Annotated in this window: 55 protein-coding genes, 1 pseudogene and 1 riboswitch (1 of these 57 running past the window's edge); of the genes and pseudogenes, 13 read left to right on the top strand and 43 right to left on the bottom strand. The window is 35.8% G+C overall.

All coding sequences use genetic code 11. The features are described from left to right. The 11 genes from ACVRZD_RS00280 to mgtA form a co-directional block, all read right to left on the bottom strand. Positions 1-189, bottom strand: the start of a protein-coding gene (locus tag ACVRZD_RS00280) for a dihydrofolate reductase family protein (protein ID WP_037624493.1). The gene continues 342 nt to the left of window position 1, outside the view; only the first 189 of its 531 coding nucleotides appear in the window; the start codon lies at positions 187-189; its stop codon lies off the left edge, out of view. A gap of 23 nt (positions 190-212) precedes the next feature. Beyond that, positions 213-1,580 carry a H2O-forming NADH oxidase gene (gene nox, locus ACVRZD_RS00275; RefSeq protein WP_037624491.1) on the bottom strand — a complete coding sequence of 456 codons (1,368 nt, stop codon included), beginning with the start codon at positions 1,578-1,580 and terminating at the stop codon, positions 213-215. 293 nt (positions 1,581-1,873) lie between these two features. Next, on the bottom strand, positions 1,874-2,476 hold the full coding sequence (locus ACVRZD_RS00270; RefSeq protein WP_037624489.1) for a lysozyme family protein: 603 nt from the start codon (positions 2,474-2,476) through the stop codon (positions 1,874-1,876). After that, positions 2,477-3,454: a nucleoid-associated protein gene (locus ACVRZD_RS00265; protein ID WP_037624487.1), complete on the bottom strand. Its 978-nt coding sequence runs from the start codon at positions 3,452-3,454 to the stop codon at positions 2,477-2,479. Between the two features lie 3 nt (positions 3,455-3,457). Further along, positions 3,458-4,717: a serine hydroxymethyltransferase gene (glyA, locus tag ACVRZD_RS00260; RefSeq protein WP_037624485.1), complete on the bottom strand. Its 1,260-nt coding sequence runs from the start codon at positions 4,715-4,717 to the stop codon at positions 3,458-3,460. A 6-nt stretch (positions 4,718-4,723) separates the two neighbouring features. After that, on the bottom strand, positions 4,724-5,158 hold the full coding sequence (locus ACVRZD_RS00255; RefSeq protein WP_037624483.1) for a GNAT family N-acetyltransferase: 435 nt from the start codon (positions 5,156-5,158) through the stop codon (positions 4,724-4,726). Positions 5,159-5,166: 8 nt separating this feature from the next. Beyond that, positions 5,167-5,757 carry an L-threonylcarbamoyladenylate synthase gene (locus tag ACVRZD_RS00250; protein WP_037624481.1) on the bottom strand — a complete coding sequence of 197 codons (591 nt, stop codon included), beginning with the start codon at positions 5,755-5,757 and terminating at the stop codon, positions 5,167-5,169. Next, positions 5,732-6,580, bottom strand: coding sequence for a peptide chain release factor N(5)-glutamine methyltransferase (prmC, locus tag ACVRZD_RS00245; protein ID WP_037624480.1), 849 nt, complete (start codon positions 6,578-6,580; stop codon positions 5,732-5,734). Before prmC ends, ACVRZD_RS00250 begins: the two co-directional genes overlap by 26 nt. Further along, a complete protein-coding gene (gene prfA / locus ACVRZD_RS00240) occupies positions 6,580-7,659 on the bottom strand; it encodes a peptide chain release factor 1 (RefSeq protein ID WP_037624478.1) in 1,080 nt (359 codons plus the stop codon). Before prfA ends, prmC begins: the two co-directional genes overlap by 1 nt. Before the next feature lie 30 nt (positions 7,660-7,689). Beyond that, positions 7,690-8,271 (bottom strand): thymidine kinase, encoded by a 582-nt coding sequence (locus ACVRZD_RS00235; RefSeq protein ID WP_037624476.1) that lies wholly within the window; start codon positions 8,269-8,271, stop codon positions 7,690-7,692. 557 nt (positions 8,272-8,828) lie between these two features. Continuing rightward, positions 8,829-11,438 carry a magnesium-translocating P-type ATPase gene (gene mgtA / locus ACVRZD_RS00230; protein ID WP_037624474.1) on the bottom strand — a complete coding sequence of 870 codons (2,610 nt, stop codon included), beginning with the start codon at positions 11,436-11,438 and terminating at the stop codon, positions 8,829-8,831. Positions 11,439-11,823: 385 nt separating this feature from the next. On the opposite strand from mgtA, the gene ACVRZD_RS00225 reads away from it, so the two are divergent. Next, positions 11,824-12,009 (top strand): 4-oxalocrotonate tautomerase, encoded by a 186-nt coding sequence (locus ACVRZD_RS00225; RefSeq protein WP_037624472.1) that lies wholly within the window; start codon positions 11,824-11,826, stop codon positions 12,007-12,009. Positions 12,010-12,071: 62 nt separating this feature from the next. Then, positions 12,072-13,007 (top strand): FAD:protein FMN transferase, encoded by a 936-nt coding sequence (locus tag ACVRZD_RS00220; RefSeq protein ID WP_037624470.1) that lies wholly within the window; start codon positions 12,072-12,074, stop codon positions 13,005-13,007. A 34-nt stretch (positions 13,008-13,041) separates the two neighbouring features. On the opposite strand, the gene ACVRZD_RS00215 is transcribed toward ACVRZD_RS00220, so the two are convergent. The 8 genes from ACVRZD_RS00215 to ACVRZD_RS00180 all read right to left on the bottom strand — a co-directional run bounded on the left by ACVRZD_RS00215 (position 13,042) and on the right by ACVRZD_RS00180 (position 21,707). Further along, the gene (locus ACVRZD_RS00215; RefSeq protein WP_037624468.1) at positions 13,042-14,313 is read right to left on the bottom strand and encodes a nucleobase:cation symporter-2 family protein; all 1,272 of its coding nucleotides are present in this window, start codon (positions 14,311-14,313) and stop codon (positions 13,042-13,044) included. After that, positions 14,313-14,894, bottom strand: coding sequence for a xanthine phosphoribosyltransferase (locus ACVRZD_RS00210; protein WP_037624466.1), 582 nt, complete (start codon positions 14,892-14,894; stop codon positions 14,313-14,315). The genes ACVRZD_RS00215 and ACVRZD_RS00210 overlap by 1 nt, the downstream gene beginning before the upstream one ends. 89 nt (positions 14,895-14,983) lie before the next feature. After that, positions 14,984-15,079: riboswitch (purine riboswitch) on the bottom strand. Between the two features lie 39 nt (positions 15,080-15,118). Continuing rightward, a complete protein-coding gene (guaC, locus tag ACVRZD_RS00205) occupies positions 15,119-16,102 on the bottom strand; it encodes a GMP reductase (protein ID WP_037624464.1) in 984 nt (327 codons plus the stop codon). Between the two features lie 226 nt (positions 16,103-16,328). After that, positions 16,329-17,750 (bottom strand): glycoside hydrolase family 1 protein, encoded by a 1,422-nt coding sequence (locus tag ACVRZD_RS00200; protein WP_037624462.1) that lies wholly within the window; start codon positions 17,748-17,750, stop codon positions 16,329-16,331. Positions 17,751-17,875: 125 nt separating this feature from the next. Next, entirely contained in the window at positions 17,876-19,399 is a 1,524-nt protein-coding gene (locus ACVRZD_RS00195; protein ID WP_447450149.1) for an ABC transporter permease/substrate-binding protein, read from the bottom strand. Next, positions 19,392-20,120 carry an ABC transporter ATP-binding protein gene (locus tag ACVRZD_RS00190; RefSeq protein WP_037624459.1) on the bottom strand — a complete coding sequence of 243 codons (729 nt, stop codon included), beginning with the start codon at positions 20,118-20,120 and terminating at the stop codon, positions 19,392-19,394. The genes ACVRZD_RS00195 and ACVRZD_RS00190 overlap by 8 nt, the downstream gene beginning before the upstream one ends. Then, a complete protein-coding gene (locus tag ACVRZD_RS00185) occupies positions 20,117-20,554 on the bottom strand; it encodes a MarR family winged helix-turn-helix transcriptional regulator (RefSeq protein WP_080730823.1) in 438 nt (145 codons plus the stop codon). Before ACVRZD_RS00185 ends, ACVRZD_RS00190 begins: the two co-directional genes overlap by 4 nt. Positions 20,555-20,864: 310 nt before the next feature. Then, positions 20,865-21,707: a Cof-type HAD-IIB family hydrolase gene (locus ACVRZD_RS00180; RefSeq protein WP_037624456.1), complete on the bottom strand. Its 843-nt coding sequence runs from the start codon at positions 21,705-21,707 to the stop codon at positions 20,865-20,867. A gap of 158 nt (positions 21,708-21,865) precedes the next feature. Between ACVRZD_RS00180 and ACVRZD_RS00175 the strand changes: the two genes are divergently transcribed. Further along, complete coding sequence (locus ACVRZD_RS00175; protein ID WP_037624454.1) at positions 21,866-22,555, top strand: hypothetical protein; 690 nt, start codon at positions 21,866-21,868, stop codon at positions 22,553-22,555. A 50-nt stretch (positions 22,556-22,605) separates the two neighbouring features. On the opposite strand, the gene ACVRZD_RS00170 is transcribed toward ACVRZD_RS00175, so the two are convergent. From ACVRZD_RS00170 to yjbM, 6 genes are all read right to left on the bottom strand, one after another. Next, positions 22,606-23,949: an MFS transporter gene (locus ACVRZD_RS00170; RefSeq protein WP_037624452.1), complete on the bottom strand. Its 1,344-nt coding sequence runs from the start codon at positions 23,947-23,949 to the stop codon at positions 22,606-22,608. Positions 23,950-24,122: 173 nt separating this feature from the next. Next, a complete protein-coding gene (locus tag ACVRZD_RS00165; protein ID WP_037624450.1) occupies positions 24,123-24,881 on the bottom strand; it encodes an SDR family NAD(P)-dependent oxidoreductase in 759 nt (252 codons plus the stop codon). Positions 24,882-24,946: 65 nt separating this feature from the next. Next, on the bottom strand, positions 24,947-25,939 hold the full coding sequence (gene pta, locus ACVRZD_RS00160) for a phosphate acetyltransferase (protein WP_037624447.1): 993 nt from the start codon (positions 25,937-25,939) through the stop codon (positions 24,947-24,949). A 3-nt stretch (positions 25,940-25,942) separates the two neighbouring features. After that, the gene (locus tag ACVRZD_RS00155; RefSeq protein WP_037624444.1) at positions 25,943-26,848 is read right to left on the bottom strand and encodes an RluA family pseudouridine synthase; all 906 of its coding nucleotides are present in this window, start codon (positions 26,846-26,848) and stop codon (positions 25,943-25,945) included. Next, complete coding sequence (locus tag ACVRZD_RS00150) at positions 26,845-27,681, bottom strand: NAD kinase (protein WP_037624441.1); 837 nt, start codon at positions 27,679-27,681, stop codon at positions 26,845-26,847. The genes ACVRZD_RS00155 and ACVRZD_RS00150 overlap by 4 nt, the downstream gene beginning before the upstream one ends. Further along, a complete protein-coding gene (gene yjbM / locus ACVRZD_RS00145) occupies positions 27,656-28,327 on the bottom strand; it encodes a GTP diphosphokinase (RefSeq protein ID WP_037624439.1) in 672 nt (223 codons plus the stop codon). Before yjbM ends, ACVRZD_RS00150 begins: the two co-directional genes overlap by 26 nt. A gap of 92 nt (positions 28,328-28,419) precedes the next feature. Between yjbM and ACVRZD_RS00140 the strand changes: the two genes are divergently transcribed. The 7 genes from ACVRZD_RS00140 (at position 28,420) to ACVRZD_RS00110 (ending at position 33,287) form a co-directional block, all read left to right on the top strand. Then, complete coding sequence (locus ACVRZD_RS00140) at positions 28,420-28,992, top strand: CYTH domain-containing protein (protein WP_037624437.1); 573 nt, start codon at positions 28,420-28,422, stop codon at positions 28,990-28,992. A 120-nt stretch (positions 28,993-29,112) separates the two neighbouring features. Beyond that, positions 29,113-30,087 (top strand): ribose-phosphate diphosphokinase, encoded by a 975-nt coding sequence (locus tag ACVRZD_RS00135; protein WP_037624435.1) that lies wholly within the window; start codon positions 29,113-29,115, stop codon positions 30,085-30,087. Beyond that, complete coding sequence (locus ACVRZD_RS00130; RefSeq protein ID WP_037624433.1) at positions 30,077-31,207, top strand: cysteine desulfurase family protein; 1,131 nt, start codon at positions 30,077-30,079, stop codon at positions 31,205-31,207. The genes ACVRZD_RS00135 and ACVRZD_RS00130 overlap by 11 nt, the downstream gene beginning before the upstream one ends. 1 nt (position 31,208) lies before the next feature. Continuing rightward, positions 31,209-31,556 (top strand): DUF1831 domain-containing protein, encoded by a 348-nt coding sequence (locus ACVRZD_RS00125; RefSeq protein WP_037624432.1) that lies wholly within the window; start codon positions 31,209-31,211, stop codon positions 31,554-31,556. A 2-nt stretch (positions 31,557-31,558) separates the two neighbouring features. Continuing rightward, entirely contained in the window at positions 31,559-31,768 is a 210-nt protein-coding gene (locus ACVRZD_RS00120; RefSeq protein WP_037624431.1) for a DUF4649 family protein, read from the top strand. 170 nt (positions 31,769-31,938) lie between these two features. After that, complete coding sequence (locus ACVRZD_RS00115; RefSeq protein ID WP_037624430.1) at positions 31,939-32,583, top strand: redox-sensing transcriptional repressor Rex; 645 nt, start codon at positions 31,939-31,941, stop codon at positions 32,581-32,583. An 8-nt stretch (positions 32,584-32,591) separates the two neighbouring features. Beyond that, positions 32,592-33,287, top strand: coding sequence for a gamma-glutamyl-gamma-aminobutyrate hydrolase family protein (locus ACVRZD_RS00110; RefSeq protein WP_037624429.1), 696 nt, complete (start codon positions 32,592-32,594; stop codon positions 33,285-33,287). Between the two features lie 2 nt (positions 33,288-33,289). On the opposite strand, the gene radC is transcribed toward ACVRZD_RS00110, so the two are convergent. From radC to ACVRZD_RS00070, 8 genes and pseudogenes are all read right to left on the bottom strand, one after another. Further along, complete coding sequence (gene radC, locus ACVRZD_RS00105) at positions 33,290-33,970, bottom strand: RadC family protein (protein ID WP_037624427.1); 681 nt, start codon at positions 33,968-33,970, stop codon at positions 33,290-33,292. 52 nt (positions 33,971-34,022) lie between these two features. Next, positions 34,023-35,147: an AI-2E family transporter gene (locus tag ACVRZD_RS00100; RefSeq protein WP_447450148.1), complete on the bottom strand. Its 1,125-nt coding sequence runs from the start codon at positions 35,145-35,147 to the stop codon at positions 34,023-34,025. A 113-nt stretch (positions 35,148-35,260) separates the two neighbouring features. After that, the gene (locus ACVRZD_RS00095; protein WP_037624423.1) at positions 35,261-36,700 is read right to left on the bottom strand and encodes a 6-phospho-beta-glucosidase; all 1,440 of its coding nucleotides are present in this window, start codon (positions 36,698-36,700) and stop codon (positions 35,261-35,263) included. 25 nt (positions 36,701-36,725) lie between these two features. Next, positions 36,726-37,655 (bottom strand): AEC family transporter, encoded by a 930-nt coding sequence (locus ACVRZD_RS00090; RefSeq protein ID WP_037624421.1) that lies wholly within the window; start codon positions 37,653-37,655, stop codon positions 36,726-36,728. Between the two features lie 18 nt (positions 37,656-37,673). Beyond that, positions 37,674-38,291 (bottom strand): histidine phosphatase family protein, encoded by a 618-nt coding sequence (locus tag ACVRZD_RS00085; protein WP_037624419.1) that lies wholly within the window; start codon positions 38,289-38,291, stop codon positions 37,674-37,676. Positions 38,292-38,313: 22 nt separating this feature from the next. Further along, on the bottom strand, positions 38,314-39,795 hold the full coding sequence (locus ACVRZD_RS00080; protein WP_447450147.1) for a glycoside hydrolase family 1 protein: 1,482 nt from the start codon (positions 39,793-39,795) through the stop codon (positions 38,314-38,316). A 136-nt stretch (positions 39,796-39,931) separates the two neighbouring features. After that, positions 39,932-40,756 (bottom strand): annotated as a pseudogene (locus ACVRZD_RS00075) (Cof-type HAD-IIB family hydrolase). 62 nt (positions 40,757-40,818) lie between these two features. Continuing rightward, positions 40,819-41,433 (bottom strand): SGNH/GDSL hydrolase family protein, encoded by a 615-nt coding sequence (locus ACVRZD_RS00070; RefSeq protein WP_037624417.1) that lies wholly within the window; start codon positions 41,431-41,433, stop codon positions 40,819-40,821. A gap of 671 nt (positions 41,434-42,104) precedes the next feature. Here ACVRZD_RS00070 and ACVRZD_RS00065 point away from each other — a divergent pair. After that, positions 42,105-43,031, top strand: coding sequence for an AraC family transcriptional regulator (locus ACVRZD_RS00065; protein ID WP_037624416.1), 927 nt, complete (start codon positions 42,105-42,107; stop codon positions 43,029-43,031). A gap of 40 nt (positions 43,032-43,071) precedes the next feature. On the opposite strand, the gene ACVRZD_RS00060 is transcribed toward ACVRZD_RS00065, so the two are convergent. From ACVRZD_RS00060 to ACVRZD_RS00040, 5 genes are all read right to left on the bottom strand, one after another. Then, positions 43,072-44,988: a beta-glucoside-specific PTS transporter subunit IIABC gene (locus tag ACVRZD_RS00060; RefSeq protein WP_447450146.1), complete on the bottom strand. Its 1,917-nt coding sequence runs from the start codon at positions 44,986-44,988 to the stop codon at positions 43,072-43,074. 258 nt (positions 44,989-45,246) lie between these two features. Then, the gene (gene licT / locus ACVRZD_RS00055) at positions 45,247-46,089 is read right to left on the bottom strand and encodes a BglG family transcription antiterminator LicT (protein WP_037624414.1); all 843 of its coding nucleotides are present in this window, start codon (positions 46,087-46,089) and stop codon (positions 45,247-45,249) included. An 83-nt stretch (positions 46,090-46,172) separates the two neighbouring features. Then, the gene (locus ACVRZD_RS00050) at positions 46,173-47,708 is read right to left on the bottom strand and encodes a H(+)/Cl(-) exchange transporter ClcA (protein ID WP_037624413.1); all 1,536 of its coding nucleotides are present in this window, start codon (positions 47,706-47,708) and stop codon (positions 46,173-46,175) included. A gap of 124 nt (positions 47,709-47,832) precedes the next feature. Beyond that, the gene (locus tag ACVRZD_RS00045; RefSeq protein ID WP_447450145.1) at positions 47,833-48,993 is read right to left on the bottom strand and encodes an NAD(P)-dependent malic enzyme; all 1,161 of its coding nucleotides are present in this window, start codon (positions 48,991-48,993) and stop codon (positions 47,833-47,835) included. 22 nt (positions 48,994-49,015) lie between these two features. After that, positions 49,016-50,356 carry a 2-hydroxycarboxylate transporter family protein gene (locus tag ACVRZD_RS00040; protein WP_037624412.1) on the bottom strand — a complete coding sequence of 447 codons (1,341 nt, stop codon included), beginning with the start codon at positions 50,354-50,356 and terminating at the stop codon, positions 49,016-49,018. A 160-nt stretch (positions 50,357-50,516) separates the two neighbouring features. On the opposite strand from ACVRZD_RS00040, the gene ACVRZD_RS00035 reads away from it, so the two are divergent. After that, the gene (locus ACVRZD_RS00035) at positions 50,517-52,034 is read left to right on the top strand and encodes a Spo0B domain-containing protein (protein ID WP_037624411.1); all 1,518 of its coding nucleotides are present in this window, start codon (positions 50,517-50,519) and stop codon (positions 52,032-52,034) included. Position 52,035: 1 nt separating this feature from the next. Beyond that, positions 52,036-52,707, top strand: a complete 672-nt coding sequence (locus ACVRZD_RS00030; RefSeq protein ID WP_037624409.1) for a response regulator — start codon at positions 52,036-52,038, stop codon at positions 52,705-52,707. A gap of 36 nt (positions 52,708-52,743) precedes the next feature. On the opposite strand, the gene ACVRZD_RS00025 is transcribed toward ACVRZD_RS00030, so the two are convergent. The 5 genes from ACVRZD_RS00025 to murB are packed head-to-tail and all read right to left on the bottom strand — an operon-like array spanning position 52,744 to position 57,437. Then, entirely contained in the window at positions 52,744-53,817 is a 1,074-nt protein-coding gene (locus ACVRZD_RS00025) for an ABC transporter substrate-binding protein (RefSeq protein ID WP_037624407.1), read from the bottom strand. Next, entirely contained in the window at positions 53,810-54,586 is a 777-nt protein-coding gene (locus ACVRZD_RS00020; RefSeq protein WP_037624405.1) for an ABC transporter permease, read from the bottom strand. The genes ACVRZD_RS00025 and ACVRZD_RS00020 overlap by 8 nt, the downstream gene beginning before the upstream one ends. After that, a complete protein-coding gene (locus ACVRZD_RS00015) occupies positions 54,583-55,377 on the bottom strand; it encodes an ABC transporter permease (protein ID WP_037624403.1) in 795 nt (264 codons plus the stop codon). Before ACVRZD_RS00015 ends, ACVRZD_RS00020 begins: the two co-directional genes overlap by 4 nt. Beyond that, positions 55,361-56,515, bottom strand: a complete 1,155-nt coding sequence (locus ACVRZD_RS00010; protein ID WP_037624401.1) for an ABC transporter ATP-binding protein — start codon at positions 56,513-56,515, stop codon at positions 55,361-55,363. The genes ACVRZD_RS00015 and ACVRZD_RS00010 overlap by 17 nt, the downstream gene beginning before the upstream one ends. A 34-nt stretch (positions 56,516-56,549) precedes the next feature. After that, positions 56,550-57,437, bottom strand: coding sequence for a UDP-N-acetylmuramate dehydrogenase (gene murB, locus ACVRZD_RS00005; RefSeq protein WP_037624396.1), 888 nt, complete (start codon positions 57,435-57,437; stop codon positions 56,550-56,552). Positions 57,438-57,671: the final 234 nt, after the last annotated feature.

Below are 57,671 nucleotides of genomic sequence, written 5' to 3'. Positions count from 1 at the left end.
TGGACAGTCATCATAGGCTTTGCGCCCCATGATAATCGTGTCACATGAGGCAAAGAAGTCTGGGTTATCAAACTGTAATGGGGTATCAAATTGGTCAGTCCCATGCCCATCTATCCAGTCATAAGTACCATCTTCTTTAGCAATAAAACCATCTAAGCTCATGGCGATATTTAAGACTAACTGCCTCATCTAATCCTCTTTTCTAATAGTTTTTACTTAGCTGATAGAGCAGCCATTGTAATGTAGTTATATGGTTTGTTAAAGTGTGGAAGGAAGAAAATATCCATCAAAGCAAGCTTTTCAATCGTTACTTTTTCTTGAATAGCTAGTGAGAACATATGAATTCCCATTGAAATATCTTCTTTTGAAACCATTTGACAACCTAAGATAACACGGCTATCTTTATCATAGACAATTTTAATTTCAACGACATGGTTGCCGTGTTTGATAAACTCAGGTTTTTGGAGATCGTTAAAGCCAGTCTCTAACGCATTAAATCCAGCTTCTTTTGCTTTTGCAAGGGTTAAACCTGTTGAAACCATATTTAGACCATAGATTGAAATACCGTTTGACCCTTGAACTCCAACTCCTTCAAGTTCATGTCCACAAGCATTATGTGCTGCAACAATACCTGTACGAACAGCATTTGATGCTAATGCGATGTAGTTAACATCTTGGCGGGCGTTGTCGTAAATCGTTGCACAATCACCGATAGCATAAACACCTTTCATACTTGTTTCTTGTTTTTTATCTACAATCCATGCACCATTTGGTAATGTATCAAGTTTCCCTTGACCAAGTCCAGTATTCGGTTTGAAACCAACTGCCATGATAACCATATCAACGTCAAAGCTAGCTTTATCTGTCACGATACGTTCAACTTTGCCATCACCCTCTACAGCTTGCAAGGTATGGCCAAAGGCTAGTTGAATACCATGGTCCTCTAGGTTTTTACTCATAAGGTCTGTGAATTCACGATCGTAATAACCACCCATACATGTTTCAGCAATGTCAACAAGGACAACTTCTTTGCCTTTGCGTTGGAATGCTTCTGCTAATTCTACACCAATATAACCAGCACCAACAACTGCAATTTTATCAAGGCCAGGTTTGGCTAATTTTTCAATAACGTCAGCTGAATTTTGATACAACTTAACAAATTGTAGATTTTCTAAAGTCGCTTTGAATTCAAGTGACTCTTTATCTAATTCAACTCCCTTGATTGGAGGAATAATTGGTTGTGAACCTGTTGCTAAGATAAGTTTATCATATGTTTCGTGATGCTCTTTTCCATCAACTAAAGCTGTTACAACTTTTTGGTCGAAATCAATGTTTAAAACTGGTGATTCCATATAAACCTTGGCACCTAAAGACTCTAATTCTTCTTTGTCAGAATAAAATAGTCCTTCTGGTCCATCAATTTGTTCACCAATCCATAATGCCATTCCACAACCTAGAAAAGAAATATTAGAATTTTGATCGAATGTGACAATTTCATTGTCAGATCCGTAATTATTTAACATTGTTTTAATGGAAGCTGTTCCTGCGTGGTTAGTTCCTACGACGACGATTTTTGCCATATATATTGTTCCTCTTTTCACAATTTTTAGTTAGGCCTTCATTATAGCATAGGAAAAATGGACTACAAAAGAATATGCTCACCATTTCACAAAATCATAAGTTCCCAAAATGTCCTAAACTAGGCGATTTTTCGTGTTTAAGTGAAAAAGAACACAAAATAAACCGCTAATGTTTGTGAATTCACAAACACTAAACGAATTTAATTTATCTTTTGTTCAGAATTTTCAATTATATTTTTTTATCAAAAAAACTGACTCGTTTTTTAGAACTGGTCAGTTTTCTTATTAATGGTTTAAACTAATGACATGAGTTCAATGAGATAAAGATTAAATTTAACTTCTCTAGAATAGTAGATATTTCCACCATTTTTATATAATCTGCCACCAGAAACAAGGGCTAGGGGGTGATAATAGAAATAAGTTTCACCACTTGTATTACCTAAACTTGGAGCAACTACTGTTCTTGAATAGCCTTTTGCTAAGGAAATCGTATTTTCTCCACCGTGTTGAGCAACATAATCAATATAGGATGTTCCAAAATTGTAGGCTTGAACTGCAGTCCATGAATCAACCTGTGCTTTCTTGGCTAAGTCTAGATTATGTGATAAGAGCTTAACACCATGGCTAATACTTGTTTGACTATCTGTAATTGAATTGGTTGTACCAGTACTACTTTCACTGGCTTGCATGACATCTGCTTCACCGCCCTTTGTTTCAGTGTAAATCATAGCTAGGACGAGATTAACATTTGCGTTGGTATTATTCTCAGCTAGTGTTTTCTTAACGAGATCTTTGTATTGCAAAACATTGTGAACGTTCTTATAGGTAATGGACACTTGAAAGATACAAAAAATGAAAACAACCAGAAAAATAACACGTTTGAAAAATTTCAACATTTATTTATTCTTGATATCCTCTATATTTTTAATCAAGATTGAATAAGTTCCGTCATCATTCATAATGAATTCAACTGAATCAGCATCTTGATAAACTGTATTTGGTACAATCAGCTCAATCCCATTTGAAAGTGATAGTTTTTGACTTTCAAATTTCTTAATCTGTCTAGAGTGGTCGATGTCACTTACTTGAATTGGTTCTGGAATACTTTCTTTAACCTGATCAACAAAAGTTAAGCGTGCAGTCAAATTATTATCGAAAAGCTGATCTGCCAGTTTTTCAGGGGATAATTCGGCCTCTTCTTCTAGATTTTTATAAATAGCTGATTTGACTTTCGATTGAAAAGCAAAATCATCCTGATTAAAGTTTTCAGCAATCTTTTGTGCAGTCTGTTCTAGGGTTTTGATTGATTTTTTTACAGATTGCTTAGGTTTCACTTTCAATAAATTTTCAGAAAAATAATTCTCAAAAGAGCCATTATGTTTCACTCTTTTTTCAATCAAATAGTAAGAATTAGCCTGTAAGTTAATCACTAATGCTTCATCTGGTGCTTGTGTAGCAGATGGGAGATTATTTTGAGTGATACTAAATGGGTTCTCCTGACTCTCAGCCATATGAGCAAAACTTTCTTTCAATGCAATTCGTAAGAATGCAAAGTAAGGTTGACCTTCTTTATCAAATTGAAGAAAGACCAGATCATTCGTTTTCTGGTCTTCTGAAATAACAAACTCTTCTTTCCAAAGCGTAGCCACTTGCTGACTTGAACTAATAAAATCATCTGTAATTAGCTCTCTAAAAACATTATCGGCTTCAAAATGACCACGTTTGGCATCATCTGAAAAGACTTTAGCTAATTTCTTTCTGAAATACTCATCAATCCGTGGCGTAATATTAACGAGACCATCTGATAAAAACAGTTCCGTATCATTAGGTGAGAATTGATGAATAACAATTTTTTTAATATATATATCTAACATGTTTTATAAGTTTTCATATAAAGGGAAGGCATCCGTAATGGAACGAACATCTTGACGAACCTGATTTAAAACTTCTTGCTTATCGTGGTTTACAAGCGCAGTAATGATTAATTGGGCAATTTCTTTACTTGCTGTCACATCCATCCCACGACTGGTAATAGCTGCGCAGCCAATTCTAATCCCTGAAGTCTTAAATGGTGACAAAGTTTCATATGGAATTGAATTCTTATTGAGGGTGATATTAACGTCATCAAGAAGATTTTGAGCCAATTTACCATTAGCAATGACCTTTGTCACGTCTACTAAGAAGACATGGTTATCAGTTCCACCCGAAATCACACGAAAACGTTCATCTGCTTCAAAGACTGATGCCATTGCTGCCGTATTATCAATGATAGCTTGAGCATAGTCTTTAAAGGCTGGATCAAGAGCTTCTTTGAACGAGACAGCTTTTGCAGCAATGACGTGCTCAAGTGGACCACCTTGCATACCAGGGAAGACCGCAGAGTTAATTCTTTTAGCAATCGCTTCATCGTTGGTAAGAATCAGTCCACCACGGGGACCTCTCAGAGTTTTATGAGTTGTAGAGGTTGTAATGTCTGCATATGGTACTGGACTTGGGTGAAGGCCTGCGGCAACTAATCCCGCAATATGAGCCATATCAACCATTAAATAGGCTCCGACTTGGTCGGCAATTTGACGGAATTTCGCAAAATCAATTGTACGTGAATAGGCTGAAGCACCTGCGACAATTAGTTTAGGATTAACTTCTTTTGCTTGCTGTAAAATAGCTTCATAATCAAGCATTTCAGTGTCTTTATCAACATTGTATCCTACAAAATTATATGTTTTACCAGAGAAATTTACAGGGGAACCATGTGTTAAATGACCGCCAGCAGCTAAATCCATTCCAAGGACGGTGTCCCCAGCCTCGATTAAAGCCGTATAGGCAGCAGCATTTGCCTGACTACCTGAATGAGTTTGGACATTAGCAAATTTTGCTCCAAATAATTCTTTAGCACGTTCAATGGCTAAATTTTCAACAACATCGACATGTTCTGTTCCACCATAATAACGATTGCCTGGGTAGCCCTCCGCATACTTGTTTGTCAGAACAGAGCCCTGAGCCTTCATAACAGCTTTTGAAACAACATTTTCAGAGGCAATTAATTCAATATTATGTTCTTGTCTTTCTTCTTCAGCATGAATAGCATCCCAAAGTTCTTTATCATATTCTTGGTAGTTTTCTTTATCAAAAATCATTTGTTTTTACCTCAATTCTTTCAAAAAGCGTTTTTGTAATTTATCAGATTTATAACCCAGATGCTCATAAAAAGCATGCGCTTCTGTACGGCTTTCTCCTGAGTTCAAACGAATATAATTAACCTTGTTATTTTTAGCAATTTCTTCAACTGCACTTATTAATTGGCGCCCTATGCCTTGACCTTGGTAGTCTGGTAAGACAGCAAGTCCAAGAATATTATAAACCGTAGGGGCATAGGTGGTTTGATAGAGCTGAATGTGACAATAGCCCACTAGCAAGTTCGATAGATCATCAGTGTATCCAATTAGGATATGATCAGCATTCTCTAAAACAGACTTCAGTCGTTTTTGGCAATCCTCTAAAGAAAAAGAATACCCTAAAGATTTATTATTAATTTCTTGCAACTGTATAGCATCAGTTAGACTGAACTTTCTAATCATAAGTCACCTCAAAATTCTAATTCTGGAACCTTAGCTAGTAATTCTTCTTTGGTTATTGCCCCTTGGCGGAGGATTTTAACGGTATCACCTGAAAGATCAATAATTGTCGAGTCTTGACCTGTCAAAGCAGCATCATCAGCATAGCCAGAAACTTGGTCATTAAAAGCTTTTATAATTGCTTCAAAGGTTTTTCCACTCTCATCACCTGAAATATTGGCAGAAGGACCAATCAATGGACCTGTTTCTCTAATAATTTGACTAGTGACAGAATGCTTTGGCATTCGAAATCCTATAGTCCTTTTGCCAGAATTAATCCAGGTCGGAACCTTATCGTTAGCCTTTAATATAATGGTTAAAGGCCCAGGTAAAAAGGTTTCAACGAGCTTTTTTAAATAGTCTGGCTGATCTTTTGAAAAGGTTAGGATATCTTGATAAGAGGCAACATTTAAATTCATTGCCTTATCTCTGGTTCTCTGCTTTAAATGGTAGACATAGTCCACTGCTGCTTCATCCATAGCTTTGGCAAATAGGCCATAAACTGTTTCAGTTGGTAAAACGACTGCTTGCCCAGCTTCAATTACCTCTGTCAGGTCTTTCATGATCGATCACTACCATCCTATCTTTACCAAAATAATCTTGTAAAAGTCTGACTCTATAGTCAGGTAACATCACTTTTGCTAATTTCATTAAGTCTTGACCCTGTTTGTAGCCAATTTCGAAATAGAGACTAGCATTTTCAGCCATGTAATCTTTTGCTTGTTTCAAAATAGCTCTGTAAATCGCAAAGCCATTTTCTTCAGCAAACAAAGCAAGATGTGGCTCAGAGTACCAGACATTCAATCCAACCTCCTCCTTATCCTCGACGGCAATGTAAGGTGGGTTAGATACAATGATATCATATTTCCCAAAAATTTCACGAAAGAGATCCGAATGTAGGAAATTAATTTCTAAACTGAGCTGTTTAGCATTTTCCTGCGCAAGGCTTAAGGCATCAAGAGAGATATCAGCTGCATCAACCTGCCAGTTAGGCCGCTCTTTTTTTAGGCTCAGAGCAATCGCTCCGCTACCCGTACCGATGTCAAGGACACGAAGAGGTTCATTCCCGTGCTCCTTTAGAATGAGTGAAACCAGTTCCTCCGTCTCAGGCCTAGGAATGAGAACCCGTTCGTCAACTGTCAGAATCAAATCCCGAAAATAGGCTTTACCTGTGATATATTGAGGTGACCGGTGGTCCTTTAATTGCCTCATAATATCTTGAAAAAGTAACTGATCCTCTATAGAAACTTCCTTATTTTGATGAAGAAGGAAATCTAAAGAAGACCAGTTTTTTAGTTCTCTAAAGACATAACTGATATTTCCTGGATCTTCACCGACCACTGTCAATTCCGTTTGGTAGTGGGCAATGGTTTGTGCATAATTCATTAGTTATTGAGTTCTTCTAATTTTTGTGTTTGGTCATAAAGAACCAAAGCATCAACAACTTCATCCATTTTTCCAGATAAAATCGTATCTAATTTTTGAAGCGTCAGACCAATTCGGTGGTCTGTCACACGATTTTGTGGGAAATTATAGGTACGAATACGCTCTGAACGATCTCCAGTACCAACTGTTGATTTCCGTTCCGCATCTTGCTCATCTTGAGCAATTTGAGCAAAATGGTCTGCAACACGCGCACGAATAATTTTCATTGCCTTGTCTCTATTTTTTTGTTGCGTTCTTTCTTCTTGCATTTCAACTTTAATATTAGTTGGAATGTGAACCATACGAACGGCTGTTGCTACTTTATTGACGTTCTGTCCACCGGCTCCTGAGGCATGGTAGATATCGACACGTAAATCTTTTGGATCAATCTCATAATCAACTTCTTCCACTTCAGGCATCACTAAAACTGTGGCCGTTGACGTATGAACACGCCCTTGACTTTCTGTCACTGGTACACGTTGAACACGGTGGGCACCAGATTCATATTTCAATTTTGAGTAAACCGATTGTCCAGAAACCATGGCAACAACTTCTTTAATGCCGCCAACACCATTATAAGTAGCTTCCATGACTTCAAAGCGCCAGTTTTGGCTTTCTGCAAACTTTTGATACATAGTTAATAAATCACCAGCAAATAAAGCAGCTTCATCACCACCTGCTGCACCACGGATTTCTAAGATAATGTTTTTATCATCATTTGGATCTTTTGGCAGAAGTAATATTTTTAATTCTTCTTCATAAGTTTCCTTAGCTGCTTTTGATTCTTTCAGTTCTTCTTTTGCCATCTCTTCGATGTCTGCATCACCACCTGAATCTTTAATCATTTCTTCCGCATCAGCGATTGCTTGGATAACATCTTTATATTTACGATAGACATCAACTGTTTCACGTGTACTTGCTTCTTCTTTTGATAATTCCATGAATCGTTTGGTATCTGAAACAACTGCTGGGTCACTTAATAATTCGCCTAGCTCTTCATAACGATCTTCGACAGCCTGTAACTGATCATATATGTTCATACTTGTGGGTGTCTCCTCTACTTTTCTTTCTTACTTTTCACCTAACATCGGGGGATGAAAATAATGCTTACGACAAACAGGGATATAGGTTTCATTACCCCCAATTTGAATCTGCTCACCAGCATAAACTGGAATACCATCTTTTGTCCGAAGGACCATAGTGGCTTTTTTACTACAGTACTGACAAATTGTTTTAATTTCCTCAATTTTATCTGCTAGTAATAACAAATATTTAGAGCCTTCAAATAGCTCATTTTGGAAGTCATTCTTTAAGCCAAAAGCCATAACAGGAACATCAAGTTCATCAACTACTCTTGCTAAATCATAGACATTAGATTTGGATAAAAACTGACTTTCATCAATGAGGATACAATATGGTTTTTTCTCAAAACTCTTAATATAAGTAAAGATATCCATTTGGTCATTGATCGGAATAGCTTCGCGCTTCATCCCAATGCGACTAGATACAACTCCGAAACCATCTCTAGTATCTAAAGCACTGGTCATGATAACGACTGGTTTGCCTTGCTCCTCGTAATTGTGTGCCACTTTCAAGATTTCAATTGTCTTGCCAGAATTCATTGTCCCATATTTATAATATAACTGAGCCATTTTCCTATAATCTTTCTAAAATTTCCCGATCAGTTTCACGCTATTGTTTTGGCCTGACTGACTCACTCACTCTATCCAATCTTCCTATCAGCAGTTCCCTAATTCTTTCAAAACACATTAGATCAACCTTAACAGCTCCCCAACTTCACTCATTAAAGTAAAGAAAGTTAGTTAACCTAATTGGGGCTAAACTGTTCAGTAGCAACCATTTACTCACTTGTAAAGGCCTACCAAAATTAGACAAAATTCTTTTACAATTATACCATATTTTCAGACAATTTGCTCTGCCTTTTCGACTTTCTTATGATAATTTCAATTGGGAAAACAGCCTAAAAAAGATTAGCCTGCCTTTTTCTAGACTGTAAAATAAATTCACCTGTTAACTATGCTGTAAGTTTTTAAAGCAGCAACACTAGTTTTCTTACATTAATAATTCTGTCAACGATTCCACATCTCATAATTATGCTATAGCAAAAAGACTTAGTCCTATACTATACAGAACTAAGTCTTTTATTTTTTATACCTTACTTTATTTTTTGAACAAAGCAGTTTTGGGGTTAATACTCTGGGTTATATTTATAGTATAACCATTTCCCAATTTGTAAAACGATGCAGTAAGCTATTACAATTAGAATCCACCAAAGCAGGAATCTTGCTTCGACATGATTCAAGCTAATCATATCGCCTAGTCGTGTACTAATCAAAATACCTCCGACCACAAATGCACCGATTGTAGATAAGAAAATTGGCATTGCGGCACGGCTTTTTACAAACGGTAATTTCCGCGTTCTTAAAATATGAAACGCTAAGGCTTGTGTTGCCAAGGATTCTATGAACCAACCAGATTGGAACAATGGTGATTGATGAAGACCATGATAGCCCATTACAAACCATAGTATCGCATAAGTTGTGATATCAAAAATAGATGATAATGGCCCAAGTGTAAAAGCAAATTTTGCTAATCCACTTGTTCCCCATTGGACAGGTTGAGCAATTTCTTCTTCATCGACATGATCCCAAGGTGTTGTTAATTGAGAAATATCATAAATTAAATTAAGGGTTAGCAGTTGAGTGGAGAGCATTGGTAAAAATGGTAAAAATGCTGAAGCTACTAAAACTGAAAAGACATTACCAAAATTTGATGACAGGGTGATTCGCAGATACTTCATCATATTAGAAAAGACTTTTCTACCTTCGATCACACCCGTTTCTAATACCTGAAGCGATTTTTCTAATAGGATAATCGTACTAGCATCTTTAGTAATATCAGCAGCCGTATCTACAGATATGCCAACATCTGCTGCCCTCAAAGCTGGAGCATCATTGATCCCGTCTCCCATAAAACCAACAGTATTTACAGTACGTAAAATTTCAATAATTCGTGACTTTTGAAGGGGTGATAATTTGGCAAAAAGATGTGCTTCCATTGCCGCATCAAATAAGGTTTGGTCATCCATTTGATCGATATCTGTACCTAAATAGTATTTATCGACAGGAATACCAACATCATCACAAACTTTTTTGGCGACAATTGCATTGTCTCCAGTTAATACTTTTACGGCAACACCATGCCCATGTAAGCCAGTAATAGCTGATTTGGCACTTTTCTTAGCTGGATCTAAAAATCCAAGAAAACCAATCAGTGTCATCTCTTGTTCACTATTTTCATCAAAGTTTTCTAATTCTTCTTCTGTCAATAATCGTTGAGCAACGGTAAGCACGCGCATCCCATCTAAGTTCATTTCCTTATTAACGAGTCGGAAAGCTTCTCTTTTTTCTGGCGTAATTGGGATGTCAACACCATCAACTCTCATATGCGTGCAGATAGATTCCATTTCTTCTACTGCACCTTTAGTGACCATAAGTATTTTATCATCTTCTCGTACAACAACAGATAAGCGACGACGTGAAAAATCAAATGGGATTTCGTCGACTTTTTCCATCCGAGAATAATTAAACTCGCGAGGGTGTTTATTGAAATATTGGATGATAGCAATATCCATCAAATTTTTCCAACCTGTTTGGAAATATGAGTTGATAAAGGCCGCATGTAGGACATGACGTTTCTTTTCTCCCAACGGCCCTACATACGACATCATCACAACCCGGTCTTCGGTAATTGTCCCAGTTTTGTCTGTACAAAGGATATTCATCGATCCTAAGTTCTGGATAGCCGATAATTGCTTAACGATAACTTTCTTTTTGGAAAGTGCAACGGCACCTTTAGCTAGATTGGTATTAACAACCATTGGTAACATTTCCGGAGTTAATCCAACTGCGACAGCTATTGCAAAGAAAAAGGCACTCAGTGCTGAATCTTTAGTCATCCAATTAATGACAAAAACGATAGGAAATAAAATGAGAACGATGGTCATCAAGAGTCGCGAAATACGATTCAAGCCTTTGTCAAAAGAAGATTGGACGCGAGCTGAGCTAGATGACTTAACAGCTATATCCCCAAACATCGTTTGACTACCAGTTTTAACAATCAGGATTTCACCCGTCCCAGAAAGGACATCTGTCCCCATAAATAGAATATTTGGCGCATCAATAGAAGACATAGTTGACCAATCAAGATCCTCATCTGCATCTAAATCAGCGACAAGTCTTTTTTCAACGGGATAGGATTCTCCTGTCAAGCTAGACTGATTAATAAATAAATCCTTTGAATGAAGCAAGATAGCATCTGCTGGGATCATATCGCCCGTATGGAGACGAATAATATCACCTGGTACCACTTCATCCATGGGAACTTCTCGAAACTCACCGTCACGTCTTACGTTTGTTGTATTTTCAATCATTTCCCGAAGCGCATTTGAAGCTTTTTCACTTTTATACTCTTGGACAAAGGAAACACTTGCTGATAGAACTATCATCACACACATATAGATAGCTGGTTCAATTTCGCCAGTTAGTACCGATACAATAACCAAAAATGCTAAGACTAAGGAAAAGGGATTTCGAAAGGCATGCCAAAGGATGATGTACCAAGGTGTCAATTTTTGTGAAGCAATAACATTTAATCCATAAGCTTCAAGTCGTTCTTGCGCATCATTACTAGATAAACCAGTAAAATTAGTGCCAAGTTTAGTGAATAACTCTTCTTGACTGAGTTGCGCAAGTAATGTAAGGTTATCATTTTTTTTAAGATTTAGTTTCTTTGCCATGATTACCTCTCCTTTTCAATTTTTGGTTTTCCTAAGTTTATCAGTATCTCTGAACCTTAGAACTTAATAGTTTTGCAAAAGGAGCACATCAAAAACATTTTACCTTTAAAATGGCTTTGATTTGCTATATTATACAACTAGTTATTAAAGAAAAATTGTGACCATTGACATCACCTAAAAGACTTTGCTTGAGACTTTAAATGAAAATTATCAAAAAATTTCTTTAACTCACTAATTCTAACACATATTATTTTCTTTGGCGATAACAAATCATCTTTTTTATAGTATAAAAACGCTTTTATTTTCACTCTAAATTTCTAATAAAAAATATAGGCTTTTTGGGATGAAAGGTGGTAGAATATAGAATAGAAAGAAGGAGACAATTATGCCGTTTGTAACAATTGATTTATTTGAGGGGCGTACTCAAGAACAAAAAATAGAACTAGCTCGAGAAGTCACTGAAGTTGTTTCTCGTATTGCCAATGCCCCTAAAGAAAATATCCATGTCATGATTAATGATATGCCAGAAGGAACATATTTCCCTGCTGGAGAAATGAAACTAAAAAATTAATCTAAAGGGGCAACTTAGCCCCTTTTGTACATGGTTACACTACGGTTTAGAAAGGATATCAAATGTTTGCAAAAGAAAAATTAAGACTGATGGGTACCATCATTGATATTGAAATTAATTCTGCTAAAGCAGAGCAACAGATAGCGACAGTCTGTAACTTATTTGACATCTATAAAAACCGTTTTAGTGCTAACGATGACGACTCAGAGTTAATGGCTATTAATCATGCTGCAGGTAAACATGCTATATCTGTTCATCCTGATTTGTTTGAACTCATTGCTATTGGTAAAGAACAAAGTTTTGGACTAGCTAATAATTTAAATATTGCAATTGGACCTCTCGTTCAGACCTGGCGTATTGGTTTTTCAGATGCCAAGCTCCCCGAGGAGCATATCATAAAAAAGGCCTTAAATTTAACTGATCCAAGCAAGATCGAACTTTTCCCAGAAAATCATTCTGTTTTTCTCAGTCAAGAGGGTATGAAAATTGACCTAGGTGCCTTAGCCAAAGGCTATATCGCCGATAAAGTAATGGATTATCTGATTTCAGATGGCATTGAATCTGCACTTTTAAATCTTGGTGGCAATGTTTTAGTGCACGGAAAAAATAAAAACCGTCCAGATGGACGCTTCTATATTGGCATTCAAGATCCTAATAAAAAGAGGGGGAACAATCTTGGAATTGTCAAGATTGAAAACCAATCTGTCGTCACTTCAGGTATTTACGAACGTCATTTGACTGTTAATGGTAAACGATATCACCATATCTTTGACCGTGACACTGGTTACCCAATTGAAACAGATATGGCTAGCTTAACGATTATTGCAGATAAGTCTTTAGATTGTGAAATTTGGACAACTCGCCTTTTCGGCATTAACCCGATGCAAGCCTATCATATTATCAATGGTTTAGATGGTGTTGAAGGTATTATCATCACCAATCACGGTACGATAGCCAAAACTGATGGTCTAAAAGGTAACTTCCGCTACCTATACTAATTCAAAAAGCTCAGCAATAACTGAGCTTTTTTGTTTATCCATTTTGATTTTTGTTAAATATAAGATTTAATACAACTGCTGTTACTGTTGCAATGACAATTCCATTGGTCAAAAACATATTTGCTGTTGATGGAAGACTTGCAAATAAATTAGTCCCATTAAAGCCAACACCTGCTGCGATGGACACCGCTGCGATGATGAAATTATGTTCATTGCCTGCAAAATCGACACGGTTTAACATTTGCATTCCTTGTAGTGCAACCATACCAAATAATACTAACATGGCGCCACCTAGTACTGGGCTTGGAATCATTTGAGCAAGGGCACCAAATTTTGGCAAAAGACCAATGACAATCAAGAAGATTGCTGTGTAGTAAATCGGACGGCGAGTCTTAATGCCAGATAAACGGACGAGACCAACGTTTTGAGAGAATCCAGTATAAGGGAAGGTATTAAATAATCCCCCCAATAAGACAGCCATCCCTTCGGCACGGTAACCATTTCTAAGACGTGTACTATCTAATTTATCATCAGTAATATCTGATAAAGCTAGATAAACACCTGTTGATTCTACCATTGAAACTATAGCTATGATACACATCATGACAATAGATGTGATTTCAAATTTTGGGGCACCAAAATAAAATGGAGTCGGAATATGAATCCAAGGCGCACTTGCAACTGCTGTTGTGTCAACTAAGCCCATAACTGCTGCAATGACTGTTCCAAATACCAAACCAATCAAAATAGCTATAGACTTAATAAATCCAGTCGCAAATTTTTGAATAAAAAGTATGATGAAGACAGTTAGTAAGGCAAGAATCACACTTTCCCCAGTTGGTTTAGGACTATTATTACCCATATTCCCCATCGCTACTGGGATAAGCGACAAACCAATCGTTGTGATAACCGAACCAGTAACAATTGGTGGGAAAAAACGAGCAATTTTAGAGAAAACACCTGCAATCAAAATGACGAAAATACCTGAAGCAATCAAAGCACCAAACATTGCGCCAGAACCCTGGTGTGCGCCAATAATTGATAAAGGTGCAACTGATTGGAAGGCACAGCCTAAAACTACTGGCAATCCGACACCAAATTGTTTATTTAGTTGTAACTGCAAAAATGTCGCAATTCCACACATAAAAATATCCGTAGAAATTAAATACGTTAGTTCTTTTGCAGAATAGCCAAGGGCACCTGCAATCATGATGGGAACAAGAATTGAACCAGCATACATGGATAATAAATGTTGTAGCCCCAAGATAGCTGATTGTGAGTGTGAATGTTGCTCTGTGCTTGACATTATGCGTCGGCCTCCATAAAGTTTAATTTGCCATTTTCAAAGTTTTTGATGCGTGCCAATGAAGTAACTTTGACTCCTTGATTTTCAATGACTTGACGACCATCTTGGAATGATTTTTCAATGACAATGCCAACTCCTTTGACAGTGGCACCTGCTTGCGTAATAATATCAATTAAGCCTTTTGCAGCTTGGCCATTAGCTAAAAAGTCATCAATAATCAAAACCTTATCTGTAGTTGTTAAAAACTTACTAGCAATTGATACGGTGCTTGTAACTTGCTTCGTGTAAGAATAAACTTCAGCTGTCAAAATACCTTCTGTCATGGTAATATTTTTATGTTTCTTAGCAAAAATCATCGGAACATCCAATGCTTCTGCCACATAGATCGCAGGAGCAATTCCTGATGCTTCAATTGTGACAACTTTAGTAATACCAGCTTCAGTATACGCTTTGGCAAAAACACTTCCTATTTCTTTCATCAGTTTGTAATCAACTTGGTGCGTCAGAAAGCTATCTACTTTTAAGATATTCTCCCCAAGAATAGTGCCATCTTTTAGCATGCGATCTTCTAGTAATTTCATGATTTTCCTCTCTTTTTTTGAAAACAAAAAAAGCTCGCTGCAAAACAAAGGGAAAAGCCCCTTTATTTTGCTAGGTTAAAAAACCAAGCAAGCTCTCTAAGCTCACTTATTGTTAGACATTACGGTGTCTTGTAGAAACACTGCGCCAATTCACAGTATAAATAAGTAAAATGTTATGTAATATTATATAGTCTACACTATATGAGACGTGAATGCAATACTTTTTAGATTTGATCGCCATTCCAAATGGAATTTTTAACAATAACGTAGTCAACTCGGCGAAGACCATCTAAGTCCGTTCCGCCAGCATATGAAATAGATGACTGTAAATCTTGTCGCATTTCAGTTAACGTATCTGATAAATGACCTTTTGTTGGTAAGAGAATTTTCTTTCCTTCAACGTTCTTGTGCTCACCTTTTTGGTATTCTGAAGCTGAACCATAATATTCTTTAAATGTTTCTCCGTCAACTTCGACTGTTTTACCAGGGCTTTCAATATGACCAGCAAATAAAGAGCCGATCATAACCATTGAGGCACCAAAACGAATTGATTTAGCAATATCGCCGTGTGTACGAATCCCACCGTCAGCAATAATTGGTTTACGAGCAGCTTTAGCACACCAACGAAGTGCAGCTAATTGCCATCCACCAGTACCGAAACCAGTTTTAACTTTTGTGATACAAACTTTACCTGGACCTATTCCAACTTTAGTTGCGTCAGCACCAGCATTTTCTAATTCGCGAACTGCTTCAGGAGTTCCCACATTACCTGCAATGACAAAAGTCTCAGGTAATTCTTTTTTGATATGTTTAATCATATCAATAACACTATTAGCATGCCCATGGGCGATATCAATTGTTATGAACTCCGGCGCATCTTCTTTTAATGATGTCACAAAATCATATTCATAAGTTTTAACACCTACTGAAATTGAAGCAATTAAATCTTGCTCATGCATGCGTTTAATAAAAGGTTTACGACTTGCTTCGTCAAAACGATGCATAATGTAGAAATAACCGTTTTTTGCAAATTGTTCTGCGATAGATTCATCCATAATTGTCTGCATATTAGCAGGAATTACTGGCAATTTAAATGTGTATTTACCAAGTTTAACACTTGTATCTGCTTCTGAGCGACTGCTAATGATACATTTATTAGGTATCAATTGGATATCTTCATAATCAAATACAGGCATGTCATTAAACATAAGGTTTCTCCTTTTGAAAGTAATCTGAGACTACTTTTTTCTTTAAAATGACCATCCTATGACCTCTTAAAAAGAGACATCGCTAGGTAAAAACTTACCCTTCCTTATACCAGTCTATACTTACGTTATTTTTTTGTCAAATAATTAGATAAATAATATTTAAACGTTCGGAAATTTCAAAAATCTAGTTCTAGGAGAGCTAGACCAAAATAACAAACAATAGTGATTAATCGCTCAAATCCTGTCCATTTGATGCAATGACTTTCTTATACCAATAGAAGGAATCTTTTCTGTACCTTTTTTGCGTTTTCAGATCAAATTCATCACGGTCAACATAAATGAAGCCATAACGTTTTTTAATCCCTTCATGCGTTGAAATCAAATCAATGGCTGACCATGGGTTGTAACCAAGCATGTCAACACCATCAGAAATAGCTTCTTGAATTTGTGCAACATGAGCACGTAGATACTCAATCCGATAAAGATCGTGTACTTTGCCGTCTTCTGTTAGGGTATCGTATGCACCCAAGCCATTTTCAGTGACTAAAAGTGGTAATTGGTAACGGTCATAAATTGTACGAAGAGTTGCACGGAAACCAACTGGATCAATTTCCCATCCGAACTCAGTTTTAGGCAAGTTAGAATTAGATACTGCACGGTAAAAACCAGGTTCAGTCAACATTGTTTGTTGGTCAGACTCTTCTTCTCCCAAAGCGAAGTCTTCCGCACAATATTCAACTGTAGATGAATTATAGTAGTTGAAAGCAATGAAGTCAGGCTTCGCATTTTTCAGAGCTTCTGCATCACCATCTCTAAAGGTCGGTTGCACATCATGGTGCCCAAGGTAAGCCCAAACTAAATTGTTGTATCTTCCATGCACAGCCATGTCCAAATAAAGCCAGTTACGGATAGCATTAGCATTTTGTGATGCAATAACGTCCTCTGGTTTGTTGGAATTAGCATAAATGAGTGAAATATTTGGAGCTGGACCAATTTTTGCTTCAGGAAGCATCTCATGACACATCACCATTGCTTTAGCTTGTGCGACTAGTTGGTAATGGTTTTGTTGGTAAATTTCACGTTTTACATTAGTTGTATCTTCAGGTAAGTGTAAGGTTCCGATAATTGGACCAGCTAACGTAAGGACATTTTGTTCATTAATTGTTAACCAATAGTTAACGCGATCTCCGTAACTTTCAAACAACAATTTTGCAAACTCTAAAAACCAGTCAACAGAATCAGGATTTCCCCATGATCCTCGCTCATCAAGTGCTGCTGGCATATCGAAATGGAACATAGTAACGATTGGTTCAATCTCATATTTGAGACATTCATCAATTAATTGGTTATAAAATTCGATACCTTCTTGGTTGACACGACCAGTTCCTTCTGGAAGTAGACGAGACCAAGAAATTGAAAAACGATAGGATTTGAAGCCCATTTCTGCCATCAAAGCAATATCTTCCTTAAAATGGTGATAGTGGTCAACCGAAACAGATAAATCAGATGTTCCTTCTGGAATTTCTTTGACATCTTGACAAGAAGGGCCTTTGCCGTAGTCTAAAGCTGCTCCCTCAACTTGATAGGCTGATGTTGAGGCTCCCCAAAAAAAGTTTTCAGGAAATGGTTTTAGCGTTTTGTGAAACATATAGTAGTCTCCTTTTTAATGATTACCTCTATTATAACTTTAGATTAATTTGAAATCTAATGGTATACACGGCATTACTGATAGTATGCTACGGTCTAAAAAAAGAGCTATGAGCTCTTTTTGTGTTATTTAATCAATTTTTCTTTGACAAGGTAATCGTGAGCTACTTTACTAGCATCCTTTCCTTGAACCGAAACTTGATAATTCATTTTTTGCATTTCTTCCTCAGTAATTTTACCTGACAATTTGTTGAGGATTTTTTTAATCTCTGGATGTTTTTTAATCAAAGCTTCTTTCATCAAAGGTGCACCCTGATAAGGGGGGAAAAGATGTTTATCATCTTCAAGAACTTGTAATTTATATTTAGTCAATTCAGCATCTGTTGAGTAGGCATCCGTTATCTGAATCTTTCCAGCCTCGATCGCTTGATAACGTAAAGCTGGTTCCATTGTAGAAACAGATAAGTTGAGATCATATAAATCACGAAGTCCCATATCACCATCTGGACGGTCCTTAAATTCCAAGGTAAAGCCAGCCTTCAATTCAGACTGATAATTCTTTAAATCAGAAATTGTCCTAATATTCTTTTCTTTGGCAATTTTTTGGGGAATTGCTACCGCATAAGTATTTTGATATTGGAAAGGTTTCAAGTAGGCAAGATGATCTTGTTTAGCAATGCCATCTTTTGCTTCTTTATAAACCGTTTTAGGATTGTTAGATAAAGCAAATTTCTCATTAAGGAGACTTGATGTGATCGTACCAGTAAACTCTGGGTAAATATCAATATCACCAGACTTAAGAGCTTGATATAAGAAAGTAGTCTTACCAAAGTTAGGTTTTAAGTCAACCTGTAAGTCTGACTTTTCTTCAATCATTTCTTTGTAGATATTAATGAGAATCTCAGGCTCAGCGCCTAATTTACCAGCAATTATGATGGTTTCAGATTTCTTACTGATAGAATTAACCATACTTGGTAAATAAGAAGAGAATAAACCAATAACAATGACAGCAAAAGCAAGGATAATTTTTTTCAGTGAAGCCTTTTCCAAATACTGCAAGATACTATTAAATAAAATGGCCAAAAGAGCTGATGAAATGGCACCTATCAGAATTAAATTAGGATTGTTGCGATCAATTCCTAATAAAATAAAGGCACCTAGTCCCCCTGCTCCAATTAATGCTGCTAAGGTTGCTGTTCCGATAATCATAACAGCTGAGGTACGGACACCTGACATAATAACTGGCATGGCAATTGGGATTTCAAATTTTTTCAGTCTTTCCCATTTGGTCATCCCAAAAGCAGTCCCAGCTTCCACTAAACTTGGTTCGATTCCATTTAAGCCAGTGATTGTATTTTGAATAATCGGAAAGATAGCATAAATAACCAATGCTGTTACTGCTGGGATTGTCCCAATCCCCATTAAGGGAATAAATAAACCAAGCAAGGCTAGCGAGGGAATGGTCTGAAAAATCCCGGTAATCTGTAAAACAATATCGGACCACCGTTTACTTTTACTGAGTAAACTTGCCAAGGGAATGCCAATTAAAATCGCAATCAATAGTGCGATCAAAGAAATTTGTAAATGTTCTAGTAGAGCTTTCAACCACTCACCAAAACGGTTATGAAATGTCAATACTAAATCAGTCATTAGCATCACCTCCAAAAAGACTAGCCACAAAGTCATTAGCCGGATGAGCAATAATGGCTTCTGGTGTATCAACTTGGATAATTTGTCCCTTATCAAGAATAGCTACGCGATCTCCCAATTTTACTGCTTCTTTGATATCATGCGTTACAAAAACAATAGTCATATCAAATTCACGATGCAAGTCTAGCATCAAATCTTGTAATTGTTTCTTAGAAATAGGATCCAGGGCAGAAAAAGGTTCGTCCATCAGTAAAATTTTAGGATGGGAAATGATTGCACGCACAATGCCAACACGTTGTTGTTCTCCTCCAGATAAATCTTTCGGGTAACGGTGCATATAATCCTCAGGATTAAGACCTACTTTGCCTAAGAATTCCTTAGTCTTTTCAGCAATTTCTTCTTGCGACCATTTTTTCATTTCAGGCACTAAGGCAATGTTCTCCGCTACAGTTAAATTGGGAAAGAGAGCAATTTGCTGTAAAACATAGCCCATTGAAAGTCGCATTTCCCTTAAATCATAGTCTTTTTGTGGCTTTTTATTGAGTAATATCTCCCCAGAGCTTGGCTCAATTAAGCAATTAATCATTTTTAATAAGGTTGTTTTCCCAGAACCACTTGATCCGACTAAAACATAAAATTCACGGTCGTTGACTTGAAAGCTTTGTTCCTGTAAAACAGTTGTTTCACCAAATACTTTTGATACTTTATTAAATCGAATCATAAATTCTCCATTTCTTTGATTACAGTTGCTGTATACTTCTCCATGAGAGTGATCAATAATTCTCTCTCCTTCTCATCTAATGAGCCGATGGCATGCAATTCACATTCCTCTAACGGTTGAATGATTTTTTTTGCAAAGGAGTGACCATCTTCAGTCAGAAAAATAAGGCGTTGCCGCTTATCTTCATTCCTTGATTGCATTGTCACATAGCCTTTTTGCATCCAATTTTTGATTGTTGCATTGATAACTTGCTTGGTTGAAAATGTTTTATGGCACAAATATTTTTGAGTCACACCTTGCGGATTATGATAAATCCACAGTAAAATTTGAAGACTTTTCCCTTGCAAGCCATGTTGCCTGGCATATAATTCATAGTTACTGATATAGCTATCAAATGATTTCACCAATTCCTTAGACATCTTTTTAAGTTTCATTATTAGACTCTCCCTATTAAAACAGTTGCTTTACCAAAACCATGTTTCTTTTAATAAAGGCATAAGTGGTTGTAACTTTTTTTAATGCGTCAGTCACTAACTGATTAAACTAACCAACTAGACTAGGTTTATTCTTGTATTCTAAAAGGCTGCAACCTTAAACTAAAATCTTACTTTTAGTCTATTCCTTACTGCGCAGTAAGTCAATTATTTTGACCACTTCAACCTTAAAAGATTAGATAAGTATTCAAACAGGACTATAAAGATTAAGACAAACAAAAAGTCGATGAAAAATCACCGACTTGATGTTTTAGAGAAGTCCTAATTTTTCAAAAGCCTTGTAAAGACCATCTTCTTCGACGTCATCTGTAATCATATCCGCCATTGCTAAAATTTCAGGGCCACCATTTCCCATAGAAACACCTATTTCACAATATTCTAACATCGGGATATCAATTTTAGCATCACCAAAAGCAATGGTATCTTTTTTATCCTTTTGTAAATGCTTTAGAAGGACATCTATTGCATGAGCCTTTGTAATGTTTTTAACACCAAGGTCACCAAAAAGTGCAGTTTCCCCACGTCCTCCCCAAGTATTAGCCATTAATTCAGGAAACTCCTCTTTAGAATCTAAATGATCTTGGTAAGAGTTTAAAATGAAGGATACTTTATTTAAATCATCACGATAAAGTTCTCCACCATACACAAGGCCATGTAAAGCATCTTCGGCTTCCATACCTTGTACTTCCTCTAAGGTTTTACCTTTTCGCATAACATAAGTTTGCATAACTGGGCGAGCCGCATCTTTAAAGTTCTCACTAGCAAAAAGTCCATTATTAGATTCTAGGTAAAACTCTAACCCTCGCTCATGTAACCAATCAACAATATGTTTAGTCTCTTCCTTTGAAATTAATTGATGCATGATGACTTGCTCATGGTATTCAACATATGAGCCATTACCACCGATCATTCCATCAATGCCAATAGACCAAATTTCATCTTGCATTTCTGCACGGCTACGTCCCGTAGATACCAAAACTAAATGGCCATTTGCACGTGCTTTTTGAATGGCACTAATAGCTGATTCCGGAATACGATTATGGTAATCGACCAAAGTTCCATCAACATCTAAAAAGATAATTTTTTTTGACATGTATTCACCTCAATAATTTCTTAAGAAGATTATACTATTCAATTGCACTTTTAACTAGGCTTTTAGTGTTATATGATGATACTATTCTATGAAATTTCAGCCAAGACTTTAAAGTCAGTAAAATTGCTATTTCTCAAAAAAGTCGCTATTATGATAATATGACAACAAGATATAACATTTTAGCCCTAAATCCGGCATCTAGTAAGGAACACGATTTATTTTATCACTTCCTCCAAGAAGCATTTTCTCACCTATTTCAGGTGACTATTTCAGCTTCTTTTCCTATGGAAAATAGCGGAGACTTCCATGCAGTTTTTAGTGATAACAAAGACACTACAATACCACTACCTCAACTCATCTTTACTAATGCAGAGCTCAATAATCCTGACTTTTTATCATCAGAAGGCCGGGTGGATATCAAACAGTTCTCAACTCTAAATCAAAAAATAACGAGCTTTTATCTGACACTATCAGAGCAAGTGCTAAACCATTTCCCATTTCAAATTCGGCAAGCTGATTATTCCGGTCACATTACTTATCATAACCATCAGTTTAATGGGAGTTTCTTTGAAGATGATGACACACAGGTAGAACCTTGGATTTATAAACAATTGCATCAATCAACCAGTCCAGCTACTAAACATTTTCTATTAGCATCTGCTTCTGCCGATCATATCTACTATCAAACATACCAAGCAGTAAAGAATAAAGAGGGACACTATATAGGAAGCATTGATTATATTCAGGACATCAAACCTATCTTGGCTGATTATTTAGAGGAAACAGCACAAGCTATTGTGGGATGGTCAGATGTCATCTCTGGTCCCTCCATTTCAGACGATCTCTAAAAAAGAGCTCAGCTATTGAAAAAGCCTTAATCTCAGATTAAGGCTTTTTCTCATGCAATGACGTGACGTTTTTTTAAATAAATGATATTGATAAACGTAACAACTACAAAAACTAAAATGAAGTATACAGCATTGCGTCCACCAATACTTTCACCATTTAAATGTTGACTAGCTTGACCTAAGGCAAAGAATTGTGAGGAAACGGCAGTAGCAAATGCTCCTGCAAATTGTTGAAGGGTATTTAAAACACTATTACCATCTGCTTCTACATGCTTTTCGAGTTTAGATAAGGCTGAGGTAATCATATTACTGGCACCAATTCCCATTCCTGCTTTTACCAAAATGTCTGACCCAAGTAAAAACAGAGTTGATTTGCCCATTAGTGCTACTGACATCAAACCTAGCCCAAGGATTGAAAGGAATAAGCCAAAGAAAAGTGGCTTAAAGGCTCCCATACGGTCTAAAATATGTCCAGATAATGGATAAAGGATTGCTGCTAAGATCGCACCTGGGAACATAAAGAGCCCCGCATTAACAGATCCTGTCTTCAACACTAACTGTAAATGGTTAGGTAGTATAAAAGATAAGCCTAAAGGAATCATTTGGTAGGTTAAAACACCAAATAGAAGAATCACATAAGGTTTGTTTTTAAAAACAGTGATATTTAATAAGGTATTTTTTTTATTAAATGTATAGAACAAAAAGAATGATACTAAACTGATAATTAGCAAAACCAAAGATAATTGCTCAATAGCAATTAATAGAGTTGACAATGCAATTCCCAAAACAGCAAAAGCTAGCCAATTAACTTTCTCAATGATTGGAACGCTTCTACTTGGAATAGATCTCAATCCGAAAAAGGTTGATAGGAGTATCAATGGAAACAGCATGATAAAAATCATTTGCCAACCCATGTAAGCTAAAATAATACCACCATAGCTTGGTCCAATTGCTGGCGCTAGTGAAGTAGTCATGGTTGCTACCCCCATCACTAGTCCCCTCTTTTCAAAATCAACTCGACTCATTATGATATGAAAGAGTAACGGCAAGGCAATACCAGTTCCCATACCTTGTAAAACTCGCCCAATCAATAAAATAGCTAAGCTTGGAGCAATGCTATCAATAGCCATCCCAAGTAGAAATAAACTATTAGCTAAGATAAAGATATGTCTTTCTGAATAATTTCTGATTAAATAAGCAGACAGAGGAACAATAACGGCAACTGCTAATAAATTAGCTGTCGTTAACCACTGAATTGCTGCAGGTCCAACTGAGAAAAGTGACATTAACTCTGGGAAGGTGACATTCATTGATGTTTCAATTAAAACACCACAAAAGCTTAAGATGGCTGTGGAAATAATTGCTGGCATAACATGCCATTGATTTGTTTTCATAGTTACCTCGATAGACGATAGATTTAAGTTAGTAGATAATCACTACAAAAGGGCACTAGAAATAATCTCAGTACCCATTTAATTGCTTCAATTAAATTTATATTGTATTGCCGTTAGAGCACTATCTATTCTAACAGATAATAGCTAAGTTGAAAAGCCTATTTTTAAATGTTTTAATCTCTAAAGACTGGTTGTGGACCATAGGACTGACTCACAGGCATCATTTCAATCCGATTAATATTTACATGTTCAGGCTGATTAATAATCCAACTGACGGTATTAGCAATATCAACAGCTTGGATGGCATGTGCTCCTCTATAAATAGCGGCTACTCTTTCTTGATCTCCACCGAAGCGAACCGATGAAAACTCTGTTCCCTCACACAAACCAGGCTCAATAGTTGTCACTCTTATCTTTGTACCAGCTAAATCAGCTCGTAAATTTAATGAAAACTGTTTGACGAAAGCCTTAGTAGCTCCATAAATATTACCACCAGGATAAGGAATTGTTCCAGCTGTTGATCCCAAATTAATAATCATTCCACTATTTCTTTCGACCATTTGAGGTAGAATTTGTCTTGTCAAAAAAGTCAAGCCGACGATATTAGTATTAATCATCGTCATCCAATCTTCAAACTTCGCCTCATAAGCCTTATCCAAACCTATCGCTAAGCCTGCATTATTCACTAAAAGATCTATGGCACGCCATTCTTCAGGTAAAGACTCTAAGCCGTTTTTTACGATATCTATTTGAGTAATATCCATTTGAAGTGGGTAAACAGTTTCCTGACCAAATTGATTTTGTAGTTGATTTAATTTATCTAAGCGTCGGGCTATCATGATGACTTTATACCCATCTTCAACTAATTTGGCAACAATTGCTGTACCAAAACCTGCAGAGGCTCCTGTTACACAGGCTATTTTTTTTGACATATGTTTCTCCTCTTCGAAAAGAAAAGTGGATTAACCCTTCAAAGGGGTCAAGTCCACTCTATTAATTATTTGTTTTCCAAGGCTTGCGCAGCAGTAATAATACCTAGTTTATAAATATCTTCTGCACTTGATCCACGGGATAAATCATTTACCGGTTTATTTAAACCTTGTAAAATTGGGCCAATAGCGTCAAACATTCCTAGACGTTGTGCGATTTTGTAGCCAATATTTCCTGATTGTAAATCAGGGAAAATAAATGTATTTGCTTGTCCAGCAACAGTTGAGTCTGGGGCTTTGATTGCTGCAGTTTCAGGAACGAATGCAGCATCAAATTGTAATTCACCATCGAGTGTTAATTCAGGTGCTAATTCTTTTGCGATTTTTGTTGCCTCAGCTACTTTTTCAACTTGTGGTGCTTTACCAGACCCTTTTGTTGAGAAGCTTAACATAGCAATTTTAGGATCAATATCAAAAATTTTAGCAGTTGCCGCAGTATTAACAGCAATTTCAGCTAATTCTTGTGCATTTGGGTCGATATTGATAGCACAGTCAGCAAAAATATAACGTTCATTTGTATTTTCACGATTCATTAAGAAAACACCTGACGTACGTGAAATACCTGGTTGTGTTTTAATAATTTGTAAAGCAGGACGAACCGTGTCCGCAGTGGAATGGGCAGCACCAGAAACCATTCCATCAGCAAGTCCCATTTTAACTAACATGACACCAAAATAGTTAACGTCTTTAAGCAATTTATCAGCATCCTCTAAAGTTGCTTTTCCTTTACGAATTTCAACAAATTCTTTTTTCATTTGTTCAAATTCAGCATAATCTTCAGGATAGATAATAATATATTCTTGATTTTGGAAACCGAGTTTAGTTAAAATGCTATGAACTTCGTCCGGTTTACCTAAAATAATTGGTTCAACAAGACCCTCAAATTTCAGACGAGCAGCTGCACGAACAACACGTTCATCATTTCCTTCTGGAAATACGATTTTCATGTTTTTGCCAACAACTTTTTCACGTAAACTACCGAACAAACTTCTAATATTCATTTTTTACACCTCAATTAATTTTTTTGATAAGTCTAGAATAACCTTATCAAGGTCATCTGTCAAATCAATTGAATAATTACTCTCTTTTTCTATAAATGGATTATAAAAAGTCAAAGAATGACAATGTAAGGCCTGCCTTGTTATACCAAGGTCTAATCGTCCTCCATAAAGATCGTCACCAAGAAGTGGAAAACCAATATGTGAGAAATGAACTCTAATCTGGTGAGTTCTACCTGTATGTAATTTAATATCTACTAAATGAACATTTTCTGCAAAACGGCCAACAACTTCATATGTCGTCTTTGCATACTTACCCATTGGGTCAACTGCTCTTGTAATAATACTATCTTTAGAACGGCCAATAGGTTCAATAATTTCTCCACTGTCAGGTAATTGACCATTACCTGATACTAATGCAAAATACCGTTTATCTATCGAACGTGATTGCAACTGTTTATCTAATCTAGCATGTGCATAGCCATGTTTTGCAAAAAGCATCAATCCACTTGTATCTCTGTCTAAACGAGTAACAATGTGAACTTGCTTATTAGGATAATCTTTTTCTAAATAGTAAGCTTTAATAAAATTAGCAATCGTATTTGAGTGAAGTGCACTTGGAATACTGGCAAAGCCGTAAGGCTTATTTAATACAAGAAAATGATCATCCTCATAAACGATATCCAAGGGATGCGATACTGCTTCAAGTTTTTCAAAAGGCTGCTCATCTGGAATCAGAATCGTCACAATATCACCGACATCCAAAAGATAGATGGCATTTTGCTCCTCTTCATTAACCAAAATTTTTCCACCGCGATACTTGACCTTCGCAAGAAGCCCTTTTGATACATCATATCCCTTTAAAAGTGTTTTGACCTTAGTACGACGATCTGCGACATAATCAAATCTCATGACTCAATCTCACCGATAAAGGCATCTTTAACCCTTTCCCAAAAGCTCGTATGACTCGAAGTCGCAACAAAATTAATTTTCTTTTCATCAATAAAATATTCTACTTTAATAACATTTTTCAAATTGTAAGTTTTATTATCAATGGAAACCGTATAAATACCAGTTCGTTGTGGCAAGACCTCAATCTTGTCCTTCTTAGGGATGATCAGAGAGGAACCAACAGTACGAAAGACTAAATTATTAAGACTAGAAATTTCAGTCAATTGTAGAGCCTCAACTGTAGGATGTAGAATTGCCCCGCCTAAAGATTTATTGTAGGCTGTACTTCCAGTTGGTGTTGAAACTGATAAACCATCACCACGGAAGGTTTCAAACCTGACGTTGTTAATAATGACATCTGCCACCATTGTTTTTTCAATTCTTTTTATTGTTGCTTCGTTCAAAGCCCGTGCAGTAATAATGCGCCCATCTTCAAGTGAAATTTTCACTTTAAGAATGGGATAAGAAATCTTCTCCCCTTTATCCATTCTCAGGTTTTCAATTAAATTCTCTACCTCAAAATCACGGTAGTCAGTATAAAACCCAAGATGTCCCGTATGAACACCTACAAAGCGAACTTTATCCAATTCCTTTTCATACATGTGAAATGCTGACAGGAGCATACCATCACCACCAATAGAAATAACAACATCCGGATTTTTTTTAGCTAAATAAAAATCTGGGTCATCTTTAAAAACAGAAAAAAGCTTCGAAGCGACACGCTTACTTTGGTATTTTCCATTAGCAATTATTGCTACTCGAGTAGCTTTATCTGTATAATTCATCTGAGTCATCACTGTTTCCTACACCATCACTTAAATTGCGACTAACTGGATCAAACATTAACTGAGCATCTCTAATATCTTCACGAATTTTTCGCATTTCCTCGTCAAGTTCTAAAGCGATTTTTGCAGTTGTTGATAATCTTTTCTTTATTTCTTCTGGAAATTCACCTTGATATTTATAATTTAGTGAATGTTCAATTGTTGCCCAAAAGTTCATGGCTAACGTTCTAATTTGAATTTCAGCTAAAACTTTCTTTTGTCCATCAATCGTGTCAACAGGGTATTCGACGACAACATGATAAGAACGATATCCAGACGATTTCATATTTCTAATATAATCACGTTCATAGACGATAGACATATCTTGCCGATGCCGTAACAGATTCAATACCTCATCAACATCGTCGACAAATTGAACCATGATACGCAAGCCAGCAATATCTTGTATGTCTTGCGTAATGTTTTCTTCGAGAACACCACGCAATTTCATCTTCTCTTTAATACTTTCAACAGATTTAACACGTCCTGTTACGAACTCAATTGGTGAATAGCGATTTTGTTTTCTAAACTGTTTACGAATACCACGTAATTTAATTTTTAATTCTCCGACTGTTTGAATGTACGGATCTAAAAATTCTTCCCAATCTACTGCCACGCTATCACTCCTTTCTTGTCAAAATTTCGTCTTTAATATAGAATTGAAATAACAATTAATTATAGCACAAAAGACCAACAAAAGGAATTTGCATGACTAACCTAGAAATTGAATACAAAACTTTATTAACAAAGGATGAGTATAACCGACTACTCACAAAATTATCACACATTCCTCCTATAACGCAAACAAATTATTATATTGACACGCCTACTTTTGCCTTAAAGGCTAATCGTATGTCTCTGAGAATTAGAACCTTGCCTGATAAAGCTGAAATTACGCTCAAAGTCCCTGAAATAGTAGGTAACAGAGAGTATAATGTTGACTTATCATTAACAGATGCAAAAGCCCTGGTTAAAGACTTCTCATTACCACAATCATCAATTAAAGACATTATTGATACACTAGATATCAATCAATTGCAATTAGCTTGCTTTGGTCATCTGACTACTGTACGACGTGAAATAGAGACTGAAATTGGAAAAATGGCATTGGACTATAATCAGTATGCTAATATCAAAGACTATGAGTTGGAACTTGAAGTTGAAGATGCCTCAAAAGGGGAAAATGATTTTCAACAATTCTTAAATGATAATCACATTTCCTTTAAATTTGCCAAAAGTAAAGTTGCCCGATTCAGCAAAACATTAAAAGAGCAAATTTAAACAGATAAATAACTGATTTTTTTCATATTTTTTGATAAAATGAGACTGTTGATAAAAGCTAGAATAGGGTTAATTTTGTTTGACTTCTATTCCTCAAAAACACAAGGAGCACAATCTCTAATGACTGAACGATATGCTGATAAGCAAATCAAACTGTTTTCTCTTACTTCAAATCTTCCAATTGCAGAAAAGATTTCTGAGGCATCTGGCATTCCTTTAGGAAAAATTTCATCACGTCAATTCTCAGATGGTGAAATAATGATTAACATTGAAGAAACTGTTCGTGGTGATGATATTTATATTATCCAATCAACCAGTTTCCCAGTAAATGATAACCTATGGGAACTTTTAATCATGATAGATGCCTGCAAACGTGCCTCTGCTAATACAGTCAATGTTGTCTTGCCTTATTTCGGGTATTCACGCCAAGACCGTATTGCAAAATCTCGTGAACCAATTACAGCTAAACTTGTGGCAAACATGTTAACTAAGGCAGGTATTGATCGTGTTCTAACATTAGATTTACATGCTGTCCAAGTTCAAGGTTTCTTTGATATTCCTGTAGATAATCTGTTCACTATTCCATTATTTGCAAAAGAATATTGTAAACAAGGTCTTTCTGGTAATGACGTTGTTGTTGTTAGTCCAAAAAATTCTGGCATTAAACGAGCTCGCTCTCTAGCTGAATATCTGGATTCTCCAATTGCTATTATTGACTATGCTCAGGATGATTCTGAGCGTGAACAAGGTTTCATCATTGGTGATGTCGCTGGTAAAAAAGCAATCTTAATTGATGATATCTTGAATACTGGGAAAACATTTGCTGAAGGTGCTAAGATATTGGAACGTGGCGGAGCAACTGAAATATATGCCGTGTCAAGTCATGGTCTCTTTGCTGGAGGTGCTGCTGATGTCCTAGAAACTGCACCAATTAAAGAAATTCTGGTTACTGATTCCGTTAAAACAGCCAATCGTATTCCAAATAATGTTAAATACATCACAGCTAGTCAATTAATTGGTGATGCTATTATTAGAATTCATGAAAGAAGACCACTAAGTCCACTCTTTGCTTTCGACACAAACAATGAAAAATAACAAACAAATCTATTTCGATAATGCAGCCACAACTGCACTCAGTGATTCTGTAATTGCTGCCATGACTGATGTCATGGCTTCTAATTTTGCTAATCCATCCAGTATCCATTCCTACGGTAGACAAGCAAGTAAAGTGCTAAGAGATTGCAGACAAAGCATTGCTAACCTGCTTCACGTTGATAGCCGTCAGCTAATCTTTACCTCAGGTGGAACAGAAAGCAACAATACTGCTATAAAAGGCTATGCATTAGCTCATCAAAATCAGGGAAAACATCTCATTACTACAGCTATTGAGCATCATTCCGTACTACACACTATGGAGTACCTTGAAAAACATTTTGGTTTTGAAGTGACTTATATAGAAGCTCCTAATGGTATTATTACCCTTGAGGATGTCAAACAAGCCTTAAGACCAGATACTATTTTAGTTAGCATGATGGCAGCAAACAATGAAACTGGTGATTTGCTACCTATTGCTGAAGTTGGTCACTTATTACAAAATCATCAAGCTGCTTTTCATGTTGATGCCGTTCAAGCGATAGGTAAACTAAATGTATTACCTGAGGAGTTAGGTATTGATTTTTTAACTGCTTCTGCTCATAAATTTCATGGCCCAAAGGGTGTCGGCTTCCTTTATCACAATCAATTGTTATTCGACCCACTGCTTCATGGTGGAGATCAGGAAGAAAAACGACGTTCAGGTACCGAAAATTTAATTGGGATTGTTGGAATGACACAAGCCTTAACTGATGCTTTTCAAAATATGGAAATTAATTATTGTCATGTCAACCAGTTAAAAGACCATCTTTTAGATCAATTGCAGAGCTCTAATTTTTATCTCAATAAAAGTAACCACTCTTTACCACATGTGATTAATCTTGGTTTTCCAAGTCATCAGAATGCTATGCTTTTAACTCGTTTAGATTTAGCTGGCATTGCAGTCTCTACAGGTTCAGCTTGTACTGCAGGGACTGTTGAACCAAGTCATGTATTAGAAAGTTACTATGGTAAAAATGCGCAGCAATTATCTGAATCACTGCGAATTAGCTTTTCTGATCAAAATACTATTGAAGAAGTTAATCAATTTGTAAAAGAAATCATTCATATCATAGGAGATTAATATGGCTTTTGAAAAAGAAATCACTTTAAAAAACTGTAAATATACATATACAATTAGTCCTAAAGTAAAAAAATACACATTACGTGATACAACATTTAGCGAGACTAAACTTGGTCACTATGAATTAACAAGACTCTTAGAGGAAGTTCCAAATTCAGGCAATGGTTTTCCTTTAAAAATTACGATTAATAAAGATTTGAATGCCTTTAAATTAACAATTACGGACCAATCTGGTCTCCGTTTAGTTAATATTTTTAAATCCGCGGACCATAAGATTATTCAAGATAAATTTTACTTTTTAATGGATAGTCTAGTTGAACGCGATATTTTCATAAAAACAGCTAATTAAAAATGATTGAAGTAAGTTTTTTAAATGAGAGCAAACAATGTAAAACTGTCCGATTTTCAGATTTCAAGGAATTTGAAAGAGCTCAAGTTTCCTGTGATATTTCAACACCAGATTATCACCCCGTTCAATCTGTTACAGTTGATGGAAAAGCTTTGGACTACAAAGGAACTTATGGCGATCTTTATTTTTACCTTCTACATTTGCAGAGCTAACATTTCTGAATCACTAATGATTAGGACATCATTAGTGGTTTTTTTGTGCAATTTTAGATGAATTTTCTAATTTTTTCAATAATAGTAGCTTTAATGTTGCATTTTTCACAAAGTATTTGTTACAATAGAATAAGATTAATACAGTAAATTATTTCAAAGGAGCTACTACCGTGGTTATTGACAAATCAATTCCAAAAGCGACTGCAAAGCGCTTATCACTCTACTATCGTATTTTTAAAAGATTTCATGCTGACCAAGTTGAAAAAGCAAGTTCTAAACAAATTGCTGATGCAATGGGGATCGATTCAGCAACTGTTCGCCGTGACTTTTCTTATTTTGGTGAACTAGGTCGCCGTGGATTTGGTTACGATGTGACTAAATTAATGAACTTTTTTGCAGATTTACTAAATGACCATTCTACTACTAATGTTTTAATTGTAGGTGTTGGTAACATTGGACGCGCATTACTTCATTACCGTTTCCACGATCGCAATAAAATGCAAATTGCAATGGGATTTGACACTGATGATAATCCAATTGTTGGAACTAAAACTTCTGATGGTATCCCTATCTATGGCATCTCAACTATTAAAGAACATGTCAAAGCAACCGATATTGAAACTGCTATCTTAACTGTTCAAAGTGATCATGCACAAGAGGTTGCTGATCAACTGATTACTGCAGGAATTAAAGGAATTTTAAGCTTCTCACCTGTTCATTTGCAAGTACCTAAAGATGTCATCGTTCAATATGTTGATTTAACAAGTGAATTACAAACACTTCTTTATTTCATGAACCAAAATAACACATTATAGGAGTTAGCATGACTAAGCCTCTAGTTGGCATTTCAGCCAATCAACGACTAAATATAGCTTTAGATGACCTGCCTTGGACCTATGCCCTTGCAGGTTTTTCTGATGCTGTTATGAAAGCAAATGCCACCCCCATTCTCCTTCCTATTGGAAATGAAGAGACTGCTAAACAACATGTGTCACTTGTTGATAAAATTATATTAATTGGCGGACAAAATGTTGATCCTAAATTTTACAACCAATCAAAGGAAGCCTTTGATGACGATTTCTTTCTTGAAAGAGATGTGTATGAAATTGCCATTATTAATGAGGCAAGGAGACAAGGAAAACCCATTTTAGGCATTTGTCGAGGTCTTCAATTAATGAATGTTATCCTAGGCGGAACATTAAATCAAAACATTCCCAATCACTGGCAAAAAATGCCTTCAGATTCTTATCATCATGACATTATCACAAATAAGGACTCTTTCTTATTTTCAATTTACGGTGAAAAAGCCTCAATAAATTCCTTCCATCATCAAAGTATTAAAGAGTTAGGAAATGGTTTGGAAGTGATCTCGCGGGATCCTCGTGATAACACAATTGAAGCAGTCGTTTCAAACGATCCAACTTTTCAATTTATTGGCGTGCAATGGCACCCTGAACTACTTCAACACATTTCAAATGCTGATTTTCAACTTTTTGATTATTTTATTAATACCTATTGACACTAAAATATTTCAGATTTTTCTCTAAAGCTATAATAATCTTTCTTTCCAACGATGATGTGATCTAAGCAATTTATGCCTATTTGATCACATGATTGTTTTATTTTTTTAGTAAAATGAATATCATTATCACTTGGATTTGCAAGACCTGATGGATGATTATGAACAATAATTAGGCTAGTTGCCATATTTTTACAAGCGTAGTGTAATATTTCTCTAGGCTCTGCAATTGAGCGCCTAACACTTCCAATAAAAATTGTTTTTTCTTCAATAATTCTGTTTTGAGTATCTAAATAAATGGCTAACAAATGTTCTTGCTTCTTTTCACCAAGTAGTTTAATCATTCTTTGTGCAACTTGATAAGTGGATAGTAGTTGACCTTCTTGTTTGTCATCACTTGCTAAAATCCGTTTTGACAACTCAATCATTGCTTTGATCTCGACTGACTTTACTTTTCCAATACCAGCTATTTGTTGTAGCTCCTGTAAGGATAATTTTTTAAAATCTGACAATTGCTCTAAACCTTTTAATATATAGGCAGATAATTCTAGAACAGGTTTGTCCTTACTTCCCGTTCTTAGAATGATTGCAAGCAACTCTTGATTACTTAACATTTCAGCTCCCAAGCTAATGAGGCGTTCTCGTGGCATTAATGATTCTTCATCTATCTTGATATTGTACATTTTCAATTACTCCTTCTAACAGAACTATTCGAAAAAAAACAAGTTTCTTTCTTTAAGAAACTTGTTTTTTTTGAATCGCTTGTTTTTTCTCAACGTTATCTCGAATAATCTGATAGAAGGTTGCTACTAAAGGAACTGCAACAATCATCCCAATAATTCCATTTAAGGCAGCTCCAACGGTAATAGCCATCAAAACCCACATGCCTGGTAATTTAATTGAACTACCAACGACACGAGGATAGATTAAATTCCCTTCAAATTGTTGTAAAACTACTAAAAAGACAACAAAGATAATAGCTTGTGACATCGACTGCGTCATAATTAAAATAAAGCCAATGATCAAGCCAATATAAGCTCCTACCACTGGTATTAGTGCTGTAAAAGCAACTAATACACCAATCGTTGCAGCAAACGGAATCTGTAAAATAAACATTCCAATTGCTGTTAAACTTCCCAAAATAACAGCTTCGATACTTTGACCAACAAAGAAACCACGAAAACGGCTATGGAGAAGACCAACAAAATAATGAATCCGTTGACCATAAATGCCAGTGTAGGTATCAACAAGGATATTTCCTTGTCGACATAATTGTTCTTTATTAGCTAATACATAAAGTGAGAAGACAAAACTGACAAAGAGACTGATAACTGCTGAAGCAATAATAGTAACTGACGTCAAAATATTTGTAAAAACAGAAAGCAATTGTTGCAATAATTGATGACTATAATTTGTAATCGTTTTCGCAATAGCGGAAACACCACCAGAATAATCAATGATTCTCGAAATGAGTTGATTATGACTCAAGTTATGCACAACAGATTTGATAGATCCTGGATCAAACTGCAACATCAATGATAAACTCGCAATTAAATCTGGAATAACAATTGAAATAATCCAAATGAATAAAATAAAAAAGGTTAAATAAGCTAATATCATTGAAATAGCTCTTTTTAATCCAGGAAATTGATCTCCTTTGATGACTTTACTTATGCCAGCTTCATAAGTACTCATAACAATATTGACTATATAGGCAAGTGCTGCTCCATATAAAAAAGGTAAGCTTGTCCTATAAATCGTTTTAATAATAGATGCCCCAGTCTGCCAATTTGCCTTTATAGCATAACAAATGACAAATAAGAGAACTAAGTTAAAGACTTGTTTTTTTTCAAATTTCATTATAACTCCTTTCTTATATTATACACTAATTATCTTTCATTATCCTCACTATTTGTATCAAAAAGAAGCCAATAAAACGGCTTCTTTGAGATGTCCGAATAAAAATAATGTGGTTACTCTAAATCTGCACCTTGACTTGCAATAACTTTTTTATACCAATCAAATGATTTTTTCTTAGATCGCTTTAGTGTTCCTTTACCCTTGTTGTCACGATCAACATAGATAAAGCCATATCGTTTTTTCATTTCACCGGTTCCGGCAGAAACTAAGTCAATACAGCCCCACGTCGTGTAGCCCCACAATTCAACACCATCCTTATTAATTGCATCATTCATTGCTTGAATATGCTGACGAAGGTAATCGATTCGATAATCATCCTCTACATAGCCGTTCTCATCAGGTCTATCTACTGCTCCAAGACCATTTTCAACAACAAAGAGTGGTTTCTGATAACGGTCCCAAATAGCATTCATCGTGATACGCATACCAAGTGGATCAATTTGCCAGCCCCATTCAGACGAGTCTAGATAAGGATTTTTGATTGAGGCAAAGATATTACCTTGTGTTTGTTCATTTACTTTTGGGTCACCAGACGCGACACGGCTAGAATAGTAAGAAAATGAAATGAAATCAACTGTATGTGCTTTTAATAATGCTAAATCTTCTTCAGTCATTTTGATATGCAACTGATCACGCTTAAATTTCTTCAAAGCATAGTTTGGATAATAACCACGCGCCTGAACGTCAATAAAGAAATAATTCTCACGATCTTCTTTCATACCAGCCCAATAGTCTTTCGGATCACATGTATTCGGGTAATATTGCCCAGCTGCTAACATACAACCAACTTTATTATTTGGATCTACTTCATGAGCGATTTTAGTTGCCAAAGCTGACGCTACCAATTCATGATGTGCGGCTTGAAATTTCACTTCTTCCTTATTTTCGCCTTCTTCAAAACAAATGCCAGCCCCCATGAATGGCGCATGTAAAATCATATTAATTTCATTGAAAGTCAACCAGTAGTTAACTAATCCTTTGTATCGGTTAAAAATAACCTGACAAAGATTGCCATAGAAGTCAATCATTTTACGATTACGCCAGCCACCATATTCTTCAATTAAGTGCATCGGACAATCAAAGTGTGTAATGGTTACTAGTGGTTCAATCCCATATTTTCGGCATTCTTTAAAAACATTTTCATAGAAGGCTAACCCTTTTTCATTTGGTTCAGTTTCATCCCCTTTAGGGAAAATGCGAGACCAACCAATAGACATGCGGTAAGTTTTAAAGCCCATTTCAGCAAATAAAGCAATATCTTCTTTATAATGGTGATAAAAATCAATAGACTCTTTTGCAGGATAAAAATACCCCTCTTCAAAATCAAACATTTTTCGTTCACCAGCAATAATAGAAAACCGCTCTTCGCCAATTGGAACAAGATCAACATTGGCTAGGCCCCGACCGTCGACTTCGTAGGCCCCTTCACATTGGTTGGCAGCTGTTGCACCACCCCAAAGAAAATTTTTAGGAAATTTTGTTTGTTTAGACATCTTTTCTCCTTTTTAATAAATTGATCTAAGTCATAAAGACAACTAGTAAGGTATAAACTACTAAGGTTACAATAAGTGATAATGAAATGAAAGTTGCTGAAAAAAGTTCATCTTTTCCAGATTTAAAGGCTGGCATAATAATTGCCGGCATCGCAAATCCAGTTGGACACATAAAATAGAGTAAGACTGCAATTTTAAACTCTTTATTTGTCATTAATACTGGAAATAAAATGAAGAAGCCAAAAATAACTAGGCTGTAAAATCCAACGCGTACCAATAATAATCTTGCAATAGACTTAAAGGTGTCCGGATCAAATTGTAAATCAAATCCTAAAATAAACAAAATTGTTCCTACTATTGGTGATGTCGCTTTTTCAATGATACCATAATATGACTCGCCAAATGGTGCCTGTAAGAGCATGTGGTTTAAGCGCAGACCATTTGCAATTAAGCCAAGAAAAATGGCTATTAGAAATGGGTGAGTTAGGGTTGAGATAGCTAATTCTTTTAGCGACGCATTAGATGCACTTGCTTTAGATACCAAGACTGGTATCACAAGAAATGCCGTTGCTGCGCCAGCTAAATCAAAAATAACAGTATTACTAGAAACGCCTACAATCGACAAGTAAAGGGGTAAAGCAACACTACCTCCTTCTACTGTCGGTAAAAGGAAATGAGCAAAGTGGGCATATGACTCCCCAATAAATCGTTTTAAGAGCTTTCCAACGACCATCGCCAATTGAAAAGCAATAAAGATATAAAGAACAATCGGAAATGTCGATACCTTGATTTCTGCTGTCATGATGAGATGAAAAATCAGTATCGGAAACAAGATTGTGAAAATAAAGGCATTTGCTCCTGCCTTTTGGTCAACTGTTAACCATTGCTGTCGTCTAGCTAAGTAGCCAAGACAAAGCATAAAGAAAACAGGTGCTAAGGTGTTAAATGCTTGCATATTGGTTTAAATCTCTCTTTATTTTTTTCTTTGAAAGACATAGTCATGGTTATATGGATTATAGACAGATTGCACTTGAAAATCATTTCCATCATATGTCAATTCGAGTATGGCACAATTTGGCATTCCTTTATCAAGAATTGGAGGGTTTAGTGTTTTATGTCGATAAAATTGGGATATCGAAGCTCCATGGCTAACAAATAAGTTTATGTTGTCTTCAGTTTCCTTAGTCATGATTTCTCTAATTGTTTTATCCATTCGTTCATAAACTTGAACATTTGATTCACCACCGTAGGCCACAAAATAATCTCTATAACCACTACCATCTTCTTTATGTAGACGTGGATTAAGATATTCTGGGTGCCCCTCAAAAGTGCCAAAATTCCATTCTTTTAGACCTTTTAGTCGAATAATATCAGTGCGATCACTTGCAATTTCTGCTGTATCACAAGCACGTTCTTGCGGTGATGAATAAATTGTTTTAAATGACAAACCGAGTTGATCAAAATGGTCCTTGGCTGTTTTAGCTTGTTCAATTCCTAGTTCTGTCAAAGGAGAATCACATGCACCTTGAATTCTACCTTGTACATTGAACAAGGTCTGCCCATGACGCATGATGTAACATTTTTTTATCATATCAATTGCTCCTTATCCCTACTTAGTCAACTTCTTGAGATAATATGTTTCTGCCTTGGTTTTTAATCACATCTTTATACCAATAAAATGAATCTTTTCTAAAACGATTAAATGTTCCATGTCCATGATCATCTGCATCGACATAAACAAAACCATACCGTTTCGACATTTCTGATGTCGATGCAGAAATTAAGTCAATACAGCCCCACATCGTATACCCCATTAAGTCAACACCATCTTCAATAGCTTCATACATTTGTTCAATGTGTCTTTGAAGATAGTCGATACGATAAGAATCATGAACCGAACCATCTTCTTCTAACTTATCTAAGGCCCCTAGTCCATTTTCAACAATAAAAAGTGGGATTTGATAGCGATCATATAATTTATTTAACGTAATTCGTAAACCAACTGGATCAATCTGCCAGCCCCAATCTGATGCTTCTAAATAGGGATTGGTTTCCCCTAAAATGAGATTGCCACCTGACTTTTGTTGGTCTGTTTGATGTTTTGGACTCCGAGTAATTGAACTCATATAATAAGAAAAACTCATAAATTCTACTGGGTATTGTTCCAGAATTTCCTTATCACCTTCTTCAATAATCAGGTTAATATTATTTTCTTTAAAGAAACGCGTCATGTAAGTTGGATATTTACCACGGATTTGAACATCTGCATAGAATAGATTATCATGATCTTTTTTAATGGATGCCATGACATCATCTGGGTGACAAGTTGCAGCATATTGTTCAAAACGAGCAAGCATCATGCCAACTTTATTATTAGCATCAATTTCATGGGCCCGTTTGGTTGCCAGACTAGATGCAATAAACTGATGGTGAACAGCTTGATACATATCTTCCAAGTTTAATTCTCCATCTTCAAAAAGCAACCCTCCAGATAGATAACCTGTTATTCCTAAAATGTTAATTTCATTGAACGTTAACCAATACTTTACTTTTCCTTTATAACGATCAAAAACGGTCTCAGCATAGTGAACAAAGAAGTCGATGACTTTGCGATTTTTCCATCCACCATAGGCTGTTACCAAGTGAATTGGGAATTCATAGTGAGATAAGGTAACTAGAGGCTCAATACCATACTTATTTAACTCATCAAAAACAGCATCGTAAAAAGCTAAGCCTGCTTCATTTGGTTTTGGATCGTCTCCATTTGGAAAAATACGTGACCAAGCAATTGACATTCTGAATGTTTTAAATCCCATTTCTGCCATTAAGGCAATATCTTCTTTATAACGGTGGTAAAAATCAGAACCCCAACGTTTTGGGTATAAACCTTCCTTATCAGTCAATGCAAAATCAAGTTTTTCACGGCTCATTGGATGAGTAAACTCTTCTCCCATAGTCTTTCTCTCTTCTGGGGCAACGGCGCGCGCTGTATCTGATGTTGCTTGGCCACGACCATCTAGATTCCAAGCACCCTCATATTGATTAGCTGCTGTTGCACCACCCCATAAAAATTTTTTCGGAAATTCTCTTGTCATTTTCTAATTCCTCCTTAGGCTATTATGATAATATTAACAGAAACAATAGGCTATTTCTTATAACATCCTATGAATTAGTGATACTATACACCTATTTCTGGTAAATCAAAAACTGAGCTTACTTGCTCAGTTCTCTTCATGTATGAAAATCAGAATCAACTTCTGCACCCTCTTGTACTAAAAAAGTCTCAAGAACTTGTAAAACACCGTCCTCACTATGGTGAGGAGCCACAAATTCGGCAGCATCCTTGACAGATTGCGGCGCATTCTCCATAGCATAAGAGTATTTAGCTAGTTGCAAGAGTTCAATGTCATTGCCACCATCGCCAAAGGCCATTACTTCATCAGGACTAATACCATACTTATCCAGTAATAATTGAAGCCCCCAGGCCTTATGAATACCTGTTTGAATCACATCAACAGCTCCAAAACCACTAGTAACTGCTGTTAAATCCCCTGGGAAATTCTCATTAAAGTCAGCAATTACAGCATCACAGATTTCAATAGGTAACATCATTGTTAGTTTTAATACCTGTTTCCTATCAATTTCAGTAAAATCATCTACTTGCTTAATTTTTGAGAAAAATTACTGAAATTCCTCGGGAGCGATAGCTAGTGCTGTTGGTAACTTCGCATGACGCGCCATATAAGAAGTGTCTTTACAAGAAACCATGACCGCGTAACGCTCAAGAAAGTCTTTATAGTAATCAAGAAATAAGTCAACATCCTTAGCATTAATTTTATGACGTTTTAGATTGGCACCCTTATAAATGACATGAGCGCCATTTTCTGCTACAAAGTCCATGCGATGTGTCAAGCCTTTAAAAATCAAATTAAGTCGGTCAATATTATTCCCACTAGCAACGACAAATTTAATGCCTAGGTCATCTAATTGATTTAAAATAGTTTCAAATTTTTGTCGATTATAAGTCCCTTTGTCATTTAAAAAGGTCCCATCCATATCGGAGGCAATAAGTTTGATTGTCATATAAAATACCTAATTTTCGCTCTTTCTTAACTCAATTACAAATAGTCTAATAAGATTTGGGATAGTTTGTGGTAACCTTCCATCGTTAAGTGAAGTCCGTCTGTCGTGTAGTTGTCTGCCAAACCTTTACCATCAGACTTCAATGTTTGGGATACAGCAATAAACTCCATCCCTGGCAAGGCATTAAGTTCATCATTCAATTGATTAATAACATCATTTGATCTTACTTTGACTGTTTTTTGATACATTGGCTTCTCAGAAACTGGTAGAACAGATATGAGATAAATCTTGATAAATGGATTTTCTGAACGTATCGCAATCAAAACATCTAAAATCTGAGATTTAATTTCAGAAACTGTCTTTCCCAATCCAATATCATTTGTCCCAATTAAAATAAAGACTTTTTCAGGATCAAGTTCAAGAACTTGATCATTGATATGTTCTAAAAGCCATTGGCTATCTGTTCCAGCAATCCCTCTGTTTATTAATGGAAACTCTCTACCTAAGTATTTTTTTAATGGAAAAAATTCAACTATTGAATCTCCTGTAAAAACAATACCCGCAGGAGCAGTTTTCTTATTTAATTCTTTAAAACTATTTAACCGTTCCTCTTGGTAGGCCAATAATTCATCCGAAACCGTTTCAAGCATAATATCCTCCCTTTGCTATCTCTAGTATAGCAAAAATAAAGATAGTCAGCATAGCGATTCCACTTACAAGGGCTAGTCTAAATCTTGACCATTTGAGGCAATCACTTTTTTATACCATCCGCCCCATAAAAAGTTTTCTGGAAATTGTGTTTTTGCCATTGATACCTCTACCTTCTTTTCATTATCCTAATCGAATCATTACAATTCATTTTCAGATCCTTACCTAGTCACTCAAATACAAATGGTTTGATGGATCAAGCAACATTTCTGCTTGCATACTAATAAAAAAAACACCAGGTTGGAGATTAATTTCCCGGTGATTTTCATTTCGCATATGGTTCTTATCAAAAGTAGCCACCTTTTTAATAACCTAAAATTAGTATATGATAGTTTCACCACTAATGCTAACACTATTATTTTAAATAGTGATACTATTCTACTCACTTAGTATCATTCCAAAAGTTTAGAAGTTTTTCTAAGTTATCACCCCTGAAATTTTTCATTTATACTTGCAATTGGTATACCCTTAAACAACCTATTTTAAGCCCATTCGTCTCATTTGGCTAAATCTTTAATGATTTAATTGCAAATAACTACCTTTTTATATCATTCCAACTCAAATTTGTTATAATATTATCATATTATCAAATGAGATAGAGAGTGCGAGGATAATGTCAATGTCCAAATTATCAACACATCAACTTTTTGAACAGAATAAACACCTTTTACCATATCGGTATTTCCATACTAAGGTAAAAAATGGCCGACCAGATACCCTTTTTCATTGGCATCCAGAATTAGAAGTTTCCTATATTTATGAGGGGACTGCTCGCTACCATATTGATTACGATTTTTTTAATAGTCAAGCAGGTGATATCATTTTAGTCAGACCAAATGGCATGCACTCTATCCATCCAATTAATAATGAAGAACATGTTATGGATACATTTCAGTTTCACCTTGATATGATTGGGCTATCACAGGTTGATCAAGTTAGCCTTCATTATCTTCAACCCTTGCAAAATAGCGTCTATAAATTTGTTTACTGTATCAAACCACATATGCCAGGTTATTCAGAAATCAAAATGACCTTGTTTTCTATTTTTCAATTAGCCAAAGAAGAGAGTCGGCATTTCGAAATACTTCTAAAATCAAAACTACAAGAGTTTATCTATTTACTCTTCTTTCATCGCTATGTCGTTAGAAAAACAACCGATGATACCTATCGAAAAAATGAAAAAATTAGACAGCTGATTGATTATATTAATAATAATTATCAGCAAAACCTAACGATTGACTTTTTAGCGAATTTTATTGGTTACAGTAAAACACATTTTATGACAGTTTTTAAACAACACACGGGAACCTCTTGTACTGAGTTTGTTATTCAAGTCAGATTAAGCAAAGCCTGTGAATTATTAATTAATTCAACGATGCCAATCTTGGAAATTGCTAATGAAGTTGGCTTTAATAATCTCTCTAATTTTAATCGACAATTTAAAAGCTATTACTTGTTAACACCAAGTCAGTATCGGAAAAAATACACCAAGCCCAAAGAAAGTCAAACACTAATCAATCCACCAAAAATCAGACGATAAGTAAAACACCTTCTATTAAAACAAGAAGGTGTTTTTATACTTATTTAATTGTCGTTAGCAGGTAATCGCCAGTTTCAACTGTCAATTCTTGAGTCACTAGGACGTCATCATAGATAGCTGTATTAGTAATTATGATTGGTGTGATAATTGGAAGACCAGCTTTTTTAATGGTATCAATATCAAATTCAAGTAGCTTTTGGCCGGCTACGACCTTATCACCTTGTTTAACAAAGGCAGTAAATCCGATGCCGTCTAAAGATACCGTATCCATTCCAACATGAATAAGAATTTCTGCTCCATTATCACTCTGGAAACCAATCGCATGTTTTGTCGCAAAAACTAGTGTCACTGTACCATTTGTAGGTGCATAAACAACTCCGTCTTTAGGATTGATAGCAATCCCTTTTCCCATTGCACCTGAAGCAAAAACTTCATCTGGTACTTCATTCAATGGGACAATTGTTCCTGTAAGTGGACTCGCAATAATTTCTTGGTTTATTTCTTTTAAAGGCGCAATTTGATCTGCTTCGCTTTCAATGACTTTGGCATTGTCTGCTTGTGGACCACCATATAAGTAAGGGACTGGAAGAATGTACTGGATGATGAATGAAACAACAATAGCAATCAAGGTTAACACTATTGCAGCAATCATTCCAGAAGTATTACCTGTTTTTGGACTTACAAGTGATGGATATAGGAAAACTCCCAATCCTCCGATTGAATAACCTATAACTTTAAAGAACATCATACCAGCACCGATAAATCCAGATACAATACATGAAATAATAAATGGTGTACGCATTGGTAGGGTCACACCATAAATCGCTGGCTCAGTAACACCAAACAGTGAAGAAATCAAAGCTGGTGTTGTAATTGATTTAACTTTTTGTTCTTTGGTTTTAATTAAGATAGCTAGAAGAACACCTGTTTGGGTAAAGTTCGGTAATAAAGCCGGAACTAAAATAGATGACTGTCCTTTAGTAGCAACATCTAAAATAGCCAATGGAACCACTGCCCAGTGCAACCCAAACATTACCATAACTTGCCACAGAGAACCAAGAATAAAACCATAAAGAATCGGACTTACTCCCATAATGGTTTTAAAAGATGCACTTAAACCATCAGCAATTACATTGGCAAGAGGGCCTACTAATAGGAAAGTTAAAGGTACAGTCACTAATATGACAACGAAAGGTACAAGGAATAATTTAACAACGTCTGGCGTTATCTTCTTCATAAATTTTTCAATGACTGAAGCAAGCCAAATAGCCAAAATTGCTGGCATTACAGTTGATAAATAGCCACTTGCAGGCAAAGCAAATGGAATACCAAACACATTAGCTAAACCAGCTTTTGTCAATCCTGTTACTGATAAGGCAATATTGGGATAAACAAGTGCTGCGACAATTGCTACTGCTGTAAATTCACTCATTTTGAATTTACGAGCTGAAGTAATCGCAATTAATATTGGTAAGAATTGGAAGAAGCCATCACCAGCAGCATTCAATATCACGAAAATAGCACTATTGGTCGCATTCCACCCCAAACTAGCAGATAAAATTGCAACTAAACCTTTAATAATACCGGCAGCTGCCAATGCTCCTAAAAATGGTTGAAAAATACCTGAAACCAAATCAACAAATCGATTAAATAAATTGCCCTGTGGCTGATCACCTTCATCGATATCGACAGAACCAACACCAGAAACACCCTGAGCTAAGACAGCCTCATATACTTCAGGTACATGATTACCAATAACAACTTGATATTGTCTACCAGCTTTTACAACTGTGACAACACCATCACGTTGTTTCAAATAGTCAGTATCAACTTTACTTTCGTCCTTAAGAACAAAACGAAGTCTAGTAATACAATGTCTAACATTTGAAACATTTTCTTTACCACCAACATGAGCAACAATGTCTTTCGCGAGCTCAGTATAATCTTTTTTAGCCATTTTAGCTCCTTTCTGATGTCAGTTTAGACTAATGAGGTTATGGGTATCGTTTACTATTAGTCCAATCACTTGGAATTTTGGCAATAGAAAAAACCCAAACAAATACCAAATACATGTCTGCCCAAAGTCAGTACATTATATCTCGTATCTATTTAGGTTTTGCCTGCTTACCAGTAACAATCCATTTACTATAAAATTATGATAGCAAAAAAACAAGTATTGCAAGCGCTTTTTTGAAAAAATTAAAAAAGCTGAAAATTATTTTTCAGCTGCTGTTTCTAACCGTTGAATATGAATGGTTAAATAGACCTGTTCATCCGTACTCATTGGGAAATCATAACCACTCTCTACAAATGATTTTATTTTCTCAGTACATGAAAATGCCCTAGGGTAATTCAGTTTCACTTGCTCAAACAAAAAACTATCATTTGTTCCTTGAACCAGCCCATTAATCACCCTTTGTGCAAAATATTGAATATGCGTTACAAATCGATTATATGAAATAATATCCGATTCCGAAATTTGTCCATAATGAAATCTAACAATATCTAGGATGCTTGTTACGATTTTGGTAATTCTTTGGCCATTTTCAATAGCTCCTGAATCCTTCTGGACATTAATAAAATGGAGAGCAATAGAGGCGACTTCGTCTTCTGGTAATTGAATTGCCATTTTGTCTTTGACAATTACTAATGCATCACGAGCAACCTGAAACTCTTTTGGAAAAAATTTCCTAATTTCCCAACTTAAGGGGTTACTAATAAGTAAGCCTTTTTGAAGGCGCTCAAATGTATAATGCAAGTGATCTGCTAAAGCAATATAGAGCGCAAGATCATAAACAGTATCTAGCACATCCTGACCATGTTCAATAATCGTAGTAATTGTTTCAACTTCTTCTTGCGACAGATTTTGATAAACACTTCTTAAATCATTTAACAGAGTTGAATCTTTAAGTGTAAATCGTTTTTCAATTAAGGTCTCATCAACAGAGTCCCCAATCTTCTTTTGAAAGCCAAGTTCACGACCCATGATAATTTCTTCTTCACCATTACTTGTCAGGACTTGGACTACATTATTATTATAAACTTTATCAATGATCATTTATAGCATTCTCCAAACTATAAGAACTTTGATACCCATGCATTTAATCATATCAGAACTTATTCTTCTTGACAATAGCAAAGCTATGACATCAGTAATTGTCTAATCTTACCAATTTCTGGTTCGTTAACAACAAGAAATATCGTGGCACCTGCTAATAAAATAGTCTCACCTGAAACAACCTGTGATTTATTATGTGAAACTTGTGTTGTAATAAGTGTATTTTTGGGCAAAGCTAAATCACAAACACGTCGTCCTGCCAATTTATGGCCAACTGTTAACTCAATCAATGTCGGTTCGACGATATCTTCAACTGCTTTAATAGGCAACTTTTCTAACATTGCTTCGTAAATTGGCTCTCCATTCAGCATATCCATGATAACATAAGAAACAAATGTCACCACTGCTATTGCCATTAATGGTTTTAAATCACCCACCATTTCTGTCACCAAAATCATCCCTGTTAATGGTGCTTTGGATATAGCAGCAAAATAACCAGCCATTCCTAAAACAATAAACAAGGGCATGGTGTTTTGCGAAAGCAAGCCTATGTCTTTAAACAGCGTTCCAAATAGTAAACCAGCTAAGGCACCAAGCGTAAGGATTGGTAAGAATATTCCTCCAGGCAAGCCACTTCCAAATGACAGCATACTACCAACAAAGCGAATGATAAAAAAGCCAAGCACAACTACTAACCCCACTTGATACGATGACAATGAGATAATCAAGCTATTGCCACCACCTAGCAATTTAGGGAAAAAATAGCCAACACATAAGATAAGTGGTAAGACCATTAGAGGATAATAGGCTTTTTTTAGATGCAGCCATTTTCCTACTGTATCAAAACCAAGACCTAAATTTAAGATAATTTTTTCATAGCCAAAGCCCATAAAACCTAAGTAAATGCCCATTAATACCAATATCCAATAGTCAGTTAAGGGTAAAAATGGCATTTGTTTTGGCATAGCAAGAACTGGTTCAAAGCCAAAGATGTATAAGGAAACAAAATTGGCAACAATACTTGCTACTAAAGCACTAATCCAAATTAATCTTGAAAAATGGTGATAGATTTCTTCGACAACAAACAATAAACCGGCAATTGGTGCATTAAAGGCAGCTGATAAGCCAGCGGCAGCCCCACTTGCTATCATTATCCGTTTTTCTAAACGACTGGACTTAAGACTTTCTGCGATGCCTTTAGCTGTCATAGCCCCTAATTGAATGGAAGGACCTTCACGTCCCAACATGAATCCCATCGAAATAGATAGTGTTCCGGCAATAAACTTTTTCCAAAGTACGCTCCACCAATTTGGTGACAACAACCCTTTTAATTCCCCCTCAACATGAGGAATTCCAGATCCCTTAATATCTGAATCTGATTGAATCAAAATAGCCACAAAAAGCAAAATAAAAAAGCTACAAAGCGCTATGATTAGTATGATTCTGGGATCCTTATGAGCCATTTGATAACTGGTACTCACCAGGTGTCCTAACTTTTCAATGGCATATCTAAAGAGAGAGACGACAGTCCCTGCCACAAGACCAACGAGTGCACCACGCCAAACAAATGATATGATCGAATCTTTTGACAAAGCATATTCATTTTTATGATTTTCCACTACTTCCTCACTTTCTAACTATTCCATTGTATCAAAGAAGTTTACTAAATGCCATATGAAAAAAACTACCTGTCCAGAAAAGTCATGAGAACAAGTAGTTTTTTATGATTTACAGGTTTATATATTACTGAACTGCATCACTAACGCTTTGGGCAACAATTTCAGCTACACCTTTTTGGAATGCTCCTGGCATTATATTCGTTGGTGATAATTCATTATCTGGGACTAAACTGGCAATACCTTTAGCAGCCGCAATTTGCATATCAATTGTAATGCTTTTCGCACGCGCATCTAATGCTCCTCGGAATATACCAGGAAAGGCTAAAACGTTATTGATTTGGTTTGGAAAATCACTTCGACCTGTACCAACAATGTAAGCACCGGCAGCAATTGCTTCATCAGGATAAATTTCAGGTACTGGGTTGGCCATTGCAAAAATAACAGGTTTCTCAGCCATTTTAGAAATCCATTCTGGTTTCAAAACACCTGGAGCAGAAACCCCAATGAAAATATCAGCATTTTCTAGTGCATTTTCCAAAGTTCCGGATACAAAGCCTCTGTTTGTTAGTTTAGAAATTTCCAAATGATGAGGCGCTAATTTGTCACCATCTTTCTCGTTAATAATACCAAATTTATCTACTACAGAGATATTTTTTGCCCCTGCAGCTAACAGTTTTCTACTGATTGAAAGACCAGCTGATCCACCGCCATTAACGACAATTTTCACCTCTTCAATTGACTTATTAATGAGTTTCAAACTGTTATATACAGCAGCTAACACGACAATAGCAGTCCCATGTTGGTCATCGTGGAAAACAGGAATATCACATTCCTTAATAAGTCGTTGCTCAATTTCAAAACATCGTGGCGCACTGATATCTTCTAAATTGATACCTCCAAATGTTGGTGAAATGGTTTTGACAATCGAAATAATTTCCTCAGTGTCTTTTGTATTCAGTACTATTGGAATGGCGTCGACACCTGCAAACTCTTTAAATAGAACTGCTTTTCCTTCCATAACAGGCATAGCTGCTACAGGACCAATATCACCTAAGCCTAATACTGCAGTCCCATCACTGATAACCGCAACTGTATTTTTTTTACTTGTTAACTCATATCCTAGACTGGCATCTTTTGCGATTTCAGAAGAAACCGTTGCAACGCCAGGTGTATAAGCAATACTTAAATCCTCTTTATTTTCAACAGTAACTTTTGATCTGATTTCAAGTTTACCACCAAATTCTTTGGCTTGTGCTAAAGCTAATTGACCTAAATCTTTTGACATATGATAACCTCTTTCTTAATGTTTATTTAAAAATAATTCGTAAAATTGCAGTCATTGTAATGACAGTAATAGCGCCACCTAAACGTGTGGCAACTTGAGCAAATGGCATTAAATTCATCCGGTCTGCCGTTGATAAAATCGCGACGTCACCAGTTCCACCCATACCACTTTGACAAGCTGAAATAATTCCAGCTTCCACAGGATTCATATTTAAGAAACGTGAAATGAAAAATCCGACTGAGATGACAGTAAATACTACTGAAATGACTACAACAAAGTATTGCCAACTTAAAGTAGCGACAACATCTTTAAGTGGAATATAGAGTAATCCTAAACCTGCCATCAAGGGGAAAGTGAAATTCCCTGAAATAAATTTATAAAGTTGTTTTGCACCATTTTGAGTTTCTTGTGGGATGACATTCATGTATTTTAACAAAGCAGCTAAAATAATCATTAGGACTGGTCCTGGGAATCCAGTGAGGTGTTGCAATAGACCTCCTGCAATAAAAAGCGAACAAGCTGTTAAGACACCAGCACCCATTAATTTGACATCAAGTTGGCCTGAATTATCCTTTAAGGCATCAGACATATCTTCGCCTTTACCAATTTTTACTAATTGCCCTTGTCCTGAATAGTCTGGGTGTTTTTCCCCAAAACGATTTAACAAGGCAGTACACATAATTGCAAAGAAGTTCCCAATAATAGTTGCTGGGATTAATTGGGCAACCAATTGTTCACTCGCAACTCCTGTAATTGAGCTGTAGCCGAGAGATAACGGGAGAATCCCTTCTCCAATGCCTCCTGCAAGGACTGGCGTTACAATATAAAATAAGGTCTTTTGCCATTCCAAACCTAAAATAACACCAACCAATGTTCCTACTGCCATAGCACAAACCATGCCGAGTAACATCGGAATAATCATCCGAAATAAGCCTTGGATAAGAATTTTTCGATTCATTCCCAAGATACTTCCACATACCAAACAAGCAATATAAAAGTAAAGGAAATTGGCTTCTTTCATCAAGATATTAGTTGCTTGTAAAACATTGGGATTTAAGAGATTAAAAAATACCAATATCGAAGGAACTAATAATGAAAGAATCGCTGGACCACCAAAATTTTTCAAACCAGGGATATTAGCACCGATTGTGCCAAGTAACCATCCCATTGTTAAAATAACCGCAAATCCACCTAGCATATTGACAGGTAATTTTTGCAAATAACCTGTTACTAAAATTAGTAGGGCTAATACAGTGTAGACTGGTAAAGGCATAGAACCAATTCTTATGGTTCTTAAATTGATTTGTTTGTGCCCACTACCATCTACTGTCGATACTTTAGCTGCCTGATTTTTTGTGTCCATTTGACAACCTCCTTTAATAACACTCTTAGTATAGTCAATTTCAATGATGCATTAAAGATTTTTTAATTACTTTAACTAGTTAAAGTAATTTAATTTATTTAACTTATTTAAGGTGATTAGAAGTATTGATATATGATATACTCAATAAATAGGAGAAAATATGAGACATAAATTATCACTTTGGGCTAGTTTATCATTGATTTTTGTATCACTAATTGCTACTACAACGCTTATTTTTTATGGCATAATGATTGTTGAAACCTATCACTCTATCAAAAAGCAAGAAACACATTTAATTACCTCAACCGGCCAAATGTTAGCAAAGAATGAGGAAATAAAAGAAATTTTACTCAAAAATCAACCCAACTCTAACGTTACCAAGTATACCAATAGCATTTCACAAATCTATAAACTAGATTATATTGTTGTCATGAATATGGATGGTATCAGACTAACACATCCAAATCCACAAAAAATTGGAAAGCCATTTCAAGGTGGAGATGAAGATTCTGTGTTAAAGGGAAAAGAGATCATCTCAACTGCTAAAGGGAGTCTTGGAAGATCACTGCGTTACCTAATTCCAGTAAAAGTGGCTAATCGACAAGTTGGTGCAATTGCAGTTGGCATTAAGCTTACAACACTAAATCAAGTTGTTCTTCAATCAAAAAGTAATTATACTATTGCTTTATTTATCTGTATTATTGTCAGTTTGATCTTAACGACTATTATCTCACTACGGTTAAAAAAACAGTTGCATAATTTAGAACCAAGTGAAATTTATCAGCTGCTGGAAGAACGAAATGCCATGATCGACCAAATTGATGACGCTGTTTTTGTGATTAATAAAAACCATATTATTCAGTTAACCAACCAATCAGGAAAAGAATTAATTAAAGAATGTGATCCTAAAGCCATTAATCGGAAAAAAATAGATGATTTTTTTCCTGACTTTTCAGGAATAAACTATGATACTGCCCACGATCAGTTATTGTATGTTAATGACACTGATTTATTAATTAAAGTATCTCCTATTCGGGTCAAAAATGACTTACGCGGTTATTTAATTTTTATTCGTAAAGCTTCAGAGGCTATCTACACATTAGACCAATTAATGTATACCACTACTTATGCCTCAGCTTTACAAGCACAAACACATACCTTTATGAATCAACTACATGTCATCTATGGATTAGTCGATATCAAGTATTATGACCAATTAAAAATTTATTTGGACAGTATTCTTGATGCTGAAAATGGTATTGTAAGTACCTTATCTGTATTAGTCAAAGAACCTCTTCTTGCAAGTTTTTTTATTGGCGAACAAGAAAAATATAAGGAATTAAATATTAATCTGATGGTCGAAGCAATTAGTGAAATTCCAAATTCATTATCAAGCAATCAAATTAATACCTCATTAATGCTTTATCGTTTTATCCATACTAATATCATTAGCATGTTAAAGCCTGAGACTGTTTTCTTAACCATTGACTACGACCAAACAAACCTGATTTCATACTATAAAATAAGTGATGACACCATCTCCAAAGAATCCATACTCGAAAAACTTGATAATCACTATTTCAAACAACTCCTAGCCGACACAAAATCAATATGCACACGTCAATTTGAAGCCAATGAATTGGCATTTTCAATCACAACACGCTATAGAAGAGGTTAATATGAATGTTTTAATTATTGAAGATGACCCGATGGTTGACTTCATTCATAGAAATTACTTAGAGAAAATCAATAAATTCCAAATAATATTATCCAGTGACTCACTGTCTGATGCTAATGAAAAATTAAGTCACTACACCATTGATCTTATTTTACTTGATATTCATATCAAAGAAGGTAATGGCATTCAATTCCTAGAATCATTAAGACTCAACCATCATAATTGTGAAGTGATTATTATTTCTGCTGTTAACGATGGAAAAATTATAAAATCAGGCTTCCACTTAGGAGTTGTTGATTATTTAATCAAACCATTCACTTTTGAGAGGTTTAATGAAAGTATTCTCAGCTTTTTTGACCGCAAATCACAACTTAATCAGAACTTTCTCAACCAATCTCATATTGACCAAATGAAAAATGGAAAAAATACAGTATCTAACAGTGAACCTAACCTTTTGGAAAAAGGCTTATCAGAGGTCACTTACAAACTTATTCTTTCTGCCATTACATCGTTACCGCAATCTTTTACCATTCAAGAGCTTGCCAAAGCTTGCCAACTGTCGCATGTTTCCGTTAGAAAATACATTGCCTACATGGAAGAAACAAATCAGATTAAAGCCAAACAAATTTACACAAAAGTTGGTAGACCTTACAAAACTTACCAGAAAATATAAAAAACGTTTTAACAAGTTACCTTGTTAAAACGTTTTTTATTTGCGATACATCTTAAATTGCAGATATAAATCATTATAGATTCCTAACCACTTATCGCCAAGATTACCATAAACTTCCAGCTTTTTAATCGTCTTTTGTGTTGGATAAAATGCTTTATCATTTTTGATAGCTGCAGGTAGTAGTTCTTTAGCTTTATTATTTGGTGTAGCATAGCCAATATACTCAGCATTTTGGGCTGCATTTTTAGGATCATTTATAAAATTCAAAAAAGCGTAGGCTTCTTTTTTATGTTTCATTGTTTTAGGAAGGACCAAATTATCAAACCAGAGATTTGACCCTTCTGAAGGAACAACATAATGCAAATGACTATTGTTATCTAACATTTCACTAGCTTCACCAGAAAATGTAACACCAATTCCTGCATCTCCTTGAATCATATACCCCTTCATCTCATCAGCTACAATTGCTTTGATATTAGGTGTTAAGTCTTGGAGTCGGTGTTCAACTTGTGTCAATTCCTTTTTATTTTTACTATTTAAGCTGTAGCCATAAGTATTCAAACCAAGCCCCATAACTTCACGAGCGCCGTCAACCAACATAATTTGATCCTTGTACTCAGGGCGCCAAAGATCAATCCAATGTTTAGGAGGCGTCTTAATTAACTTGTCATTATAAACAATTCCAACCGTTCCCCAAAAGTAAGGCAATGAGTAGTCATTTTTAGGATCAAAACTCTTACCCAAAAACTCCTTACCGATGTTTTCCATACCTTTAAGTTGAGATTTATCAAGCTTAAGCAATAGGTTTTCTTTAATCATCTTATCAATCGTATAGTCACTCGGAACAGCAATATCGTAGGTCGTTCCACCTTGCTTAATTTTGGTATACATAGCCTCATTAGAATCAAAGGTCTCATACTGAACTTGAATACCAGTTTCTTTAGTGAATTTTTTCAGCAAAGCTGGGTCAATATAATCTCCCCAGTTGTAGATGACTAGTTTGTCAGCTTGATTGGCCGTGCCTGTTTTCTTTTGCAAAATAAAAGTCAAACTAACTAAGATAAGCACGATGCCAAGGATGCCTCCAATAAATGAATACAATTTACGCATGCTTGTCCTCCTTCTCTTGAGAAATGTAATAATAACCCATTACCAATAAAATTGAGAAAAGAAAAACAATCGTAGAAAGGGCATTAATATCTAACGAAATCCCTCGACGTGCTCGTGAATAAATTTCAACAGATAAGGTCGTGAAGCCGTTTCCTGTTAAGAAAAAAGTCACTGCGAAGTCATCCAAAGAATAAGTAAAGGCCATAAAATAACCAGCAATAATCCCTGGTGTCAAATAGGGTAACATAACCTCTTTCATCATTTGAAATTGACTAGCACCTAGATCATAAGCCGCATTTATCATGTCCTGATTCATTTCTTTTAAGCGCGGTAAGACCATTAATACAACAATTGGAATTGAAAAGGCTATATGACTAAGTAAAACAGACATACTCCCCAATTGGAATTTCAGTGTGATAAAAAGAATCAAGAAGGATGCACCAATCATAACATCTGGCGATACCATGAGGACATTATTAGCTGATAAAAGGGCGTTCTGATACTTTTTACGGACGTGATGAATATAAATAGCTCCAAAAGTTCCAATGATTGTTGCCAATAACGCACTAGTAAAAGCTAAAACGAAAGTTTGCAATAATATGGACATGAGACGACTATCTGCAAACATTGTTTGATAATGTTCCAGAGTAAACCCTTTAAAGCCATTCATATCAGCTCCTTTATTAAAAGAATAAGCAATTAAATAAAAGATTGGAGCATACAAAAGGATAAAAGTGAATGTTAAATAAAGTGATGCCATTTTTTTCATTTACTTCTCTCCTTTGTTAGATACATTATGGCTAACATCGTCAGAATAAGGATAACACCAATGGTAGACCCCATCCCCCGGTTTTGTGTTGTTAAGAAATGCTGCTCAATGGCTGTCCCCAAGGTAATGACCCGGTTTCCACCAATTAAACGTGTTAACATAAAGAGACTCAGACTTGGAATAAAGACCGCCTGAACCCCAGCTCGGACGCCATTCATTGATAAGGGGAAAGTTACTTTTGAAAATGTTTGAGCTTCACTTGCTCCTAGATCACGACTAGCATTTATGACATTATCGTCAATATCATCAAGGGCATTGAAAATCGGCAAAATCATAAAGGGAATCTCAATGTATGACGCAACAAAAATAAATGAAAAATCGGTAAATAGAATTTGCTGTGGTCCAATTCCAAGAAAACTCAAAAAGTCATTAACTGACCCATGTTGCCCAAAAATTCCCATAAAAGCATAGGCTTTTAACAGTAAATTTACCCATGTTGGCAAAATGATTAACATTAACCATAACTGCTTATGCTTTAATTTGGTTAAACAGTAGGCAGCTGGATAAGCAATTAACAGAGTCACTAAAGTTATGATGCCAGCATAAAAGATTGAGTTAAAGCTCATTCTGATGTAAGTCCAAGATGAAAAGAAAGTCTGGTAATTAGCTAAAGTCACATGACCTTCTATATCAAAGAATGATTTGTAGATAAGAAGAGCTACTGGAGCAAGCACAAAAAGCACAATCCACAAAAAATAAGGAATGGAATAGAGCTTAGAGGGTTTCTTCATTTCTCTCCTCCTCAATTGCATTGATTAAGCCATCTTCTTGTTCGTCAGATTCGACATACTCATCAATACGGGCATCAAATTCTTCTTCTGTTTCATTGAGCCTCATAACATGAATATCTTCTGGCGTGAAGTCTAGCCCGATAATTTCACCTTCAATGGCTTTGCGGGTAGAATGAATCATCCATTCATTACCTAATTCGTCATAGGCAATGATTTCATAGTGAACCCCACGGAATAACTGAGTATCAACCTTTACTTGTAATTTGCCCTCTTCAGGAAGGGTAATCTGCAAGTCTTCTGGACGGATCACAATTTCAACTGATTCATTTGGACGCATACCACCATCAACAGACTTAAAGGTTTTACCATTGAAAGAAACCAAGTAATCTTCAATCATGATCCCGTTCAAGATATTTGATTCACCAATAAAGTTTGCGACAAAGTGATTAATCGGTTCATCATAAATATCAACCGGTGTTCCAGATTGTACAATTTCACCATTATTCATGACAAAAATCCAGTCACTCATCGCCAAAGCTTCTTCTTGATCATGTGTCACAAAAACGAAAGTAACTCCTAATCGTTGTTGTAACTCCCTTAGTTCATACTGCATTTCAGTTCGCAATTTCAAATCAAGCGCAGATAAAGGCTCGTCCAAAAGCACAACACGAGGCTGATTGATGATGGCGCGTGCGATGGCCACCCGTTGTTTTTGTCCACCTGATAATTTTTGAATAGAACGATTTTCATAGCCTTCTAATTGAACCATTTTTAAAGTTTCTTTAACACGTTCTTCAATTTCTTTTTTAGAAACTTTTTTCAACTTTAGGGAAAAAGCGACATTATCAAAAACGTTCATATGTGGAAATAATGCATAATTTTGAAAGACCGTATGAACATCTCGCTTACTGATGGGTAAGTCATTTATTCGTTGGCCATCAAGAAAAATATCTCCACTGCTTGCATCTAATAGTCCTGCAATAAGATTTAAAATGGTTGATTTACCAGATCCGGATGCTCCTAGAAGTGTGTAAAACTTCCCTTCTTCTAGTTCAAAATTAATATTATTTAAGACTTTGGTGTCGTTATCTTCAAAAGTCTTTGAAACATTTTTAAATGAGATTATTGGCTTAGTCAATTGTCATCTATCCTCAATTGTATTCTTTCTTATCTTACTTAGTTTCTCCGATGATCCGAACTTCTCTTTCAAGCGTCACTCCGGAATTTTCTTTTACTGTACTAATTACATGGGCTATTAATGCTTCATAATCTTCAGCTGAGCCATTGTCTACATTAATCATAAAACCAGCATGCTTTTGTGAAACTTCTACACCACCGATACGGTGACCTTTTAGATTAGCTTCCATAATTAACTGGCCTGCAAAATGTCCAAGGGGACGTTTGAAGACTGAGCCACACGATGGGTATTCAAGTGGTTGTTTTAGTTGTCTTAAATGATTAAGACGATTCATTTCCTGTGAAATTTGCTCATAATTGCCTGGTTTTAATGCAAACTTAGCAGATATCACAATATCTCCACTTTCTTGAATAGCCGAATGTCGGTAGCCAAATGCCATCTCTCGTGCTGAAATTGTTTTAATCTCACCTTCTGGTGTCAATACCTTGGCTGATTGGAAGATATGGGCAATTTCACCACCATAAGCTCCAGCATTCATAAAAACGGCGCCACCAACACTACCAGGAATTCCACATGCAAATTCAAAGCCCGTTAAACTATGGAGTTTAGCAATTTTTGTTGTTTCAATGAGGTTAGCTCCTGCCTCAGCTTCGATGGTATAGCCATTTAAGGTAACTGTATCTAACTTGTTAAACATGATGACAAAACCTCTAATGCCACCTTCTCTAACAATCAAATTACTTGCGTTTCCAAGTACCATCCATGGAATATTTTCGCGGTTAGCATACTTAACAAGTCGAGATAGCTCATAACGATTCCGCGGAAAAGCAAGGTAATCTGCTGGCCCACCAACTTTAGTATAAGTATAATCTTTTAAAGGTTCATTAATACGTAAATCAATTCCTTCAAGTTCAGTAATCATGATCTTTCTTCTTTCATAGTAACAATTTTTCATAAAAAAATCGGCAAAGCGCCGATATTATTATATCAAATTTTAAAGGAAAAAACGATAGTTAAAATATTCGTGTCCACGCCTTTCGCATGAAAACTTTCTCCTCACCTTTTTGTGCCCTCACATCTTTTTTGAAAAGATAGCTTTTTAAATGGGTCATTTTCTTACCCTCTGTTTCCAAATAATTGTTCCAAGTAATCTTCC

This window comes from Streptococcus hongkongensis, from assembly GCF_053206145.1.
This window is presented reverse-complemented; position numbering and strand designations above follow the sequence as displayed.

Bases quoted from the DNA above. Each gene is read 5' to 3' on its own strand.
- nox (WP_037624491.1), bottom strand. From the start codon at position 1,580: ATGGCAAAAATCGTCGTCGTAGGAACTAACCACGCAGGAACAGCTTCC.
- ACVRZD_RS00270 (WP_037624489.1), bottom strand. From the start codon at position 2,476: ATGTTGAAATTTTTCAAACGTGTTATTTTTCTGGTTGTTTTCATTTTT.
- ACVRZD_RS00265 (WP_037624487.1), bottom strand. From the start codon at position 3,454: ATGTTAGATATATATATTAAAAAAATTGTTATTCATCAATTCTCACCT.
- glyA (WP_037624485.1), bottom strand. From the start codon at position 4,717: ATGATTTTTGATAAAGAAAACTACCAAGAATATGATAAAGAACTTTGG.
- ACVRZD_RS00255 (WP_037624483.1), bottom strand. From the start codon at position 5,158: ATGATTAGAAAGTTCAGTCTAACTGATGCTATACAGTTGCAAGAAATT.
- ACVRZD_RS00250 (WP_037624481.1), bottom strand. From the start codon at position 5,757: ATGAAAGACCTGACAGAGGTAATTGAAGCTGGGCAAGCAGTCGTTTTA.
- prmC (WP_037624480.1), bottom strand. From the start codon at position 6,580: ATGAATTATGCACAAACCATTGCCCACTACCAAACGGAATTGACAGTG.
- prfA (WP_037624478.1), bottom strand. From the start codon at position 7,659: ATGAACATATATGATCAGTTACAGGCTGTCGAAGATCGTTATGAAGAG.
- ACVRZD_RS00235 (WP_037624476.1), bottom strand. From the start codon at position 8,271: ATGGCTCAGTTATATTATAAATATGGGACAATGAATTCTGGCAAGACA.
- mgtA (WP_037624474.1), bottom strand. From the start codon at position 11,438: ATGGCAAAGAAACTAAATCTTAAAAAAAATGATAACCTTACATTACTT.
- ACVRZD_RS00225 (WP_037624472.1), top strand. From the start codon at position 11,824: ATGCCGTTTGTAACAATTGATTTATTTGAGGGGCGTACTCAAGAACAA.
- ACVRZD_RS00220 (WP_037624470.1), top strand. From the start codon at position 12,072: ATGTTTGCAAAAGAAAAATTAAGACTGATGGGTACCATCATTGATATT.
- ACVRZD_RS00215 (WP_037624468.1), bottom strand. From the start codon at position 14,313: ATGTCAAGCACAGAGCAACATTCACACTCACAATCAGCTATCTTGGGG.
- ACVRZD_RS00210 (WP_037624466.1), bottom strand. From the start codon at position 14,894: ATGAAATTACTAGAAGATCGCATGCTAAAAGATGGCACTATTCTTGGG.
- guaC (WP_037624464.1), bottom strand. From the start codon at position 16,102: ATGTTTAATGACATGCCTGTATTTGATTATGAAGATATCCAATTGATA.
- ACVRZD_RS00200 (WP_037624462.1), bottom strand. From the start codon at position 17,750: ATGTTTCACAAAACGCTAAAACCATTTCCTGAAAACTTTTTTTGGGGA.
- ACVRZD_RS00195 (WP_447450149.1), bottom strand. From the start codon at position 19,399: ATGACTGATTTAGTATTGACATTTCATAACCGTTTTGGTGAGTGGTTG.
- ACVRZD_RS00190 (WP_037624459.1), bottom strand. From the start codon at position 20,120: ATGATTCGATTTAATAAAGTATCAAAAGTATTTGGTGAAACAACTGTT.
- ACVRZD_RS00185 (WP_080730823.1), bottom strand. From the start codon at position 20,554: ATGAAACTTAAAAAGATGTCTAAGGAATTGGTGAAATCATTTGATAGC.
- ACVRZD_RS00180 (WP_037624456.1), bottom strand. From the start codon at position 21,707: ATGTCAAAAAAAATTATCTTTTTAGATGTTGATGGAACTTTGGTCGAT.
- ACVRZD_RS00175 (WP_037624454.1), top strand. From the start codon at position 21,866: ATGACAACAAGATATAACATTTTAGCCCTAAATCCGGCATCTAGTAAG.
- ACVRZD_RS00170 (WP_037624452.1), bottom strand. From the start codon at position 23,949: ATGAAAACAAATCAATGGCATGTTATGCCAGCAATTATTTCCACAGCC.
- ACVRZD_RS00165 (WP_037624450.1), bottom strand. From the start codon at position 24,881: ATGTCAAAAAAAATAGCCTGTGTAACAGGAGCCTCTGCAGGTTTTGGT.
- pta (WP_037624447.1), bottom strand. From the start codon at position 25,939: ATGAATATTAGAAGTTTGTTCGGTAGTTTACGTGAAAAAGTTGTTGGC.
- ACVRZD_RS00155 (WP_037624444.1), bottom strand. From the start codon at position 26,848: ATGAGATTTGATTATGTCGCAGATCGTCGTACTAAGGTCAAAACACTT.
- ACVRZD_RS00150 (WP_037624441.1), bottom strand. From the start codon at position 27,681: ATGACTCAGATGAATTATACAGATAAAGCTACTCGAGTAGCAATAATT.
- ACVRZD_RS00140 (WP_037624437.1), top strand. From the start codon at position 28,420: ATGACTAACCTAGAAATTGAATACAAAACTTTATTAACAAAGGATGAG.
- ACVRZD_RS00135 (WP_037624435.1), top strand. From the start codon at position 29,113: ATGACTGAACGATATGCTGATAAGCAAATCAAACTGTTTTCTCTTACT.
- ACVRZD_RS00130 (WP_037624433.1), top strand. From the start codon at position 30,077: ATGAAAAATAACAAACAAATCTATTTCGATAATGCAGCCACAACTGCA.
- ACVRZD_RS00125 (WP_037624432.1), top strand. From the start codon at position 31,209: ATGGCTTTTGAAAAAGAAATCACTTTAAAAAACTGTAAATATACATAT.
- ACVRZD_RS00120 (WP_037624431.1), top strand. From the start codon at position 31,559: ATGATTGAAGTAAGTTTTTTAAATGAGAGCAAACAATGTAAAACTGTC.
- ACVRZD_RS00110 (WP_037624429.1), top strand. From the start codon at position 32,592: ATGACTAAGCCTCTAGTTGGCATTTCAGCCAATCAACGACTAAATATA.
- radC (WP_037624427.1), bottom strand. From the start codon at position 33,970: ATGTACAATATCAAGATAGATGAAGAATCATTAATGCCACGAGAACGC.
- ACVRZD_RS00100 (WP_447450148.1), bottom strand. From the start codon at position 35,147: ATGAAATTTGAAAAAAAACAAGTCTTTAACTTAGTTCTCTTATTTGTC.
- ACVRZD_RS00095 (WP_037624423.1), bottom strand. From the start codon at position 36,700: ATGTCTAAACAAACAAAATTTCCTAAAAATTTTCTTTGGGGTGGTGCA.
- ACVRZD_RS00090 (WP_037624421.1), bottom strand. From the start codon at position 37,655: ATGCAAGCATTTAACACCTTAGCACCTGTTTTCTTTATGCTTTGTCTT.
- ACVRZD_RS00085 (WP_037624419.1), bottom strand. From the start codon at position 38,291: ATGATAAAAAAATGTTACATCATGCGTCATGGGCAGACCTTGTTCAAT.
- ACVRZD_RS00080 (WP_447450147.1), bottom strand. From the start codon at position 39,795: ATGACAAGAGAATTTCCGAAAAAATTTTTATGGGGTGGTGCAACAGCA.
- ACVRZD_RS00070 (WP_037624417.1), bottom strand. From the start codon at position 41,433: ATGCTTGAAACGGTTTCGGATGAATTATTGGCCTACCAAGAGGAACGG.
- ACVRZD_RS00065 (WP_037624416.1), top strand. From the start codon at position 42,105: ATGTCAATGTCCAAATTATCAACACATCAACTTTTTGAACAGAATAAA.
- ACVRZD_RS00060 (WP_447450146.1), bottom strand. From the start codon at position 44,988: ATGGCTAAAAAAGATTATACTGAGCTCGCGAAAGACATTGTTGCTCAT.
- licT (WP_037624414.1), bottom strand. From the start codon at position 46,089: ATGATCATTGATAAAGTTTATAATAATAATGTAGTCCAAGTCCTGACA.
- ACVRZD_RS00045 (WP_447450145.1), bottom strand. From the start codon at position 48,993: ATGTCAAAAGATTTAGGTCAATTAGCTTTAGCACAAGCCAAAGAATTT.
- ACVRZD_RS00040 (WP_037624412.1), bottom strand. From the start codon at position 50,356: ATGGACACAAAAAATCAGGCAGCTAAAGTATCGACAGTAGATGGTAGT.
- ACVRZD_RS00035 (WP_037624411.1), top strand. From the start codon at position 50,517: ATGAGACATAAATTATCACTTTGGGCTAGTTTATCATTGATTTTTGTA.
- ACVRZD_RS00030 (WP_037624409.1), top strand. From the start codon at position 52,036: ATGAATGTTTTAATTATTGAAGATGACCCGATGGTTGACTTCATTCAT.
- ACVRZD_RS00025 (WP_037624407.1), bottom strand. From the start codon at position 53,817: ATGCGTAAATTGTATTCATTTATTGGAGGCATCCTTGGCATCGTGCTT.
- ACVRZD_RS00020 (WP_037624405.1), bottom strand. From the start codon at position 54,586: ATGAAAAAAATGGCATCACTTTATTTAACATTCACTTTTATCCTTTTG.
- ACVRZD_RS00015 (WP_037624403.1), bottom strand. From the start codon at position 55,377: ATGAAGAAACCCTCTAAGCTCTATTCCATTCCTTATTTTTTGTGGATT.
- murB (WP_037624396.1), bottom strand. From the start codon at position 57,437: ATGATTACTGAACTTGAAGGAATTGATTTACGTATTAATGAACCTTTA.